The organism is Pseudomonas sp. BSw22131, assembly GCF_026810445.1.
Classification (GTDB): domain Bacteria; phylum Pseudomonadota; class Gammaproteobacteria; order Pseudomonadales; family Pseudomonadaceae; genus Aquipseudomonas; species Aquipseudomonas huanghezhanensis.
Genome location: NZ_CP113949.1, coordinates 5,044,954 through 5,101,665, shown reverse-complemented (window position 1 = coordinate 5,101,665; position 56,712 = coordinate 5,044,954). Strand labels below are relative to the sequence as shown.

The window sequence follows — 56,712 nt, the reverse complement described above, 5'->3', positions numbered from 1 at the left end:
GACACACGCTCGATGGGCTTTTGCGTCGCCGACAACCCGATGCGCAACAGCGATGCGCTGCAAAGCGCCTGCAAACGCTCAAGGCTCAAGGCCAGGTGACTGCCGCGCTTGCTGGCGGCGATGGCATGGATTTCGTCGACGATCACGGTGCTGGTAGTCGACAACATGCGTCGGCCCGAGTCGGAGCCGAGCAACACATACAGAGACTCGGGGGTTGTCACCAGAATGTGCGGCGCAGTTTTACGCATCGCCGTGCGGTCTTTCTGAATCGTGTCGCCGGTGCGCACGGCGGTGCTGATGCGCAGTTCCGGCAGGCCCATTGATTTCAGTTGTCGGGTGATTCCGGCAAGCGGATTTTGCAGGTTGATCTGGATGTCATTGGACAGTGCCTTGAGCGGCGAGACGTACACCACGAACGTCTGGTCAGGCAACGCGCCACCTTGTTCAAGGCCTTGATGAACGAGGTCGTCGATCACCGCCAGAAACGCCGTCAAGGTTTTCCCCGAGCCGGTCGGCGCTGCAATCAGCGTGGACATGCGCTGTTTGATCAGCGGCCAGGCTTGCGCTTGCGCGGGTGTGACGGCGGGGAAGGATTCCCGAAACCAGGCGCTGACAGCAGGGTGAAAATCACTGAGCGCCGGGTCCGGCTGGTGGGGTAGGTTCATGTCCGGATTTATGAGGGCGTCAGGTTGCAGATGCAAGCGCCGGTGATCGGCGAGCCCTCACCAATAGACATCTCCCACCCTGTTGGGGCGAGGCTTGCCCGCCAAGCTATTAATGCCATGTGTCAGGCGAATCGAGGTGGCGACTTCGCGGCCAAGCCTCGCTCCAATAAGTGCTCAGCCCCTTGTTGGGGGAAAACACGCGACGTGTTATGTTTGCGAGCGTTTTTGATCTATTTTTTCAACCGAATTCTGAGACTGAGCCAACTGACTTTATGCGAATGCGCCTTATGCTGTTGGGCGGCGGGAATGCCCTTGGGCAGGCGTTGATTCGTCTGGGTGCCGAGGAGGGCATTGGCTTCCTTGCACCGCGTCCACCGCAAGACGGTTGGGATGCGGCAAGCCTGACGCAACTGCTCGATGACACCCGTCCGGACGCCCTGATAAACCTTGCCTACTACTTCGACTGGTTCCAGGCGCAGAGCGTGAGCGCGGATCGGCTGGACAGTCAGGAGCGCTCGGTCGAGCGCCTGTCCGAACTCTGCCAGCATCACAATATTGTCCTCGTGCAACCTTCCAGCTATCGCGTCTTCGATGGTTCGCGAGCGACTGCCTACAGCGAAAAAGACGAGCCCGTGCCGCTGGGTTCCAGAGGCCAGGCGTTGTGGCGAATGGAGCAAAGCGTGCGCGCGACCTGTCCGCAACATGTGCTTTTGCGTTTCGGCTGGTTGCTAGACGACAGTGTCGATGGCGTGCTGGGTCGTTTCCTGACCCTTGCGCGATCACCCGAGCCTTTGCTGATGGCCGATGATCGTCGCGGCAATCCGACTCCCGTAGACGACGCGGCCCGGGTCATCATTTCGGTGCTCAAGCAACTCGATTGCGCGGCTCCGCTGTGGGGCACTTATCACTACGCCGGGCATGAGGCGACAACGCCACTGGCGCTGGGGCAAGCGGTCCTCACCGAAGCCCGCCTGATGCACCCACTGGCCATCGAAGCGCCGACAGCTCAAGCGCATGCGGCTCAGGCCGACGCCGCCCAAGAGCCACAAAACGCCGTACTGGCCTGCAAGAAAATCCTTCATACCTTTGGCATCAAGCCGCGCGCCTGGCGTGCCGGTCTGCCGAACTTATTGGACCGCTATTACCGCCATGTCTGATGCACCTGTCTTAATCACCGGCGGCGCCGGTTTCATTGGTTCTCATCTGGTCGATGCGTTGCTCGCCAAGGGCTATGCGGTCAGGATTCTGGACGACCTGTCTTCCGGCAAGCGCAGCAACCTGCCGCTGGATAATCCGCGCGTTGAACTGATTGAAGGCGATGTGGCTGATGCGGCTCTTGTCGCGCGCGCCGCCATGGGGTGTCAGGCGGTGACGCACCTGGCTGCCGTGGCCTCGGTGCAGGCTTCTGTCGACGATCCGGTCAAAACCCACCAAAGCAACTTCATCGGCACGTTGAACGTCTGTGAAGCCATGCGCCAGGCTGGCATCAAGCGGGTTGTTTTCGCGTCGAGCGCAGCCGTGTACGGCAATAACGGCGAAGGTGAGTCGATCACCGAAGACACCCCGAAAGCGCCGCTCACGCCTTATGCGTCGGACAAACTGGCCAGCGAGTACTACCTGGACTTTTACCGCCGTCAGCACGGACTGGAGCCGGTGTCGTTTCGATTCTTCAATATTTTCGGTCCCCGCCAGGATCCTTCGTCACCCTATTCAGGTGTGATCAGCATTTTCGCCGAGCGCGCTGAACGTGGACTGCCGATCAATATTTTCGGGGACGGCGAGCAAACGCGGGACTTCTTTTATGTCGGCGATCTGGCCGGGCTGCTGGTGCAAGCGCTCGAGCGGCCGGTGGTAGAAGAGGGCGCGATCAATGTCGGGCTGAACGCGACGACTTCGCTCAATCAGTTGCTGGCAGCGCTTTCTGAGGTGGTAGGTGATTTGCCAGCAGTGACGTATCTGCCTGCACGCTCGGGTGATATTCGCCACTCCCGTGCCGACAATCAGCGCTTGGTCGAGCGCTTCGAGATGCCAGTCCCGACCCCGTTGAATGTCGGGCTGGCAAAGTTGTTGGGGCGCTAACACGGTAATTACAGGAGCGCGCTTGCCCGCGATTGCGGTATGTCAGGTATTCATGAGTTAACTGACACGCCGTATCCCGGGCAAGCGCCCTTCTAAAGAATTCATCGCCTTCAGAACTTGTAACCGATCCCCACCATGTACACCCATGGGTCGACCTCAACGTTCACTTTTGTGCGCCCTACGCTCAGCGCCGACGGGCCGTCCATGGTCGCTTCAGTGTTGATGTCCACGTACCAGACCGAGGCGTTGACCATCATGCGGTCGGTCAGCATGTAGTCCATGCCTGCCTGCCCGGCCCATCCCCACGAGTTTTTCAGATCGAGATTGCTGAAGCCTTCGTTCTTGCGGGTGCTGCTCAAGTCTTCGTCGTAGAACCAGGTGTAGTTCACGCCGACGCCGACATAGGGCTGAAACTTCGATGCGGTGTCCATCGGGTAGTACTGCAGCGACAGGGTTGGCGGCAGTTGCTTGATGTCCGCCAATTTGCCGTCCAGCCCCGCACCTAGCCCTTTGACTGCAACGGTGTGCTGAAACGGCGTCGCAGCCAGCAATTCAAGACCGATGTGATCGGTGAGCATGTAAGCAAACGCCAGACCCAACTGCGTATCGCTGTCCAGTGTTGCCTTGGTGCCTGGGACTTTCGCGCCATCGAGCTTCACGTTTCCGCTTTCTTCGTTTGGTGCCGTGGTGGCCGCGCCGGCGCGCACGATGATGTCTCCGGCCTGATGGGCGTTTGCAACGAGTGGGCTAAGCGCTATTGCGAGTAAAGAGGCGCCAAGCAGTGGCTTGATCATGGGGGCTCCGTAAAGGCATCGAAAATGGGGAATGCCTGATGGTACGGAGCGTTGAGAGCACGGGTTTTGACCTGGGACAATAAAAGCGGATCTCGGGCTGTTATTGATCCTGCAGCTCGTAGATCAGAATCTTGTCCGCTTCCATCTGGTACCCCGCGTCCGCCAGATCGGTGGTGGAGGATTTGACCTGCATCGGGCCCTCGATCCAGTACGGCTGGTACAGCTCGTCGACTTTCACGCCAAGCTCGCTGGTGACGTGAACGATCTGATTCGGTGGCGGCGGCGGAACGTGAATGCAGGCGCCGAAATAAGGCACCAGCAGGAAATCCGTCACACGGCCTTCCTCGCTGACCTCAAGCGGCACGATATAGCCCGGCAGGCGCACGGTCTGACCGTTGAGGGATTTGACCACCGGCGCATGCGGGGCGAGCTGATGCGCAGCCGGTGCGGACTCCATCGACAGCGTGTCCGCCATCTTCGACAGGTCGTGCATCGGCGCTGTGATCAGCTTTACCGGCGGCGCGTCGGCGGGGATCATTTCCTGCCAGGTCAGCACCCGGATCGGCTCAGCCCAAGCAGGCGCGACGACCAGTAACGACACCATCAACCACAGCCAGCGCATCATCCACGTCCTCACAAACGAATCGATAAACCATCGGCCAGTGACTGCCGATAGGCGCGCCAGGCGGGCACGATGCCCATCACCAGGGCTGCGCCGAGAATACCGCCGAGCAGCGTCCATTCATACTCGCTGGGCAGCGACAGCGGCAGGAACAGACCGTAATTGGCTTGCACATACCCTTGCGCGGCGGCGATACATATATAGAGCAAAGCGGTCCCGGCAATGACGCCCGCCAGCGCCAGGGCGAACGCTTCCAGGATCAACAGGCTTGCGATATGCCAGGGCCGCGCCCCCACCGAACGCAAAATCGCCATCTCCCGACGGCGCTCGTTGAGGCTGGTGAGAATCGCCGTGAGCATGCCGATCAAGCCGGTCAGCACCACGAACAGCGAGATCACGAACAGGGCTTTTTCTGCTGTGCCCATCATGCTCCACAGCTCTTGCAGCGCCACGCCCGGCAAAATCGCCAGCATCGGCTCGCCCCGGTACTCATTGATTTCGCGTTGCACCGCAAAGGTCGCGATCTTGCTGTTCAGCCCCAGCATAAACGCGGTGATAGCCGTCGGTGTAAGGTCCATATTGCGTGCCTGATCGGCACTGATCCGGCCTGCGCCCTGAGCCGGTACACCGTTGTGCCAGTCGATATGAATTGCCTCCATGCCGCCGAGGCTGATGTGCAATGTGCGGTCCACAGGCGTGCCGGTGCGCTTGAGAATGCCCACCACGGTGAACGGCTTATCGTCGTGCTTGACCAGGCTGATGGCCGCGACGCCGTGGGCCAGCACCAGTTTGTCACCGAGTTTGTAATTGAGCGCGTCCGCGACTTCTGCGCCGAGCACCACTTCAAACGGATCGGTGGCGAACGGGCGCCCCTGGGCCAATTCCAAGTGTTGCTGACGCCCGAACTGGTAATGCTCGAAATACGATTCGTTGGTCCCCATCACGCGATAGCCGCGATGAGAGTCGCCCAGTGAAATGGGGATCGCCCACTTCACCTGCTTGCTCTGCGCGAAGTGCTCGAAGCTGTCCCAGCGGATGTTGTTGGTGGCATTGCCGATTCGAAACACCGAGTACAGCAGCAGATTCACCGAACCGGAACGCGCACCCACGATCAGGTCCGTGCCGCTGATGGTGCTGGCGAAACTGGCACGCGCTTCGGTGCGAACCCTTTCTACGGCCAGCAGCAGGCAGACCGACAGGGCAATGGCGAACGCAGTGAGGAATGCCGTAAAGCGGCGGTTGGCGAGACTGGCCATGGCCAAACGGAAAAGATACATCTCAAACCTCGGGGGCGACGGCGGCGCGGTTGAGTTCGGACAGCGACAAATTGCGGTCGAACAACGGCGCCAGGCTTTGATCGTGGCTGACGAACAACAGGCTGGCACCCGCTTCGCGGCATTCATTGAACAGCAGACGGATGAACGCCTCGCGCGCATCGGCGTCGAGCGCGGAGGTGGGTTCGTCGGCGATTACAAGCTCTGGCTGACCGATCAACGCACGTGCTGCGGCGACACGCTGCTGCTGGCCGATGGACAGCGCGTCTGCACGCCGGGTTAGCAGCTGCGGGTCGTTGAGCCCCAAGTGCGCGAGCAACGCGGCAGCGGCTTTGTCCACGCTGCCGTGGCGCTGAGTCGCCCGCTGCGCACGCAGTCTGGAAAAGTGGCAGGGCAGCTCAACGTTTTCGCGCACTGACAGAAACGGCAGCAAATTGAATTGCTGGAAAATGTAGCCGGTGTGGTCAACGCGGAAACGGTCGCGCGCCCCGGCAGACAACTGGGTGAGCTCTTGGCCCAACAAGCGAATGCTGCCGCGATTGGGCATCTGTACGCCGCCCAGCAGCCCAAGCAGTGTGGTTTTGCCACTGCCGCTCGGGCCTTTGAGGAAGAGGGTTTCGCCGGGCTCCAGACGGAACGCCGGAATATCCAGCAACTGTGCATGCCCTGGCCAGGTAAAACCCAGGTCGGACAGTTCAATGAGTGCTTGAGTCATGGCCTGCGTCATGTCGAGAAATGAAACGACCGGGATGTCCCGGTCGAGGGTCAGCCCGCGTGCTTAGAACTTCAGCACCGGGTTGCCGGGTCGCACTTCTGCACCCAGTTGACGCTTGGAGGTGATCAATTGCACCTGAATTTTTTGCGTCGCGGGGAAGGTTGTGAACAGTTGCGACAGGTCCAGTTTGGTCAGTACTGCCGGCACGTTGCAGGTGAACTGGTAGTGGGCGTGGATTTCGCTGTGCTCGTGCTCATCTGCGTCGCCGTCGTCATCTTCGTCTTTGTCACCGAACAATGGGCTGGTCAGCTTTTGCGATGTCACCGAACACTGCGCCGCCTCCGGCACGTTGAACAGGCCGTGAGGTTTGAGGAGCGCTTCGCGGGCGGCTGCAAGTTTGGCTTTGTCGGCCTCGGTGGTGGCGGCGTGCTCGAAGCCCACGATGTTCATGGCGGGCGTATTGAGGTCCAGTTCCAGCGTCGTGCCTTCTTGCGCTACGTCCAGGCGTGCTACGCCGTGTTCATGAGCGCCAAGGCTGCCATGCTCGTGATCGTGATCGTGGTCATGTTCATCGGCGGCGTGAGCGATGGCGAGGGGAAGAAAGGCGAAGGGCAGGGCGAGTAGCAGGCGACGCATGGGCAGGGCTCCGGACTGAGGCTATAAGCTGTTATGTGATCCTATAACAATACGTTGCGGCGGTTCTTAACTTTTTTGCGCAGATTCTTTAGGCGCCGACGTGTTGGCTAAGCGATCTGACTGTGTGAAACCGTTCGGACGTCTCGCGAATGAATTCGCTTCTCTAGAGGGCTCGCGTGCAGCCTGGCAATAGCTGTGGGACCATCCACTCAAGCGAATCAGAGGAATCGGACCATGCTACGTATACGTGGAACCATCGGCGAGCTGCCGGTGGACTTGACCCTTGAACTGGATGAGGTGGACTGGGCGCAACTGGGTGCGCAGCTTCAGGCGGGAAAACCTGTAGCTGACGAACCAAAAGCAGCCCCCATGCGTCAGGACGATAAAATCTGGGAGATTGCCCAAGAGCTGTTGCAAAAGGCAGGTCAGATCAACGGCCCGGATTTGCTGGAGCAACTCGAAGGCCTTACCGGCAGTTCAGCCGCGGGCAAGCGGCTGCTGGTGCGGCTACGACATAACCCGAAGGTCAAGGTTGAAAGCGGCGCGGACACACCGGTCTATTGCTGGGTGGATTGAGCGCAGCAGCGCGATGCTTCCCTGTAGGACCGCGCTTGCCCGCGATAGCGGTGTGTCAGCCAATGACTCGTTGACCGGCATACCGTATTCGCGGGCAAGCGCGCTCCTACAGGGCGTGGCGATCAGTACAACGCAGCAAACAGCTTGCGACGATAGGTGGTGACCAGCGGGTGATCATTGCCCAGCAAGTCGAACACCTGCAGAAGGGTCTTGTGCGGCAAGCCTTCGTTGTAGCTGCGGTTGCGGATGAACAGCTTGAGTAGCCCATCCAGCGCCGCCTCGTACTGCTGACGTGACAACTGGTGCAACGCCAGTTGATGCGCCGCCTCGTCGTCCTGCGGGTTCTGCGCCAGTCGGGTTTTCAGATCGGCAGCGTCGGGGAGGGCGGCAGCCTCTGCCAGAAAGGTCAGTTGCGCCTTCGCTCCGGCCAACGCCGCTTTGTGGTCATCGCCCTTGACCGCATCAAGCACTGCCCGCGCTTCGGTCAGTTCGCCACGCTCCGCCAGGCAGCGCGCGTACAGGATCAACGCTGCAGCATTGGTGTTGTCTTCCGCCAACGAGGCTTTCAAAACGGCTTCGGCATCGGCAAAACGGCGTTCGGCAAACAACGATTGAGCGGTTTCCAGCGGATCGGCTTCGGTATCGATGGGCTCGGGCATCTGTACGTGCGGCTCAAGCATGGCGAGAATCTGCGGTTCCGACTGGGCACCGGCAAAACCGTCCACCGGTTGACCGTCCTTGAACAGCACCACCGTCGGCAGGCTGCGGATACCGAAGCGCGCAACGACATCCTGCTGCGCATCGCAATCGACTTTGGCCAGCAGCAGTTCGCCTTGATAGTCCTCGGCAACCTTCTGCAGCAACGGCATCAGCACCTTGCAGGGCGCGCACCACTCGGCCCAGAAGTCCACGAGTACCGGCTTGTGAAACGAATTCTCGATGACCAATTGATCGAAATCAGCAGTGGTCGCATCGAAGATGTACGGGGTGTCCTGGCTCATCGCTAGTCTCGGGAAATCGTGAATGGGGCAACTATAAAGCGCTGGGGGGATTGTCGGAAGCCGTATAAGTCAGCAAGGCGTCGCGTTGCTCGTACCCCGTTTCTATAGCCAACTTGTTGGCGAGGCGGCCTGGCAGGTTGAATCAATTTGCGCGCTTGGCGAATTGATTCGCGCCTAAAGGGTTTTGCGATTCTCCCCGGAGCGCGCCGCGTGATACAGACTCACCTTGCGAAACTCCCAGGGTTCGGCCAGATCCGGCAGCGTCATCGCGTCTAGAATTCCAAGCCTTTGATACGCCGGGTGCTTGAAATCCTTCACGCGGGAATCGGCGACCAGCGCTTCGCGGCCCCGGCTCAGGAACGCGTCCAGCAGCGGCAGGTTGGCGCGGTCGTACAGCACATCAGCCACCAGGATGAGGTCAAAGCGGTCAGCCTGCGAAAAGAAATCCGTCGAATAACCGAGCGACACGCCATTGAGTTCAGCGTTTGCGCGGCAGGCCTCGATTGCCAACGGATCCAGATCGCATGCCACCACCTCCAGGGCGCCGGCTTTCATCGCCGCAATCCCCGCCACCCCGGAGCCGGCACCGAAATCCAGCACGCGCTTGCCTTCGACCCAATGCGGTTGCCCGGCCAGAAACCGCGCCAAGGCAAGGCCGCTGGCCCAGCAGAATGCCCAATAGGGCGGGTCTTCGAGAATGCAGCGGGTTTCGTCAGGGCTGAACGCGCGGTTCATGTTCTGTGCATCGATCAGCCATAATTTCAGGTCGGTATCCGGCAAAGAAGCAGGGACCAACCGGGCATCGCCGAGCAGCTTGCTCAGCGGAGCCTGTAGTTGATGCGGTGCAATCACGGTGCCGTAACGAACTGCAATTGACCGAGCGATTGCGTCTCCGGCGACGCAATGAGGACCGATGGCAGGTGCAGGATCAACTGCCCGGACTGGCTGGCGCGACCGCGCAACTCGACACGGGCACCCACCGGGAAGGCCTCAGGATTGAAGCGCAACTGGAAGGGCAGCGATTTGTTGTTGCCGACCAGCTTGGTACTCGACAACAGCTTTTGCGGGCGGTTGCGATCGTCGATCACCAACAGCGCCATTTCGACCTCGGCGCCAGCCGGTACGCCCAGCAATTGACCGCTCAGCTCGCGCTGGTAAGGCTGCAGCGGGCCGGGCCCTTCCGGCAATTTGATCGGCGCGGTTTTGGTCGCGGTGGCAGCCGGTGCAGGAGTCGGGGGTTCAGTGCTGCTGCATGCGGCCAGCAGGCCGGCAAAGCTGAGTACAGCAAGCAATCGTAGCGTCATGAACAACTCCAGCAGAAACCGAGACAAAAGGGGGGATGGGCGTAATGCCCGACAGTATCGTCGATGACGCCCTCTTTCGCAGCGCCTGATGCGCGTCTGTATACCGCAAACCCCGAGACTTGTCTTGCCGCCGAGATGCGCTACCATGGCCCTCCCTTTTATTGTTGCCTGCCACCATGCACTGTCCCTTTTGCGGTGCCAACGACACCAAAGTCATTGACTCGCGTCTGGTCGCCGAGGGCGATCAAGTCCGCCGCCGTCGCGAATGCGTGGCCTGCGGCGAACGCTTCACCACGTTCGAGACGGCCGAGCTCGTTCTCCCGAGGCTGATCAAGCAAGACGGCAGCCGCCAACCGTTTGATGAAGACAAACTGCGTGCCGGCATGCAACGAGCGCTGGAAAAGCGCCCGGTCAGTGTCGAACGGCTCGAAGCCGCCATCGCCCACATCAAGAGCAAGCTGCGCGCCACTGGCGAACGCGAGGTCAAGTCATTGATCGTCGGCGAACTGGTGATGGGCGAGCTGCAAAAACTCGACGAGGTCGCCTACATCCGCTTTGCTTCTGTTTACAGGCGGTTTCAGGACCTCAACGAATTCCGCGAAGAAATCGACCGACTGGCACGCGAGCCGGTTAAAGAGTGAGCATGTCTTCGACCGAGCAGGCAGCGCTGGACGCTTTCTACATGGCCCGTGCGCTGGAACTGGCGCGTAAGGGCGTTTATTCGACGCACCCCAATCCAAGGGTGGGTTGCGTGATAGTGCGCGACGGCGCCATCGTTGGCGAAGGCTGGCACGTTCGTGCTGGCGAGCCTCACGCTGAAGTCCATGCGTTGCGTCATGCCGGCGACAAGGCCCGTGGCGCAACTGCCTACGTCACCCTCGAACCCTGCAGTCACCATGGCCGGACACCGCCTTGCGCCGATGCGTTGCTTGAAGCCGGCATCGCCCGCGTGGTTGCCGCCATGCAAGACCCCAACCCCGACGTCGGCGGGCGTGGCCTGTTGCGCCTTATGAATTCAGGTATCAGCGTCCAAAGTGGTGTGCTGCAAGCCGAAGCGCGCGCGATCAATAAAGGCTTTCTCAAGCGCATGGAACACGGCTTGCCGTACGTGCGGGTAAAAATGGCAATGAGCCTCGATGGCCGAACTGCAATGGCCAGCGGCGAAAGCAAATGGATTACGGGCCCTGAAGCTCGCTCTGCGGTGCAGCGCCTGCGCGCGCAATCAAGCGCGGTGTTGACCGGTGCCGACACGGTACTCGCCGACGATGCCCGTTTGACCGTTCGCCCCGATGAGCTTGGCCTCAATGCCGAGCTGACCGCGCTGGCGCTGAGCCGTCCGCCGCTGCGGGTGCTGATCGACGGCCGCTTGCGTGTGCCGCTCGATGCTCCGTTTTTTCAGGCGGGGAGTGCGCTGGTGGTGACGTGCGCTGCCGCTTCTGCCCGCGAGCGCTATCACGCCCAAGGCCACGATATGCTGGCGCTGCCCAGCAGTGGCGGGCATGTTGATCTGCGCAAACTGCTGGTTGAACTGGCGGCACGCGGTATCAACGACGTGCTGGTCGAAGCCGGCCCGAAACTGGCCGGTGCGTTCACCCGTCTGGGACTGGTGGATGAGTTTCAGATTTTTGTCGCCGGCAAGTTCATGGGGTCAAGCGCACGTCCGCTGCTTGATCTTCCGCTGGCGCAGATGAGTGAAGCACTGGAACTGAACATCGTCGAAATGCGCGCTGTCGGAAATGATTGGCGCGTCATCGCAATACCCACGCCGACGCCCGGCGTATAATTCCGGCTTTCGCTCTCCGCGCTGGCCCTGTTCTCCTGGAGGACCCATGTTTACCGGCATTATCGAATCCATCGGCAGCATCCGCGCCCTGACCCCCAAAGGCGGCGATGTCCGCGTTTATGTGGAAACCGGCAAACTTGATCTCAGTGACGTAAAACTGGGCGATAGCATCGCAGTCAATGGCGTTTGCCTGACTGCCGTCGAGTTGCCAGGTGATGGTTTCTGGGCTGACGTCAGCCGCGAAACACTTCACGTCACCGCGTTCGTCGATTTAAAGGCTGGCAGCCGTGTTAACCTGGAAAAAGCCCTGACGCCCACTACCCGCTTGGGCGGCCACTTGGTCAGCGGCCATGTGGACGGCGTCGGCGAAGTCATCTCGCGTGAAGAGAACGCCCGGGCGATCCAGTTCCGCATGCGCGCACCCCGCGAGCTCGCCAAGTACATTTCCCATAAAGGCTCGATCACCGTCGACGGCACCAGTCTGACGGTCAATGCCGTCAATGGCGCCGAGTTCGAGCTGACCATCGTCCCGCACACGCTGGCCGAAACCATCATGGGCGACTACCGTGCGGGCCATAAGATCAATCTGGAAGTCGACCTGCTGGCGCGTTATCTCGAGCGTCTGCTGCTGGGCGACAAAGCCGCAGACCCGACACCTGCTCAGGGCGGCAGCATTACTGAAGGCTTTCTCGCCGACAACGGCTACCTCAAATCCTGATTAAGGGGGTGCCGCGTGGCGCTCAATAGCATCGAAGAACTGGTTGAAGATATCCGCCAAGGCAAGATGGTCATCCTCATGGATGACGAAGACCGCGAGAACGAAGGCGATCTGATCATCGCCTCCGAGTGTGTCAGGCCTGAGGACATCAACTTCATGGCGCGCTATGCCCGTGGCCTGATTTGCATGCCCATGACCCGCGAGCGCTGCGAAACCCTAAAGTTGCCGCTTATGGCGCCGCGCAACGGTTCCGGTTTCGGTACCAAGTTCACCGTCTCCATCGAAGCCGCCGAAGGCGTGAGCACTGGCATATCTGCCGCTGACCGCGCACGCACAGTGCAGGCAGCCGCCGCCAAAAATGCCCGCGCAGAAGACATCGTCAGCCCTGGTCACATCTTCCCGCTGATGGCGCAGGCGGGTGGCACGCTGTCTCGCGCCGGCCATACCGAAGCTGCCTGTGACCTGGCGCGCATGGCCGGTTTCGAGCCGACAGGTGTGATCTGCGAAGTCATGAACGACGACGGCACCATGTCCCGTCGTACAGAACTTGAAGCATTCGCCGCCGAACACAACATCAAGATCGGCACCATTGCGGATCTGATTCACTACCGGATGATCCACGAACGTACCGTTCAGCGGATTGCCGAGCAGCCAATGGACAGCGAGCTGGGCCATTTCAACCTGGTGACCTACCGCGATTCGGTGGAAGGCGATGTGCATCTGGCATTGACCCTCGGCAAGATCTGCGCAGAAGAGCCAACCCTTGTTCGCGTCCATAACATGGACCCGCTGCGTGATCTGCTGATGGTCAGGCAGCCGGGCCGCTGGAGCCTGCGTGCCGCGATGAAAGCGGTTTCGGACGCAGGAAGCGGCGTCGTTTTGCTGCTCGGTCATCCACTCGATGGCGACGTGCTGCTGGCGCAAATCCGCGATACCGCCGAGAAAAACATCATCAAGTCGCCCACCACCTACAGCACCGTGGGCGCGGGTTCGCAGATCCTTCGCGACCTGGGCGTGCGCAAAATGCGCCTGATGAGTTCGCCAATGAAGTTCAATGCGATATCCGGTTTCGATCTGGAAGTTGTAGAATACGTGCCCTCCGAATAAAGACCGGTGGACGACTGCGCATGAAACCCCTCGGGATTTCACACCTGTCGCCCGCGCCGATCCTGTTTCGTGACCTAAAATCCCTGGAAGCGCGTGCGTGATGCGCGCTTGCTTGCTCTTTAATACGAGAATACGAGACTCAGCCGAATGCCCCTGAAGACCATCGAAGGTACCTTCATCGCCCCACAAGGCCGCTACGCCCTCGTGGTTGGCCGCTTCAACAGCTTCGTCGTGGAAAGCCTGGTGAGCGGTGCCGTTGATGCCCTGGTTCGCCATGGCGTGAGCGAAAACGACATCACCATCATCCGCGCGCCGGGTGCTTTCGAAATCCCGCTGGTCGTGCAGAAGGTCGCTCAACGTAGCGAATTCGCAGCCATCATCGCCCTTGGCGCTGTGATTCGTGGCGGCACCCCGCATTTTGAATACGTTGCGGGCGAATGCACCAAGGGCTTGTCCCAAGTGTCCATGGAGTTCGGCGTACCGGTCGCCTTTGGCGTGCTGACAGTTGATTCCATCGAACAAGCCATCGAACGTTCCGGCACCAAGGCTGGTAACAAGGGCGCTGAAGCTGCGCTTTCTGCCATTGAAATGGTCAGCCTGCTGGCACAGTTGGAGGCCAAGTGATTAACGACGAAAGCGACCAGTTCAATCCGCGCGATGCCAAGTCGCCTGAAGCTGCGAAAAACCGCAGTGCCAAGCGCCGCGAAGCGCGTCAGCTTGCGATGCAGGCGTTGTATCAGTGGCACATGGCAGGTCATTCGCTGAATGAAATCGAAGCGCAGTTCCGCGTTGATAACGATTTCAAAGACGTCGACGGTGTGTACTTCCACGAGCTGTTGCATGGCGTGGCGACCAACAAGACCGAGATCGATACTGCGCTCGCGCCTTGCCTGGATATCACCATCGAAGAACTCGATCCGGTGGAACTGGCTGTTTTGCGTCTCTCTACTTACGAGCTGCTCAAACGCATTGACGTACCGTACCGCGTGGTCATCAACGAAGGCATTGAGCTGGCGAAAGTCTACGGTTCGACCGACGGCCACAAGTTCGTCAACGGCGTGCTCGACAAGCTGGCTCCGCGTCTGCGCGAAGTCGAAGTGAAGGCCCACAAGCGCTAAGGGCCTCCGGGCCTGCGCCCGGGACCTGAGTGTTTGACGCCATGGGCGAATTCGAGCTGATCCGCAACTTCTTTGCTGATGCGCCCTGTGCGCAGCCGGGTGAAGGTGTCGTGTTGGGGATCGGCGATGATTGCGCCCTGTTGTCGGTGCCGTCGGGCGAACAGCTGGCGATCTCCACTGACACGCTGGTTGCCGGGGTGCATTTTCCCGACGCCTGCGACCCTTTCCTGCTGGGCCAGCGTGCCCTCGGTGTGTCCGCCAGCGATCTCGCTGCCATGGGCGCCACCCCTCTTGCTTTTACCCTCGCTCTGACCTTGCCGGACGTTTCTGCTGACTGGCTGCAAGCGTTCGCCCAAGGTTTGAACCTCATGGCGCAAGGCTGTGCGATGCGCCTGATTGGTGGCGACACTACACGTGGGCCTTTGAGTTTGACGGTTACGGTGTTCGGCCGGGTGCCCGTAGGTCAGGCCTTGACCCGCAGTGGTGCCCAACCCGGCGACTTGCTCTGCGTGGGCGGGCCGCTTGGCGATGGCGCAGGCGCTTTGCCGTTGGTGTTGAACCAGCGCAGTACCGAGACGTCTACCTCAAAGGCCTTGCTGGCGCGTTACTGGTCGCCGCAGCCGCAGCTGGCGTTGGGGCAGGCACTGCGCGGTCGGGCGACATCCGCTCTGGATATCTCGGACGGACTGCTCGCTGATTGCGGACACATCGCATTGGCGTCAGGCGTTCGATTGCTAATCGAGCGTGACAAGGTGCCAATGTCTGCCCCGCTGCTGTCTTTTTTTGGACAGGAGGCGGCGTTGCATGCAGCACTTAGCGGCGGCGACGACTACATACTCGCCTTCACCCTGGCGCCATCTTCGCTGGCTGATCTGGTTGACGAGGGTTGGCCTGTAGCAGTTATCGGCCAAGTGGTCGAAGGGCAGGGCGTAATGCTCGTCGATGGCCAAGGCCAGGACGTCACTCCGATCACTCGGGGCTATCAACATTTTCGGGAGACACGGTGACAGATCATCCTAATCAGGTCCCGGCGGAAAACGTTCCGCCCTCGGTGTGGACCAATCCGTGGCATTTTCTGGCGTTCGGTTTCGGCTCCGGCACTTTGCCCAAAGCGCCGGGTACCTGGGGCTCGATGGTCGCGGTACCCTTCATTCCGCTTTGGCAGATGCTGCCGGACTGGGGCTACTGGCTGATGCTGGGGATCACTATGCTGTTCGGCTTCTGGCTGTGCGGCAAGGTTGCGGATGATCTGCGGGTCCACGATCACGAAGGCATCGTCTGGGATGAGATGGTCGGAATGTGGATCACCCTGTGGCTGGTGCCCGAAGGTTGGCAGTGGTTGCTGGTGGGTTTTCTGGTGTTCCGCTTTTTCGACATCCTCAAACCCTGGCCCATCCACTGGATCGACAAGCACGTCCACGGCGGCGTGGGCATCATGCTCGACGATGTGCTGGCTGGCGTGTTTGCCTGGCTGGCGATGCAAGGGCTGGTATGGGGCTGGGCGAAGATGTGGGCTTTGGGCTTCTTCTGAGGCGCACAGCCCTTCGGTAGGAGCGAATTCATTCGCGATGCGACAGGGCGACCGATGAAATCTCATCTCCTGATCCGACCCTTCGCGAATGAATTCGCTCCTACAGGCACTGCGTCATCGGGAGTTTTCATCAAACTTCCCGATCTGTTTACTCCACAATTCAGCCTAAGCTTCTGCTGAAAGCTGCTGTTACAATGCGCGCTTGCGAATTTCCAGCCCCCATACTGATCAGGAGCACACGGTGCCCGTCGTATTTGTCGCCGCTTCCAAGCTGCCCACTCCCTTTGCCCAATTCACCATGAACGGTTTCCTTGAAGAGGAGAACGGTCGTGAGCATGTGGTCCTTACGCTGGGCGATGTATCCGACGGCGCCCCCGTACTGGGGCGTGTGCACTCGGAGTGCCTGACAGGCGACGCCCTGTTCAGTCAGCGTTGCGATTGTGGTTCACAGCTTGACGCCGCCATGCGCGCCATCGCCGCAGAGGGCCGTGGCGTGCTCTTGTATCTGCGTCAGGAAGGCCGAGGTATCGGCTTGATGAACAAGATCCGTGCGTATGAATTGCAGGATGGTGGGGCGGACACCGTTGAGGCCAACGAGCGTCTGGGCTTTGCGGCCGATCAGCGTGATTACGGAATCTGCCTGCCAATGCTTGAGTACTTGGGCATTAAGTCGCTGCGTTTGATGACCAACAATCCGCGTAAGGTCAAAGCGCTGACGGAGATGGGCATCACGGTTGCCGAGCGCGTGCCGCTGCACACCGGTCATAACCCGCATAACAAGCTTTATCTGGCGACGAAGGCCGGGAAATTGGGCCACATGATGGGCAACGAGCATCAGAGTGAGGTCGACCCCGCGTGACACAGGGCGACCGGGGACAGATTTATTGACGGTGAAGCGTTGTACATAAATCAGTCCCCTAGCATCCGCCCGCGCGTCCGTCCCTGTTGGAGGCTCGCCCGCGAAGCTTTGGATCCTGGCTGGAGGGCGTGACGTCAAGCGGACTGCATCTTCAGCAGTCGCTGAGTGATCGACGTTTCAATCCCTGCCGCATCCAGACCGCACTCTGCGAGCATCTGCACAGGCTTGGCATGCTCGACATAGACATCTGGCAAGCCAAGATGCAGCACTGATTTAAGAATGTCCTCGCGCGCCAGGAACTCACTGACTGCCGCACCAGCGCCGCCCATGATGGCGTTTTCTTCGAGGGTCACCAGCAGGTCGTGGCTGGCGGCCATTTCCCTGACCAGTCCCTCATCCAGCGGTTTGACGAAGCGCATGTCCACAACCGTGGCGTCCAGCTTTTCGGCCACGCTCAACGCTTCGGTCAACTGCACGCCAAACACCAGCATGGCCACCTTGCTACCTGTGCGGCGCACGATACCCTTACCTATTTCCAGCGGCTCCAGGTTGTTTTCAATCACAGCATTCGGACCGGTGCCACGCGGATAGCGCACCGCAGCCGGGCCGTTGAACAGGTGGCCGGTGCTGAGCATCTTGCGCAGCTCGTTCTCGTCGCTTGGCGTCATCACCAGCATGCCGGGTATACAGCGCAGGAAGGACAGGTCGTAGCTGCCAGCGTGCGTCGGGCCGTCTTCCCCAACCAGACCTGCCCGGTCGATGGCAAACAGTACGTCGAGATTCTGGACGGCGACGTCATGAATCAACTGGTCATAGCCGCGCTGCAAAAAGGTCGAGTAAATAGCTACAACCGGCTTGGATCCTTCACAGGCCATGCCTGCGGCCAGCGTCACTGCGTGCTGCTCGGCAATTGCCACGTCGAAGTAGCGGTCCGGGAAGCGCTCACTGAACGCCACCAGATCCGAGCCTTCCTTCATGGCTGGCGTAATGCCGACCAGACGCGAGTCTGCGTCGGCCATGTCGCACAACCATTGGCCGAAAACGCCGGAATATTTAGGCCCGCCCGGCTGTTTAGGCGCGGCAGCAGGGGCATCGATCGGGTCGAGTTTGGTGATCGCGTGGTAACCAATCGGGTCGACTTCAGCGGGGCCGAATCCTTTACCTTTTTTAGTCACTACGTGCAGAAACTGCGGTCCCTTGAGATCACGCATGTTACGCAGGGTCGCAATCAGCGTTGGGAGGTCGTGGCCGTCGATGGGGCCGATGTAGTTCCAGCCCAGCTCTTCGAAGAGCGTGCCGGGGACCAGCATGCCCTTGGCGTATTCCTCGGTGCGGCGGGCAATTTCCCACGCGCCGGGCAAGCGTGACAGCACTTTTTTGCTGCCTTCGCGCATGCTCGTGTAAGTGCGGCTCGAGAGGATTTTGGCCAGATAATTTGACAGCCCGCCCACGTTTCGCGAGATCGACATGTCGTTGTCGTTGAGGATCACCAACATGTCGGCGGCGACTTCAGGCGCGTGGTTCAGCGCCTCGAAAGCCATACCGGCGGTCAGCGCACCATCGCCAATCACCGCGATGGCTTTGCGGTCGCTGCCTTGCAGACGCGAGGCGATTGCCATGCCCAGGGCGGCGCTGATGGAGGTGCTCGAGTGACCGACGCCAAAAGTGTCGTACTCGCTTTCGCTGCGGCGCGGGAAGGCAGCAACGCCGCCTTTCTGGCGCAGCGTGGACATCTGCTGGCGACGCCCGGTTAGGATTTTATGCGGATACGCTTGATGACCGACGTCCCAGACCAGCCGGTCGTCGGGGGTATCGAAAACGTAGTGCAAGGCGATGGTGAGTTCGATGACGCCAAGACCGGCGCCAAAGTGGCCGCCCGTCTGGCCAACGGTGTAAAGCAGCTCCAGGCGCAGTTCGTCAGCCAGTGCTTCCAGCTCTGCTTCACCTAGTCGGCGCAGGCCATCCGGCGTCGCTGCACTGTCGAGCAGAGGCGTGGACGGGCGCTCGCGGGGGATCTCTTTGAACGTCGTGGGCATCAGGCGAATCGTTATAGGTAAAAGAGGCAGCAGTTTACCTGATGCATCGCTAGCTGCACATGAAGTGCGGCAGATGGATGCTCAGAGTGGAACAGCAGGCGCTGAATTTCGATCTGGTCGGTACAGCAGGATTCACTGATATTGAGCGATGCCGTCACCGGCGCTCCGTCGGGATCAATTACGGCGCTCGACAATGTAGCGCGCCAGCGACCGCAACGGTTCCGCCGCTGCGTTGAAGGGTTGCAAGGCCTCAAGCGCCTGATCACGTAGTTCAAGCGCGTAATGTTTTGCCTCTTCCAGCCCCAGCAGCGCAGGGTAGGTCGGCTTGTCGCGCGCGATGTCGGCGCCCTGGCGTTTGCCCAGGGTTGCGGTATCGCTTTCTACGTCGAGGATGTCGTCCTGCACTTGAAACGCCAGGCCGATGGCGCGTGCGTAGGTCTGCAGTGCATCGAGTTGCGCTTGGCTGGCACTGCCACTGGCGAGTGCGCCGAGTTTGACGCTGGCCTCGATCAAGGCACCGGTTTTATGTCGATGCATGAAGGCCAGCGCAGTCTGATCGAGCTTGAGCCCGACCGAACCCAGGTCGATGGCCTGGCCGCCGACCATGCCGGCCGGGCCTGCCGCGACGGCCAGCGTGCTGACCATCTTCAGGCGCGTATCACTGGTCTGCGGCGTCAGCTGCGCGTCGCTCAACACAGTGAAGGCCAGAGTTTGCAGGCCATCGCCGGCCAGAATCGCGCAGGCCTCGTCAAACGCTTTGTGAGTAGTGGGCTGGCCACGACGCAAGTCATCGTCATCCATGGCTGGCAGATCGTCATGCACCAGAGAGTAGGCGTGGATCAATTCGACGGCGCAGGCTACGCCGTTGGCTTGTTCGGCAGCACCGCCCAAGGCTTCGCACGCTGCGTAAACCAATAGCGGGCGAACGCGCTTGCCGCCATTCATCACGCTGTAGCGCATGGCGTCATACAGACGGGTCAGTTCTGGAGCGGGGGGGACAAACAGACGCTCCAGTGCCGCGTTGACGCGTCGCTGACTGAGGGCCTGATAATCGGAAATCATTCTGGCTGTTCCGCGTCGAAGGGTTCCTCGGCCAGTTCGCCATCGCGCTCCAGCAACACCTGAACCTTCTGTTCAGCCTGCGCCAATGCGCTTTGGCAATCGCGTGTCAGGCGGATGCCTTGTTCGAATGCGGTGAGTGAGTCTTCCAGCGACAGCTCGCCGTTCTCCAGGCGCTCAACCAGCGTCTGCAAATCGGTGAGTGACTGTTCGAAATCCAGTGCAGCTTTCTTGCGGGCCATGGCGGCTATCCCGGTAGACGTTAAACGGGCGCGACACTAGCAGAGCGGCGGCCACGGGGCAAATGAGAGGTGCTGGCCGGGGCACAGCGTACCCCGGACTGTAGCTCCCCGACATTAACTGCCGCAGGCGACAGTGTGGTTCGCCTGCGCAGAATCAGAAGCCTTCGAGAACAATCTTGCCTTTGGCTTTGCCGCTTTCAATCACTGCGTGTGCGCGGCGCAGATTGGCTGCGTTGATCGTGCCGAAATGCTCGCCCACCGTAGTCTTGAGCACGCCTTCGTCGATCAGATCGGCGACGCGGTTCAGCAGTTCGTGCTGTTTGATCATGTCCGGCGTTTCGAACAACGAGCGGGTGAACATCAATTCCCAATGCAGCGACAGTGCCTTGCGTTTCATCGGCATGACGTCGAGCGTCTTTGGGTCATCGATCAGCGCCAGCTTGCCTTGGGGGCGAAGGGCTTCGATCAATTGCGCGAAGTGAGCATCGGTGTGGGTGAGGCTGGCGACGTGACTCACCTGGCCAACGCCGATCTGTTCCAGCTGTTCGGCCAGGGGTTTGCTGTGATCGATCACATGATGGGCGCCGAGCTGTTTGATCCACTCGCGGGTTTCAGGGCGAGACGCTGTGCCGATGACGGTCATTTTGGTCAGCTGACGCGCCAGTTGAACCAGGATCGAACCGACACCACCGGCCGCGCCGACGATCAGCAGGCTGTCGCCTTCACCGCCGCCTTCGGGAACGCCGAGGCGGTCGAACAGTAATTCCCAGGCGGTGATCGACGTCAGCGGTAAAGCAGCGGCGTGTCCGGCATCGAGGGATTTCGGCTTATGGCCGACGATGCGCTCGTCCACCAGATGAAACTCGCTGTAGCTGCCAGGGCGAGCGATCGATCCTGCGTAAAACACTTCATCACCCGGCTGAAACAGAGTGACCTCGCTGCCCACTTCACGCACCGTGCCGACGGCGTCCCAACCCACCACTTTCGGCTCGGTGGCGGCAGAGCCTGCACGAATCTTGGTATCGACCGGATTCACTGACACAGCGCGCACTTCCACGAGCAAGTCACGCGGGCCTGGAGCCGGCTTGGGCAAGTCCATGTCGATCAGCGCATTAGGGTCTTCGATGGGCAGACCGTGTTGGGTGAAGGCAATGGCTTTCATGGGTGCTTCCTCTTCAAGGCGTAGATGGGTTCGAGCGTTCGATGCGAACATTCATTCCGTCAAAATCGTGCGGGCATCTTCACCTTCGCCGCTGCAAAGAAAAACCGGCAGAATGCGTCAACACTTTCACAGCTGGAGTGAAAATGATCCGCATTGATGACCTCAATTTGTTCGTCCGCACGGCGGCACTGGGCAGCTTCTCGAACGCTGCGCGCGAGGCTGACTTATTGCCGGGACAAGTGGCTGCGGCCATCAAGCGCCTTGAGCGTGAGCTGGATATTCGATTGTTCGCCCGCTCCACACGCAGCTTGAGGCTGACGATTGAGGGTGAGCAGTATTTGCCCACTGCGCGAACCGTGCTCGATGCGCTGAAGGACGGCCGTGAAAAACTGCGGCGTGAGAACGAGCAGTTGCAAGGCGTGCTGCAAGTGGCAGCCCCGTCAGATCTGGGTCGCAATATGCTGCTGCCATGGCTGTCTGGATTTCGCCGACAGCACCCGGCGTTGACCTTGCGTCTGTTTTTGTCTGATCAGGTGACGGATTTGTTTCGCGATCCGGTCGATGTGGCGATTCGGTACGGGGTGATCGAAGACGCCAGCTACATCGCGTTGCCACTGGCTCCGTGGAATCGACGGGTGCTGGTGGCGTCGCCCGATTATCTGGCGCGTCGCGGAAACCCGCTGACCCCCGACGATCTGCTGCGTCACGACTGCGTGCTGTACACGCTCAGTGGGAGAATCTACGACAAATGGCGGATTGGTTCTCGCGTGCTGACAGTGACGGGGCCGCTGTTTAGCGACGACGCAGATGTCGCCCGGCGCTGGGCGATTGCCGGGGAGGGCATCACCTACAAGTCATGGCTGGATGTCAGTGAAGACGTGAAGGCTGGACGGCTGAGGCTGTTGATGCAGGATTACCCCGGCGAACCGACACCGCTGAACCTGGTCTGTCCGCACCGCAAACAGTTCTCCCCGGCGATTCAGCAACTGCATTCCCTGCTGCGTGGCCGCTTCGCGGAACTCGAAAGCGGCCTGCCGAAGCTGATTTGAGTCATGGCGGCTCTGGAGCGTGCCGAATCTTTCAGAGGTTCTTCTGCCATCGCCTTACGCGATGGCAACCTCGCCAATGCCTGATATACGCCTCGATTCCTCACTTCTAGTATCGGTATCAGACCATTCGCCCGCCGAGCTTTGTTCTTTGTCGGATGAGTTTCCAAAAATAATAAGTTACGTCCCACGAGGTTTCCTTTATGAAAACTCTTGCCGCAGGACCTGTTGCAGGTGCCGCCTCAGCAATAGACGGCAGCGCTCAATTGACCGCGAGCCAGCGTTACATGACGTTAGGCGGTTCCTGGGCCGCCTGGTTGTTCGATGCCCTGGACGCCACAGTATTCGGATTTGTTCTGCTGGCTATCGCCAAAACTTTCTCGGTGGGTTTGGGCGATGTCGTTTCTACGGTGGCCTGGTTTCTGCTGGCAACCGGCATCGGAGGGTTCTTCCTCGGTAACCTGTCCGACAAGATTGGCCGCAAGAAAACCATGATGATTTCGGTGTTCGTCTATGGCACCGGCACATTGCTCTGTGGTTTTGCAGACAGCCTGTGGCAGCTCAATCTGTTGCGCTTCTGCGTGGGTCTCGCCGTTGGTGGCTTATGGTCGGCCGCTGCCGCGCTGGTCTCGGAGATCTGGCCACCGGCAGGCCGTGCCAAAGCCTTCGCCGTCATGCAGACCGGCTGGTCGGGCGGTGGTCTGCTGGCGGCGATCTTCGCCTGGACATTGCTCGATAGCAGCAACCCCGAATCCTGGCGCCACTTGTTCATCTATGCCTCGATCCCTGCGTACTTCACGCTCGTGTTTATCTGGCTGTTCGTCAAGGAGTCGCCGGTCTGGCTGGCCAACCGCGAATACATGAGCCAAAACGCCGATAAAGGGCGGCTGATGGAAATCTTCAGCCCGCAATACCTGAAAATGACCCTGCTCGGCCTGAGTATTTCGGTGCTGGGTATGTATGGCTACTGGATCATCACCACCTTCATGCCGGCGTACCTGCAGAACATTCTGAACGTGCGTATCGACCAGGCGCCGGTTTTTGTCATCTGGATCGGCATCGGCGCCACCATCGGTTATCTGGCTTACGGCTATCTGGCTGAAGCGGTGGGCCGTCGTTTGTCTTTCGCGATTTTCTTTGGCGGCATGGCGATCATGGTGCCGGTATTTGCCTACTCGGCGACGCTCATGCCACTGACAGACGGCAAACTGCTGTTCAACACCCAGAACATCGTGATCCTGGGTTCGCTGGCTGCCCTGTTGGGTTTCTTCACGGGATATTTCAGTGGATTCGGCGCGTGGTACTCGGAACTGTTTCCTACCAGCATCCGCTCCACAGCGTCAGGTTTTTGCTTCAACTTCGGGCGGGTCGGCGCCATCGCCGGCATCAAACTGGTGCCCATCCTGATTCCTTTGATCGGCTTTACAGCCACGATCTCGCTCGCGTCTGTCTCCTACGCAATTGCCGCCGTCATGGTGTTCACGCTGCAGGAAACCAAAGGCGTTCAACTCACCAGCGGCAACTGATCTTTAACCCCTTTTTGAGGACTGACTCATGAAAAACTTTCGAATCGGCCAAATCGTTCCCAGCTCCAACACCACCATGGAAACCGAAATCCCGGCGATGCTGACCTCGCGTTACTCGCTGTTCCCGGAAGAACACTTCACCTTCCACTCTTCGCGCATGCGCATGATGAAAGTCAGCCCCGAAGAGCTTAAGAAAATGGACATCGACAGTGACCGTTGCGCGCTGGAGTTGAGCGATGCGCGGGTGGATGTCATGGCCTACGCCTGTCTGGTGGCGATCATGTGCCAGGGCGCGGGTTACCACAAAGTTTCCCAGGACCGCTTGAGCAAAACCGTGCACGACAACCAGGCGCCGACACCGGTGCTGAGCTCGGCAGGCGCGCTGATCGACAGCCTGAACCTGATGAATTACAAAAAAGTTTCGATCATCACCCCGTACATGAAGCCGCTGACGCAACAGGTTATCGACTACATCGAAGCGGCAGGGATCGAGGTGGTCGATTCGATCAGCCTGGAAGTGTCTGACAACCTTGCGGTCGGTCGTCTGGACCCGATGGACCTGGTGGCCCACGCCGATCGGTTGAACATCGGACAGGCCGACGGCGTTGTGTTGTCGTGCTGTGTGCAAATGCCGTCTTTGCCTGCGATTCAGGTCGTACAGGATCGTCTCGACAAGCCGGTGTTGTCGGCGTCGGTCGCGACCGTTTACCAAATCCTCAAAACCTTGGGCCTTGAAGCCAGAGTACCGAATGCCGGGCATCTGCTTTCGGGGCAGTACTGAGCTGAAGTGCTCCCCTGCAGGCGCTGACGAGCAACGCCAGGCTGCGATGCGGTGTGTCAGACATACCGAAATCGCAGCCTTCGGCAGCTCCTGCAGGATGGTGTGTCCGAATACGGATTCAAGTCATGGCGAGAATCCATTGCAGGAGCGCGCTTGCCCGCGATAGCGGTGTATCAGACAACACATTCATCGCAGACCTCTCGCAGTCGCGGGCAAGCGCGCTCTTACATAAGCCGAGGTAAGATGGCAGCCATTCAGGCCAGCACGCCCGGTAGGTCATATGAAGCTCGATCCCGTCTCACTGCGCTTGTTCGTCAGCGTCATCGAAGAGGGCACCATCGCGGCTGCCGCCAAGCGCGAGCACATTGCGGCAGCGGCGGTCAGCAAGCGGCTCAGTGAACTCGAAGACCTGCTCGACGCCCCACTGCTGAACCGAACCAACAAAGGCATCACCGCCACCGACGCCGGCCTTTCGTTGCTGTTCATGGCCCGCAGCGCGCTGAACAACCTCAATGAAATCGTTGTGCAGATGCGCGATTACTCCCATGGCCGTCGCGGCTCGGTGCAGGTGCTGGCGAACATTTCCGCCGTCACGCAATTCATGCCCGCGCTGATCAAGTCGTTCATGGACCAATACCCGCTGATCAACATCGTGCTCCAAGAGCAGAAAAGCCTGGGCATCACCAAAGCCGTCGCTGAAAACCGTGCGGACGTCGGTATCTTTACCCGGTTGCCTCACGGCGCTGACATTGAAGTGTTCCCGTTTCGCACTGACCGTCTGGTATTGCTCGTACCCAATGAACATCTGTTGGCTGACCGGCAGGGCGTCAGATTCGCTGACACTCTGGACCATGACTTCGTCGCGCTCCGAAGCGGCACGCACCTGAATTTCCAACTGATCAAAGCCGCCAACGATCTGGGTCGCTCGCTGAAAATCCGCATGGAAGTTTCAAGCTACGACGCACTGTGTCTGATGGTCCAGGCGGGGGTGGGCATCGGCATCATGCCCCAGGGCAGCGCCGACATATACAAGATGCACGGCGCGCGGGTTGTTGCGCTGGAAGAGGATTGGGCGAACCGCGAGTTGACGCTGTGCGTGCGCTCGCGTGAAGGTCTATCGACAGCAGCGCGCCTGTTCGTCGACCACCTGTTGGCCACCCCCACGCTGTGTCAGGATTGACGCCACGCGAATGAATTCGCAGCTACAGGGCCGCTGCTTTGCGCATCCGGCCTGCATTGCGCGCTATAAAAAATCCCCGCGTAGCGCCTGCATCAAACTCTCGGCGGTCGAAAATTCTCGATCCACGACCGGCAATTCAGGTCGCTTCAGCACCAGCACGGGCACCCCGCGTTCGCGTGCGACTTCAAGTTTGGGGTCGGTTGCGCCGCTGCCGCTGTTCTTGCTGATCAGCACGTCGATGTTTCGTTGCGAGAACAACTCACGCTCGTCTTCCAGCAGGAAAGGTCCACGCGCGCCGATCACCTCGCAGCGTTCATTGCCGGGGTAGTTGTCCAGCGCGCGCAGGGTCCAGAACTGGTGGCCGGGAATCTCATTCAGGTGCTGCAACGGCTCGCGACCCAGCGTAAACAGCGGTCGTTTGAACGGGGCAAGCGCGACGATCAATTCATCCCAGTCGGCCACCTCACGCCAGTCATCCAGAGAACTTGCCTGCCAGGCGGCGCGGCGCAAGGCCCAACACGGTATTGCGGCCTGCTGCGCGGCAGTCGCTGCGTTCTGGCTCATTTGCGCGGCATAAGGGTGCGTTGCGTCCACCAGCAAATCGATCCCGTGATCGCCAATGAACTGCGCCAGTCCATCAGCACCGCCGTAGCCGCCCACGCGTACCTGACAAACCAGATCAGTGGGCACCCGACCCACACCGGCCAGGCTGTAAATATGGTTCGGCCCCAATTGCCGGGCCATCGCAAGCGCCTCGGTCACGCCACCCAATAGCAACAAACGTTTCATTCGCAAACCCCCGCACGGCCGACAATGCCACCCTGTCTATCAATGGCGAAAACCTCCACCTGCACCTGTATAGGCACAATGCTTCGGGCAAAATTCAGCGCGTGCTGGCAAACGGCGTCGCCCAATCCAATCCCTTGCGCAGCGGCCATTGCCAGTGCCTGCTGGCTGGTGTTGGCCTCGCAGATGGCCTGTTGCAGGGCGGCATCGGCCCCAGCATCAGCAGCCCATTTCGCCAATTGCGGCAGATCGATGCTGGAGTGACGGCTGTGCAAATCCATGTGCCCGGCGGCCAGCTTGCTGATCTTGCCGAAACCACCGCACAGGCTGAGTTTATCGACCGGTACTTTGCGCAAATGCTTGAGCACGGCGCCGACAAAGTCGCCCATTTCGATCAGGGCAATGTCCGGTATGCCGTATAAATTGCGCATGGTGTCTTCGCTGGCGTTGCCGGTGCAGGCGGCGATGTGCACATAACCGTTGGTTCTGGCGACGTCGATGCCTTGGTGAATCGAGGCGATATATGCTGCGCAAGAGAAGGGCCGGACAATGCCGCTGGTGCCGAGGATCGACAGCCCGCCGAGGATGCCCAGTCGCGGGTTCATGGTCTTGAGCGCAAGTTCGCCGCCGTTTTCAACGCAAGCGGTCACTTCAAAGCCGCCTTGATAGTTGAACTCCTCCGCCAGACGACTCAGGTGTTCGATGATCATTTTTCGCGGTACAGGGTTTATGGCTGGCTCCCCAACGGCCAATACCAAGCCCGGTCGGGTAACGGTTCCTACACCGGGGCCCGCGAAAAACTTCACCCCTGTTTCCGCCATCAGCCTGACTTGACTGAACACCAGCGCGCCATGGGTGACATCCGGGTCATCGCCCGCATCCTTGATCGTACCGGCCTCTGCACCCTCGGCCAGCAAGCGGCAAAACTCCAGCCGCATTGGCACCTGCTTGCCCTTGGGCAGCACGATCTGCACAGCATCGCTGGCCTCGCCACCGAGCAACAGACGTGCGGCCGCAAGGCTGGTTGCCGTGACGCAACTGCCTGTCGTCAATCCGCTGCGCAGTGGCGCAGGTTGTTCGGCGGTTTCTTCGCGCATCAGGGTTTGATCGCCTCCAGCAACGTGATTGGCAATGCCTGCCGCCAGGTATCGAAGTCACCCAGCGGTTTGGCGTGGGCGAGGTGGATACGTGTCAGTTCGCCGCCGTGTTGTTCGCGCCAATTGACCAGTGTCGCCTCGCTTTGCAGCGTCACGGCATTGGCAATCAGGCGGCCGCCCGGGCGCAGGTGCTGCCAGCAGGTTTCCAGCACGCCGGGTCGGGTAACGCCGCCTCCGATGAAAATCGCGTCCGGTTGCTCAAGACCCGTCAATGCCTGCGGCGCGCTCCCACGCACAAGTTGCAGGCCCGGCACGCCCAACGCATCACGATTGACTTCGATCAATTGCTGGCGCCCTGCATCAGCTTCTACCGCCAACGCGCGGCAGGTGGGATGGGCGCGCATCCATTCAATGCCGATCGAGCCGCAGCCGGCGCCGACATCCCACAGCAATTCGCCGGGCCTGGGTGCCAGACGCGCGAGGGTGATGGCGCGCACATCGCGTTTGGTCAGTTGCCCGTCATGCATGAAAGCTTCGTCCGGCAGACCGGCAAGGGTCGAAAGACGCAGCGCATCGGGGGCCGCACGGCAGTCAATCGCGACAAGGTTCAGCGCGGCAATGTCGGCGTCCGGCCACTCATTGGCGATGCCATCGACGCGCCGTTCGGCGTCTGCGCCCAGATGCTCCAGCACGGTCATGCGGCTCGGGCCAAAACCACGCTCACGCAGCAAACCGGCGATGGCAGCCGGGCTGCTGCCGTCATTGCTCAACACCAGCAGTCGCAGGCCATGATGGAACTGGGCATTCAGCGCAGCCAGCGGGCGGGCGACGACAGACAACGTGACCACGTCTTGCAACGCCCAGCCCATGCGCGCAGCCGCCAGCGAAAACGAAGAAGGCGCAGGATGCACGAGCATTTCTTCAAGCGGCACGTGCCGCGTCAGGCTGACGCCGACACCAAACAGCATCGGGTCGCCACTGGCCAGGACGCACGTCGGTAAGCCGCGCTGCTCAAGCACCGGGCTCAATGAAAACGGACTCGGCCACTGAAGACGCTGGGCCTGAATGCATGGGGGCAGCAAGGCCAACTGACGTGAACTGCCGAACACCTGCTGCGCCTTGAGCAGCGCGTGACGTGCGTTCTTACCCAGCCCCTTGTAGCCGTCTTCACCGATTCCCACGACTGTCAGCCACGGCGACATGCACTTTCCTCAAATCGAACTTCCGACAGACCGGCTTTCCCCCGTCTGCGAAAAATACGCATGATACCCCGTCGCCCGGCAGTAAGTGTCCGTTGGCGTTATTGCCGGCAAGCCCGGTCGCCGTAAGGAAATTTGACGTTTTCCATTACCAAGAGCCGTAGGGAATGCCGAACTTGTCGATGTAGGCTTTGGACTCCGGTTCCAGCGGCAATGCGTAGCGGCCGTTATTTTTCCCGAGTGATGGCCCTTCTTTCACCACCTTTCCCTGGACCCGGCTGACCTCAATGGCGTGCAGGCAACTTCCCTTTATCCAGGTTTTGACGACGCCGCCCGGAGCGAGACCCATTGCGAGGTTATCCCGGTAGTCGGTTATCCATTTGCCAGTGCCCCGGCAATAGGTCTTTTCGCCCTTGATCATCGCTGCCCGGGTCGCCTCGGGGATTTCGACATAAGCGAAATAGGTTTGAGGTTCGGCCAGTGATTGCCAGCGCACATAGACAAAGCGCGGCAGGTCTGCGCCTGTCACCTGTTTGCCTGCTCCTGCACCTGGCTTTTTGGGCCAGCCTCGTGGGTTACCTTTGAGGTTTGGCGGGGTCTGGAGTGATACGACCCCACTTCCGGCCCTCTTGAACCAGCGGTCATTGATGTCCACCACGTCCGCTGTTTCAATCCACACTTCCATGTAGTTGGGAGCGAAGAAACCCAGTCGCCATGAATCGTAAGGCAGCTCGGATCCGTATCCGCTACCGACACCACCAAGCAGCAGTATCAGGGCAGCCTTGAATAGCCTTGGAAATTTACTCATTGGGGTGCATCACTCGCTGGTAGTTGTCAGCAGGTCGATTGATGAACATGATGCCCAAATCGCTGTTCTTCCAGGTTTTTACGGCGTTCCAGCTGGCGGACAGATGGATATAGCGCTGGAACAGAAGGGCTCCTTCCGACTTGGTCAGGTTTAGCGTGCTGGATTCACCCAAGGCATATGCCTGGATTTTTTCTGCGATCGGCTCCAGATCTTTCGGTAAAGCAAGTGTGGGCACGTCAGCAATTTTTTTGAATGGCACTTGATTTCGAAGTCCTAACTCTCGCATAACCCTGAGATAGACTTTGGACAGGTCCCCGTCTACTTGTCGATCCACGCTTGCGGCCACATACACGCGCTTTTCCTTCTGCAAGTCAGAGCGAAGGTGAGGCTGATCAACCGACCAGACTTCCAGTGTCGTCTCGACTCCATGCGCTGTTAGCAACCGAAGGTATGCCTCAGGGTTTCGCCGCATCTGAATGACGGAGTTCGCACGCTCATTGGCAAGATCAATTCGCTCAAGACTGTTCAACGGTTTGCTGAGCAGCAATCGCTCGCGAGACCGAGGCAGGTAGCCACCTCCGATATCAGAATGCGCCCCCGGCAGCACGATGTCGTTTCCAGTGCGGGTCAGTGAGTAATTCAAGCGATGTTCATCTCGAGCCACCAGTTGCACGATTTTACGTGCAGCGCTGGCGGGCAATGGCAGGTCAATTCCAGAAGTGCGGGCGTCACCCGCGCTGAAGTCACCTACCAATGGCGACACAATTCCCGCCACCGTATCGAACAAACCAATGAAGTTGATGATTACGTCGCGCTGAACCTGCCAGTTGAATCCGTCATGCATCATTGGCGAGTTAGCAGGCAATGCTTTCGCCAACAGGCTGTTTGCGCCTTTGCGTAGGTCATTCGCAAAGTGCCGGGCAGCCGCTGCACCCCGACTGAATCCGAAAACGTCGACTTCGATGTTTTTGATTTTCACTCCGGCGTTATTGTCGATGAACGAATTCAGCCGGTTCACGATCAACCCCGGGCTTTGTTCAACCCGCGCTAGTACTCCGGTGGCCCAGCGCCCTGTGGCTTGTCCATACAACACATCCTTGCCACCACTTACAGTGCCAACGCCCTCCAGATAAACCTTCATCGATGCTTTACCAGCGTCAGCCGATAGAATGTCTTCCGCCTGATCTATGTACAGGTCATACAGCCGAGCGATATTGCTGGCGTCATTGCCATAACTGTCGTCCGGTGTACTGCCTTCACTGTCGTAGCCATGGGCCTCACAGTATTTGCGAACTTCCTCGGCCACATCCTGCAAATTCACGTCGCGAGCCATACAGCCAGCGACGCTCTCGCTGTTCGCCTGGTTATTGCCTGTGCCATCAAAGAACACCCCGATCCGCAGGGTAATCAACTGCTCCTGTTCGACCTCTTCCTCCTCCTCTTCTACCTCGGTGTCTGCAAACATGTTCTTGGCGACGCGTGTCTGGTCGGTCGCTGGCTGAGGTGTCGGGACCAGGCTTGGTGCCATCGCCAAGATGATCTGCCTGCTTTCCACTCTATGTTCATAGGTAGCGGTTTTGATGGAAGGTGTGAATTCGGCTCGGCAAGAGCAGGCGCTTGTACTATCGAGCGTTCCAGCAACCCGCTTCCCAAAGCTTTTGATGTAGAAAATGCCGCCCTGAATCCAGTAGGTTTTGCCATCTACGCCGCAGGTCACCGGATCACCTTCGCAGGCACGGGCGTTACCCATCAGCGTGTTGCGTTTATCCGCGTGCAAGACGACCCCGCCACACGTGGTCCGGTCGCCTATGCGAATGAAATATCCTTTGGCCATTGAGCTCAATCCTTGTTTACCGTTTACGTCCGTGTCGTTGCCGAATGTTGAGCAAGTGTGAGCGGCACCGTCCTATTAACGGTGCGCCAGTGAGGCCGTTGCTCAAGCTTCTGCGCAAAGCAGAAAGTCAGCGGCCGTATGGACGCCTTGTGATTTCCATAACAGTGGCTACTTGAGCGGAGCGACGCTAAAACACGGGTGTGCAGCGAGCAGAGAAGTCGCTGCGGGTAGGGTGCATGAATGCAAGACACATCAATGACGCAGAGGGCATCCGAGGTTGTAGGAGAAGTCCGGAAAGCGCCGTCTCCGGTTCCTACCTTTGGCAGGTGGCGCGCTCGGTCCAACAGGATGCCCACGGAAAACGATGGGCCCTGTTCTTAAGCCCGCAGCGTTGCTTTCCGGGATCGGTGGTTTTCATGCCCGCTCACAAAGCAGGCATAATACCCGCCCCGCAAGGCGCAAAGGCCTTGCCCTTTACCCGACCCCCTCTAATCAGGTGATCCATTGTCCGAGCCGCTTTCCGCTCGCCCGCGTTCAACGCCTTTACGCCCCTCGGCCTGTCCGGGGTTGTTGCGTATCGTCCCGGCGATGGATGGCGGGATCTGCCGGATCAAACTGCCGGGCGGGGTGATCACGGCTGCCCAGGCACATGCGGTGGCCGATGCGGCCGCGCTTTACGCAGGCGGAGTGATCGAGGCGACCAATCGCTGCAATCTGCAGATTCGCGGGATCGGGGCTGATCACCAGGGTTTGATTGCGATGCTGCTCGACGCAGGCCTCGGGCCGAGCAATCCGGCCAGCGATGACGTGCGCAATCTGATGCTCAGCCCGACCGCTGGCGTTGACCCGCAGCAGTTATGCGACACACGACCGCTGGCGCGAAGCATTCTGGACTCTCTGGAGAATCACCCCGGCTTTCATGAGCTGTCGCCCAAATTTGCGCTATCGCTGGACGGTGGCGAAGGGCTGGCGATGCTCGAACATCCCCATGATTTGTGGCTATCGGCAATGCGCTGTGAAGGCGAAACGCTGATGGCGTTTGGACTGGCCGGCTGTCCGGCGGATGACTCGCCAATTGCGGCGGTGCCAATGGATCAGGCGCACGCACTGGTGATTTCAGTGCTTGAGGTTTTCCTGGTATCAGCGCCGCCTGAACAGACCCGTATGCGCCATCTGCTGGCTGAAATGTCGATACAGACATTTCTTCAAAAGCTGCCAGCCAAATTGAAAGCCACGCTTCGAGCCGATTCAGCCATTACCACGCGTCGTCGTCGATCAAACCCGTCCAACCGGCACGTCGGCATTTATCAACAGGCCGAACCGGGGCGTGTGGCAGTCGGCGCGGCAGTGCCTTTGGGCCGTCTCGATCCGTCCATGTTGGCGAAGGCGGCAAATCTCGCCGTGCAGTTTGGCGACGGCACGTTGTCGATGACGCCATGGCAAAGCCTGATGCTGCGCAACGTTGCTCTCGATCACGCCACGCACGTGCTTGATGGCTTGCGGGACGCGGGCTTGATCACGACGGTTGAGCAACCGTTGTCGCAATTGATTGCCTGCACGGGTTCTGCCGCGTGTGTAAAAGGCCTGGCCGACACCAAGGCCGATGCACGAAAGCTGGCCGACCTGCTGACGCAAAGCCGCCCGGTTCACTTATCGGGCTGCATCCGCTCGTGTGCTGCTGCGCATACCGCGCCGGTGACGTTGCTGGCCGTTGGAAGCGGCTGTTACAACCTCTATTTTCGCGACGCAGACCAGCCGGGTTTCGGCGAGCTGCGTGGGCGTGACCTCACTATTGAAGCAGTCGGCGCGCAGTTGAACGCCGACTCACGGAGCAACACCGATGATTGATTACATTCGCGATGGGCAGGAGATTTATCGCAACTCCTTCGCGATCATTCGTGCTGAAGCCAGACTCGACACGATCCCGGCGGACCTGGAAAAACTCGCGGTCCGGGTGATTCATGCCTGCGGCATGGTCGACGCTATTGAGGGCCTGCGTTTCTCGCCCGGCGCCGGAAAAGCCGGACGCGATGCGCTGGCGGCCGGTGCGCCAATCCTGTGTGACGCGCGCATGGTCTCCGAGGGCGTGACCCGCACGCGTCTGCTGGCCAACAATCAAGTGATCTGCACGTTAAGAGACAGCAGCGTTCCGGACCTGGCCCGCGAGCTGGGCAATACGCGTTCCGCGGCCGCGCTGGAGTTGTGGCGCCCGCACCTGGAAGGCAGCGTGGTGGTGATCGGTAATGCGCCGACGGCCCTGTTCTATCTGTTGGAGATGCTCGACGCAGGCGCGCCAAAACCCGCGTTGATTCTCGGGTTCCCGGTGGGCTTCGTCGGTGCTGCAGAGTCCAAGGACATGCTCGCCGCCGACAGCCGTGGCGTGCCGTACGTGATCATGCAGGGTCGTCTGGGCGGCAGCGCCATGGCAGCGGCCGCCGTCAATGCACTGGCAACGGAGGTCGAATGATGCAGGCTCGCGGTCGCTTGATCGGCCTGGGCGTCGGCCCCGGCGATCCGGAACTGATCACCGTCAAGGCGCTGCGCTTGCTGCGTGAGTCGCCCGTGGTGGCGTACTTCGTCGCCAAGGGCAAGAAGGGCAATGCCTTCGGCATCATCGAGGGGCACTTGCAGACTGCGCAGACGCTGTTGCCAATGGTGTATCCGGTGACCACTGAGGCGCTGCCGGCACCAATGTCCTATGAGCAGGTGATCAGCGAGTTCTACGACAGGTGCAGCGCCGATGTCGCCGCGCATCTGGATGCCGGGCGTGATGTGGCGGTGATCTGCGAAGGCGATCCGATGTTCTACGGCTCTTATATGTACCTGCACGACCGGCTCGCCGAGCAGTACGAAGCGCAAGTGATACCCGGCGTGTGCTCCATGCTGGGTGGCGCGTCGGTATTGGGTGCGCCGCTGGTGTACCGCAATCAGAGCCTGTCAGTGCTGTCTGGCGTGCTGTCAGCCGAAGAGCTCAAGCGCAAGCTGGTGGATGCGGATGCTGCCGTCATCATGAAACTGGGCCGTAATTTGCCGAAGGTGCGTCAGGTGCTTGTCGAAACCGGGCTTGCCGAGCGCGCGCTGTACGTCGAGCGCGCGACTATGTCCAACCAGAAGATCGTGCCGTTGGCTGAGGTCGACCCGATGTCGTCACCTTATTTCTCGCTGATCATCGTACCCGGCGAACGGTGGCAGGGCTGATGAGCGTGTCTCCCGACAAAGCGCCTGCCATCGTCATTCTGGGCAATGGGGCGCTGGCCACGGCGCAGCGAATTCAAGTGCTGTACCCCGACGCATCGATCCATGGACTCGCCGGACGTGTCGAAGGCGCAGACCACAGCTATGACGAATTTGGCGCGACGATGCGCCAGCTGTATCAACAGGACACTCCGATCATTGCGCTGTGCGCGGCCGGTATTGTGATTCGTACCCTGGCCCCGCTGTTGCTCGAAAAGGGTGCCGACCCCCCCGTGCTCGCCGTTGCTGAAGACGGCAGCGCGGTGGTTCCGTTGCTCGGTGGTCTGGGTGGTGTCAACGTCATGGCCCGCGACATTGCCGCGTGCCTTGAGGTCTCAGCCGCCATCACCACCAGCGGCGAGCTGCGTTTCGGCACCTGCCTGCTTAATCCACCGGCAGGTTATGCATTGGGCGACCTGGCGCTGGGCAAACGCTTTGTGTCGGATTTACTGTCCGGCCAAAGCGTTCGTATCGAAGGAGAGGCGCCTTGGCTTGATCAGGCACAACTGCCTGAGGACGAGCATGCGCACCTGGCGATTCATGTCGGTAGCGCTTCGCGCGAGCCTTCGCCGCATGAACTGCTGATCTACCCGCGCAATGTGCTGGTGGCCGTGAACCCGGCAGTGCCCGAGCTGGCGAGCGCAGTGCGTTCGGCCTTGCACGATGCGCGAATTGCCGTGCAGTCGCTGGCGTGCCTGATCGCGGTCGACAGCGAAATGGCCAATCCGGCGTTGCAGGCGGCCGCCGCCCAACTGGGCGTGCCGTTACGGTTTGTCGACGGGGCGTCTGATGTGAGCGAAATGGCTCAGCGAGTTCTGCCCCAACTGCTGCCGCCAATCTGTATCGCTGAAGGCATTGCGATTGCCGTGGCGTCTGCACCGCTCGATGTCCAGCAGATGGGACGTGGGCGAGGGCGGCTTGCGGTTGTGGGCATGGGGCCGGGAGCTACAGACTTCATGATCCCAGCGGTCAAGGCCGAATTGGCTCGGGCCAACGATGTACTCGGATACGAAACCTACGTGCGGATGGCCGGGCCGTTTCGCGGCGATCAGGTGCTGCATTGCACGGATAACCGTGAAGAGATGCTGCGCGCCCGCCATGCCTTTGAGTTGGCGGCGCAAGGGCGCTCGGTGGTGGTGGTGTCATCCGGCGACCCCGGCGTATTTGCCATGGCAGCTGCGGTGCTGGAAGCGCTGCATGATTCGGACAATCCCGACTGGCATCAGGTGGAACTGGAAATCCTGCCCGGGGTTTCCGCCTCGCTGGCCACTGCGGCTCAGGCCGGTGCGCCCTTGGGGCACGATTTCTGCGTGATGTCGCTGTCAGACAACCTCAAACCGTGGGATATCATCGAAAAGCGTCTGGACCTTGCGTGTCAGGCAGACCTGGCGCTGGCGTTCTACAACCCGATTTCCCGTTCACGCCCTTGGCAACTGGGGCGGGCGCTGGAGATTGTGCGTCAGCATCGCCGTCCTGAAACCGTTGTGACGCTTGGGCGCGACATCGGGCGGCCAGGCCAGACGCTTCGGGTTATTACACTGGGCGACTTGGCCCCGGAGCAAGTGGACATGCGCACCATGGTCCTGATTGGTTCGTCCTTGACTGCCGCTTTTGATCGCGCAGATGGCAGTCAGTGGGTGTACACGCCCAGGTGGTATGGCGTGAAACCTACAGGCTGAGCCTTAAGGCATGTCGGATATATCTGCGGGCTAACCGAGAAACACCTGAAAGCGCAACGCTTTCAGGTCTCGGTGATGCGGGAATAACTTCCCGGCTCTGGATGAAGCCTGGTCTTTGCATCCACGGACTTTGTAGTACGTATTCAGTCACCCGAACCGAATATTCCCAAGCGCTTACTTTTACGGGATGCGCAGCGAACTTCGAGCTTCCTGGATTTTTACTCAATCAAATATCGCCGGCTGCTTTTGCGTGAGTAGCTTGATATCCCGCTTATGAGTGCGCTCGGCAGCAGTCCGCAGGGTTCGTTAGTCTCTGGATTGTCCAAGACGGACATCTAATTAAGGGATTAAAAAATGAATCACGCAGTAGATATGAATCACGAAGAACGCCTGCGCTTCATTGAGTCACATGAACTGGCCGACGAGCAGTTTGACGATGTTGATGCTCCATCGGTGCGTGTAAGACGCTCGACGCTTGCACGGGCGGCGCTCGATCCATCCGAAGATGAACTCCGGGCGGCAGGGGCGGTGGTCGAGGGCAACATCGTTGCCTTCACTGAAGGCATGGCTCGCGAGAGCAAAGAAGACATCATGGACAGTTTGCTGTTCGCATCGCTGGTGGCGAACAAAGCATTCAATCAAAAAAACCACAGGGTGCAGTGGTACGCCAAGTACATCGAAGTGCTGACGGTGCTCGGCTGGATTTCTACCAACTGGAACTATGAACAAGTTGTCTCCAGCAGTACCCGCTTCACCATGGAGCAGGCCGGTCTGGACATCATCAGCTCGGTGCTCTCTGCCGCCACACTGCCGTTAACAACTGCCGGTGCCATGATCAAAGTGGCTACGGATACTGTCAGCGCGCTCAAAACCAGTGAAAAACCGCTGCGCCTGTTTGAGCGTCACGCCAGGCAGAATCGCGGTGGCAGCGTGCGCATCGTGACCTGCAACGAAAGTCAGGACGGTACCGTCACAGTGGTAGTAGGTGCTGTCAGCTTCGAGACGCGTTCCGATGTGACCAATGTTTTGTTTTGGGAGTGGAACAAGTCTGACGTCGAAACCTATAAGGAGGGCAATGGAGTTGTCCTCAATTCGCGTCAATACGGGACGCTCAGGGATGCCGTTCAAAAGAAACTGAGTGATCGCGGTATAGAGGCTATTGAAGAATTCGAGATTTAAAAGTGGTCGGGGGCCTCGCGCCCCCGCCACTTCATGCATCCCAAGGAAGAATTTTATGCATCAAGGAAAAGATGAAGCGCTGGTATGCGCAGGTTGTCTGTTATTCGTCCCCGCCGTCTGTACGCTGCTCCATAAAGACGACGTCGTAAATTCCATGTTGTACATGCAACTTGCCGCCTCGAAAAAACACTCACGGTTCACTGAGTTTGATGGTTGGGACGACACGTTCGTAAGAGCGATCGTGGCGTTCGGCTGGAAGCTGAATAGCGATACGAGCACGCTGCAGACACCTGCCAGCCCTGAAGCCGTTACTTTGTGGGACTGGATCCTGGCAGACCTGCCGGCGTTCATGCCTGCCGGTGCAATCACTTGCGCGCAAGCCTTGTCGGCAGCTTGTTACATGAGCGCGCCCGATCAGCCAGCGGTCCGGCTTTACGCCGATCAGGTGCTGCAATCTGTACCTGCTTTGACCAAGGCGTGCTCACTACCGAACCCAGACGATGGATGCGATGCACCTAGCAGTACTCACGTTTCCATGCAGTTGGGTTTTGTCGGCCCTGATTCGTCGCTGTTTCTCGCGGGTGTCAACTTCACCAGTCAGTTGCCGCTGCCCCCGGACTTCCTGTTCCAGCCGGCTGCGTCGCTTCAGGTTTCAGGGAGCGTCCAGCTGACATTTTATGCGCTGCAGTTGCAGGAGAAACCGTTCAGCCGTAACCGTGCCCAGGTTACCAGGGCGCTGGCGGGCCGGCGTCAGGCTTTGACCCGTGCCTTGTGGGAGGCTGCCTATGGCCAGTAACGACACATTTTTGATCGGCGACGGTGTGCTGTCATTCAGTGACGACGTTCCACGGGCACTGCGCGATGACATCCTGGATTGCCTGATGTATGCACAGCTTTCAGCCGACAAGAAGCACGAAAAACGCGCCCAATGGCGGCTGTGGATCGAGCAGTATCAGCGAATAATCCTTCAGAAAGGCGGCGTGCTGACCGGCGCTATCGATCCCATCCGGCTTGTGATCAAGCGCCTGCGTGATTTGCAGAGCGTTCCCCAACAGATCTCGGGACGCGCTACATCGCCTGAGCTTCGGGCGTTGATGCGCACTTCGCTGGACATACTGCTGGCAAGTGACCATGCAAAAATATTTTTTGATTCATGGTTCAGCGCAGGGCGGTCCGAGAGTTTTCAGGTCGTACCGTGTCAGATGGACGACCGGGGTGGGGTCACGATAATGGTGTGCGGGCTGCACATGACCACCACTGCCGTCAGCGATGCGTTTTTCTTTTGGCATGCCCTCACCGGAGAGATGACGATACGGCCGAACGGCGCGTCCTTCAGGTTTACGGCGCAGGGATATGCGCCTTACCGGGACAAAATCCGCAGTTACCTCTCCGAAAATTCCTTGAAAACCATCGAGATCATTCAGTTGTGAAGCGTCTTGGCCGCTCACGGCACCAGATAGCCCTTGATCCCGGTGAAAATTATCTGCGCAGCAAGCGCACATACGAATAATCCCATCAGGCGGCTGACGATCTGCAGTCCCTGGTCGCCCAGAATGCGCTCGATGCTGTTGGACAGGTAGAGCACCACGCCGACAGTCAGGCTGGCGAGCGCAATGCTCACTATCGCGGTGAGCTTGTCGTCCCAATGGGGTTGGCTGACGCCCATCACCAATAGCGCACCGATGGTTCCGGGGCCGACGGTCAGCGGGATGGTCAGCGGCACGATGGTCACGTCCTGCTGGACGTTATCGGTTTGTATGCCGGACTTGCCTTGGGCCATTCCCAACGCAGAGATGAACAGCACGCTGCCGGCGCCGATTCGAAAGGCGTCGGCAGTAATGCCGAACACACTGAAAATCACCCGGCCGAACAGATACAGCAAAACACTGGAGATCAGTGTGGCGAGCGCCACCTTCCAGGCCAGGTGACGGCGTTCTTTGCGTGAGTAACCACGCGTCAGGCTGATGAAGCACGACAGCACGAAAAACGGGCTATACAGCACCAGCATCTTCAAATAAACGCTGAACAACACGTGGAGCATGGTTTGAGCCTGCGCGGCAATTAAGGACGTCGCGGAGTCTATCAGGCGATGCCAGCCGTTGACCTGTCAGTTTTGCTGGTAACGATCCCGATCAGCCGCTTCGGCGTTGGCCTGACTGATCGCTCGCTGCTCAACCCAGTGTTCGACCAGCTCACGCAGCTGAGAAAGTTCGACAGGTTTGGCCATGTGACCGTCCATGCCCGATTGACGGGCGCGGTCCTTGTGCTCGGTCAGAATGTGCGCGGTCAATGCCACCACCGGCGTTCGCACCCGCTGGTTACCAACCTCCCATGCGCGCAGTTGCTGGGTAGCCGAGAACCCGTCGAGAATCGGCATTTCGCAATCCATCAGCACCAGATCGTAACGTTGCGCTTTCATGGCCCGCAGCGCTTCCTCGCCGTTGCTGGCGGTGTCTGGCTGAAGATTGAGTTTGCCCAGCATCCCGCGAATCACCTTGGTGGAGATGCTGTTGTCTTCTGCTACCAGAATGCGGAAATCGCTGGGTACATCGATTTCCGAATTAATGAGCGGCATAGGCAGGTAGGGCGCCTGCCCCTTGTTGCGCTGATTCAGTTCGTCTGCGAGCGTTGTCTTGAGTGTGTAGCCGGCCACTGGCTTGGCGAGGATGCGCTTGATGCCGGCGTTGCGTGCAATGACTTTGCTCGGCGCATTGCTGATCCCGGTCAGCATGATCAGGAGGATGTCGTGATTGAGGCTCGGGTCTTCCTTGATCTTCGCTGCGAGCTGCATGCCGGTCATGCCGGGCATGTTCTGGTCGAGCAGGACGATGTCGAAATAATCGCGCAGATGCGCTTTGGTCCGCAGCAATGCCAGCGCTTCTTTGCCGGACGGCACGGCACTGACATTTAAACCCCAGGCGCTGCATTGCTGCACCAGCACTTTGCGGCATGTGTCGTTGTCATCGACCACCAGCACCCGTGCGCCCTGGAGCGGCCCGTCAAGGTCTGCGGTTGGTTGCTCAAGGCGGTCCGGGTCCAGCGGCAGGCTCAGCCACAACGTGCTGCCCTGATTACTGCCGTTCTGAATACCGAATTCCCCGTTCATCAACAGGATCAGTTGCCGCGCGATCACCAGCCCAAGGTGGCCGCCGACTTTACTCGCTGCCAGGAAGTTCTTGCTGTGCAGTTCAGCGTGCAGTAAGGCATCACGTTCTTTGCCGGTCAGGGGCGTGCCGCTGTCTTGCACGGCGATGCGCAGGCGCGGTTTGCCGCCGCGGGAGTCCAGCGCAACCACTAGCAGGATCTCGCCTTCGTCGGTCTTCCTGAGAGCGTTTTCCAACAGGCTCAGCAGCGTCTGGCGCAAGCGAGTGGGGTCACCGCTGATGACTCGCGGCACCTGCGGCTGGATGAAGCTGATCAGTTCCACGCTCTGCTGTTCGGCCTTGGCGCGGAAAATACTGAGGCAGTCTTCGATCATTGCGTTCAAGTCGAACTGCACATCGTCGAGTTCGATCTGCCCGGACTCCAGCTTGGAGATGTCGAGAATTTCGTTGATCAGCGTCAGTAGCTCATTGCCGGCGCTGTGGATGGTCTGCACGTAGTCGCGCTGTTTGACCGACAGGGGCGTTCCCAGCAGCAACTCGGTCATGCCCAGTACGCCGTTCATGGGGGTACGGATTTCATGACTGATTTTTGCCAGGAACTCGGCCTTCGCGTTGATCTCGGCAGTGCTCGCTGCAAGTTCACGACTGATGCTGAAATTGTCTTCGGTGATGCTGCGATGACGTTCGCTCAGGGCGACGCTCATCAGCAGCCCGCACATACAGAAGATCCCCAGCAGACCGATAATCAGCGGTTGCGCGGGGATGCTCGTCAGCCAAAGCAGCGCAGGGAGGACCACCAGACAACCGAGGTTGAAAACGATCATCGAGATCACGAACGGGCGTGCCGGCGCGTAGCCTTTTTGCAGGTGGTAGATGGACACCAGCGTGATGGTCAGCACGGTGCTGGCGACCAGCAAAAAGGTCAGGACGTTGAGCGGCAGCGTGTCGACGAACAACACCAGCAATCCGCCGAACCCTACGATCAGTAGCACGGCCATGAGCAAGCGGTTCAGCGTTTCGACGCCGCGCTGCACGAAGAAGCAATGAGCGAACAGCAGCCCTGTTGCCGCCGCTATCAACAGTGCGATGTGCGCGCTCGGTGTTTGTGCCAGGTGCCAGCGGATAAGCCAGGGTGCCTGGAGGTTGAGCAACAGCATCGCGCTCAAGCCCAGAAACGCCTCACAGGCGGCGAGCCACAGGCTGCTGATCGAACGAACTTGTGCAAAACGGATGAGGTTTTGCAGGATCAACATCGCCAGCGCACCGAAGAACAGGCCGAGCACCAGCGGCTGACGTTCGTCGGCTGCGGCTGAAATGGCGGATTGCAGCGTGATGTTGGGGCGCAGTTCCTGCTCGGATTTGAGCCTTAGAAAAATATCGAGCGGGCGTTCGCTTTGCGGTATCGGCAGCAGGAAATCAACCGAGGGCAAGGGTTGATCAGTGCGAGGGATATCGTTGCCGGTGCGCGAGTGATCGATGAGGTTTTGGCCGTCGAGCACATACATGTCAACGGTGGCCAGGTCCGGCGCAAAGATACGCAACAGCTGTTCGTGGCCGGCAGGCTGTAGCTGATAGTGCAGCCACAGCGCCGCATCGCGGCCAGCCGCTCGCACCTTATCGAGTTCGACGGGGCTGAACTGGGTTTCATAATGGGATGAGCGAACGTCACTGAGCTGAAGGTTTGCCTGATCGTCGACGAGCGTCGACCATCCTGCACTGACTTCGGCGCTCGCCATGGGCGTGCAGAGCAAAGTCAGCAGTGTGACGATCAATCCTGTGGCAATCCTGAGCCAGCGCACGGCGAAATCCCTTCATGAATGAGGCTATTTAACTCTGGGCGGCACTGGATGTTCAGGCTGGTCTGGACCGCAAAAACCAGCCTGACTCAGGTTTACCCCAGGTTTTCGCCGGTTTCACGGGCAATGGCGCGATAGCCAATGTCGGTGCGGTAGAAACAACCTTCCCATTCAATCTTCGAAGCCAGTGCATACGCCTGTTTTTGCGCATCGCTGACGCTGTCGCCCAATGCGGTGGCGCACAACACGCGACCACCCGAGGTCACGACCTGACCGTCCTTGAGAGAGGTGCCTGCGTGGAACACTTTACCGGGCAAGGCGGCCGCTGCATCCAGCCCGCCAATCACCGCGCCCTTGGCGTAATCCCCAGGGTAGCCGCCCGCTGCAAGCACGATGCCCAGGCTCGGACGCGGGTCCCATTGTGCCTCCACTTTGTCCAGCGCCTGCGCGAGCGCAGCTTCGATCAACAAAACCAGGCTCGACTGCAGACGCAGCATGACTGGCTGGGTTTCAGGATCGCCAAAGCGGCAGTTGAATTCAATAACCTTCGGGTTCCCGGCCTTGTCGATCATGAGACCAGCATAGAGGAAGCCGGTATAAATGTTGCCTTCCTCAGCCATACCCCGGACGGTCGGCCATATCACCAGATCCATGACCCGCTGATGGACTTCGGCAGTCACCACCGGAGCCGGGGAGTAAGCCCCCATGCCGCCAGTATTCGGGCCGCTGTCGCCGTCGCCAACGCGCTTGTGGTCCTGGCTGGTCGCCATTGGCAGCACATTCTTGCCGTCGACCATGACGATGAAACTGGCTTCTTCGCCGTCGAGAAATTCCTCGATCACTACGCGAGAACCGGCATCACCGAATGCATTGCCCGCGAGCATGTCGCGGACCGCGTCTTCGGCCTCAGACAATGTCATGGCGACGATCACGCCTTTGCCCGCTGCCAGACCGTCAGCCTTGATCACGATCGGTGCGCCTTTGTCGCGCAGGTAAGCCAGTGCAGGCTCGATCTCGGTGAAGTTCTGGTAATCGGCAGTCGGAATCTTGTGCCGGGCGAGGAAATCCTTGGTGAAGGCTTTGGAACCTTCGAGCTGCGCGGCGGCGGCGGTTGGACCGAAGCAGTCCAGGCCACGAGCGCGGAACAGATCAACCACGCCAGCCACCAACGGCACTTCCGGGCCAACGATAGTGAGGGAAACGTTCTTTTCGGCGAAGTCAGCCAGTTGCTCCAGTGCCAGCACGTCGATATCAACGTTTTCACACTTCGCTTCCGTGGCCGAGCCAGCGTTGCCGGGCGCAACAAACACCTTCTGTACGCGTGGGTCCTGTGCAACCTTCCACGCCAGAGCGTGTTCACGGCCGCCGCTGCCAATGATCAATACGTTCAAATCAGACTCCTTCGGAGAAGCTGTAAGCTACAAGCAGCAAGTAAAAGCGGATCGTGCGGCTTTCAACTGCGGCTCACGGCTTTGAATTTTTAAAGCTGCAGTGGCAAGAAAGTGCGACACCCGTCTGCTTTTTCTTGCCGCTTACAGCTTGAGACTTATAGCTGCATTCAGTGCCGGAAATGGCGCATACCTGTGAACACCATCGCGATGCCGGCTTCATCTGCCGCTGCAATCACTTCGCTGTCACGCATCGAGCCGCCTGGCTGGATGACTGCGGTAATCCCTACCTTGGCAGCGTTGTCGATGCCGTCACGGAACGGGAAGAAAGCGTCTGACGCCATAACCGCGCCCTGCACCTGCAAACCTGCGTGCTCTGCCTTGATTGCTGCTATGCGCGCCGAGTTGACCCGGCTCATCTGGCCTGCGCCGACACCGATGGTCTGACGATTCCTGGCGTAGACGATGGCGTTGGATTTGACGTATTTGGCGACTTTCCAGGCGAAGATCAGGTCGTGAATTTCCTGCTCGCTGGGTGCGCGCTGAGTCACGACTTTCAAGTCATCGGCGGTGATCATGCCGATATCGCGGCTCTGTACCAACAGTCCGCCGTTGACGCGTTTGTAGTCCCACGCCGCACCACGTTCTGCAGCCCATTGGCCGGTAATCAACAGGCGCACGTTTGCTTTGCTGGCGATGACAGCCTGAGCGTCGGCGCTCACGCTCGGCGCAATGATGACTTCAACGAACTGACGCTCGACGATGGCTTTGGCCGTCTCAACGTCCAGTTCACGGTTGAAGGCAATGATCCCGCCAAAGGCCGACTCACTGTCGGTGGCGTAAGCCAGTTCGTAAGCCTGACGAATGCCGCCTTCGGCATCCAGGGCAACGGCCACGCCGCAAGGGTTGGCGTGCTTGACAATGACGCAGGCTGGCTTGACGAAGCTTTTTACGCATTCAAGGGCGGCGTCGGTATCGGCCACGTTGTTGAATGACAGCTCTTTGCCCTGCAACTGAGTGGCGGTGGCGATACCGATTTCCGCTGGCTTGGCTTCAACGTAGAACGCCGCGCTCTGGTGCGGGTTCTCGCCGTAGCGCATTTCCTGCGTCTTGATGAACTGGCTGTTGAAGGTGCGCGGAAACTCGCTGCGGCCTTCGGTGCTCAGGGTGTCGACGGTTTGGTCAACGCTGCCCAGATAGTTGGCGATCATGCCGTCGTAGGCTGCGGTGTGCTCGAACGCCTTGAGCATCAGGTCGAAACGCTGAGCGTAGGTCAGGCCGCCTGCCTTTAGGCTTTCCAACACTTTGGTGTAGTCGCCAGCGTTGACCACGATGGCCACATCTTTGTGGTTTTTCGCGGCGGAGCGGACCATGGTCGGCCCGCCAATGTCGATGTTTTCAATGGCGGTCGGCAGGTCGCAACCGGGCTTGGAAACGGTGGCTTCGAAAGGGTAGAGATTGACCGCAACCAGATCAATCGGCTTGATGCCGTGCTCGCTCATGATGGCGTCGTCGATGCCACGACGGCCAAGGATTCCGCCGTGGATCTTGGGGTGCAGGGTCTTGACCCGGCCGTCCATCATTTCCGCAAAACCGGTGTAATCCGCCACTTCTACCGCAGCAACGCCGTTGTCCTTGAGCAGTTTGAACGTGCCACCCGTAGAGAGGATTTCGACGCCCATGGCTTCGAGTTCGCGTGCAAATTCAAGGATCCCGGTCTTGTCGGAAACGCTGATCAACGCGCGGCGGATCGGCAGGCGGGTAGTCTGGTCGGTCATCTCAACTTCCATCAAAAGCAAAAGGGTCAGCAAAAAAAACGACCGCAATGAAGTGAGGTCGCTTTTCTGTTTTAAATGCTTACAGCAGGTCGTACTGCTTGAGTTTCTTGCGCAGGGTGCCGCGGTTCAGCCCGAGCAGCTCGGAGGCCTTGGTCTGGTTGCCCTTGACGTAGTTCATCACGCACTCGAGCAGCGGGGCTTCGACTTCCGACAGCACCAGGTTGTAGACGTCAGTGACGGCGGCACCTTCAAGGTGAGCGAAATAATTATGCAGCGCCTTCTCAACGCTGCCGCGCAAGGTTTGACCCTCTTCGCTCGGCGTATTGAGGTGCTGTTTCAAATTGACGTTGTCGCTCACAGGTGTCGTTCCACTCACTAAAGTCTCTGTCATCATCGTCATGCGGCCACCTCTTGTTCGTGCCCTGCATCAGGGCTTTTTTCTCGTTCAAGAAAGAATTCCCGAACGTTGGCGCACTGTGCTTCCGTCTCTTCCAAACGATTGAACTGGGCACGAAACTCCTTGGCGCCCGGCAAGGTTGCGAGATACCAGCCGACATGCTTGCGCGCAATGCGCACGCCCAGCACGTCACCATAGAAAGTATGAAGCGCGGCCAGATGCTCTAGCAGAATGCGTTCCACTTCACTGAGCTGCGGCGCAGGGAGTTTTTCCCCGGTGCGCAGGTAGTGTTCTATCTCACGAAAAATCCACGGTCGCCCTTGGGCGGCCCGACCAATCAACAGTCCATCGGCACCGGTTGCCTGCAGCACGTACCGCGCCTTTTCGGGTGAATCGATATCGCCATTGGCAAATACAGGAATCGACACTGCCTGTTTGATGGCAGCAATCGTGTCGTACTCCGCTTCACCGGTGTAGAGATCTGCACGTGTCCGGCCATGGACCGCCAGCGCCGTGATTCCGGCTTGCTCGGCGATTTTCGCGACCGTGAGACCGTTTTTGTTCGCCCTGTCCCAGCCGGTGCGAATCTTCAGCGTGACCGGCACATCGACTGCGCCAACGACGGCCTGCAGGATTTCGGTCACTAACTGTTCATCCTTCAACAACGCAGAGCCCGCGGCCTTGTTGCAGACCTTCTTTGCCGGGCAGCCCATGTTGATGTCGATAATCTGTGCGCCAAACTCAACGTTTGCGCGTGCCGCGTCTGCGAGCATTTGCGGATCCCCACCGGCGATCTGCACCGAGCGCGGCTCGGGATCACCTTCGTGGATCATGCGCAGCCGCGACTTGCGGCTGTTCCACAGGCTCATGTCACTGGTGACCATTTCCGAAACCACCAGGCCTGCGCCGAGTCGGCGGCAAAGCTGGCGGAATGGCTGGTCTGTGACTCCTGCCATCGGGGCGAGGATCAAGCCGTTTTGCAATGTATATGGGCCGATGCGTACCGCCGACATAGGGTGTGCCTGTTGTGGGGCCGAATCACGGGGCCTGGTCCAAAATATGCTTCAACAGCAATTCAGACGGGACCCAGAGTATGAAAAAGGGTGGGCATGATACCCGCTCTCGATGACTGGATAAAGGCTGAATTGGATAAAATCTGAACAGTTGACGGCTTATCACAAACAGTTTGGTTGTGCCGCGCATTGTCATGAACCTGCCGCCGCGTTTTCGTCAATGGCGTGCTGCATTGCAGTGCGCGCCACTGTGCCTTTTCAGGTTTTACCGTCACTCTGGCGAGCGAAAACTCAAGCTGTAATTCACCGCTTTCGTACCTGGATCGAGGATGTCGAGCGCGATATGAATAGGCGTTTGCGGCGGCATTTCTTCCTTGCCGGCCAGTTCACCGCTCAGGTACTCGGCCGGTTTGAAGCTACGGCTGGCGATGAGCTGACCGCCCGTGTCAGCGAAACGCAATTCCAGCAACGGGAACGGTTGAGAAAACGAGGCGCGGTTGTAAATAATCGCATCCACCACCAGCGCGCCCTGAAACTCAGGATGACTGCGCACCACCAGATTGCTGCTTTTGAGCAGCTTGATGTCGACCTTGGACGGCACCTTGCAACCCAGTTGAGGGCAGAGTTCCTGGAGGATAGGGCGGTACTGATCCTGGCGGGCAAGTTCCTCGAAGTGATACCAGACGTACTGGCCGGCGAGGGCGCCCAAGGCAACCAGCACCAACAGTAACCACAGCATTCGACGGCCCCAGCGCGGCTTGGGCTTTTGCCAGTCCAGTTGCAGGGGATCGTCCATCAGGTCGAGCAGGGCCTCGTCACGCAGGCCGGGCTCATTGCGGTTGCGACTGCGACTGCGCTTGGTCCGCCGGGCGAGATCATCATCGTCCTGATGCTCACGATGCGCATCGTCACCTTCCAGCGCGGAGAAGCGTTCGCGGCGTTCCCCCTTGCGCTCGAATGCCTCGTCGGTGTCGCGGGCGTGACCAAAACTGTGGCCGGGGTTGATGTTGTGTTCATCGTCCAGCTCTCGGTCCAAGAACGGACGCGGGTTCGCGGGCTCGTCGTCCAGGTCGTCTAGCCTGGAGGAGAAGGAAGGTTCAGTGCGGTGATCATCACGCGTATGCAGGTCAGCGTCGTCGGATTCGAACGGTGTGTCGAGTCGTGCATCGTCTTCGCGCGGGTCGATAACTTTGGCATGCAACTGCGGGAGATGATCGACGTCATCGTTGGCCAGGTCTTCGTTCCAGTCCTCGTGCGCGGGATCGCCGCGATGTGCACTCATGGACTCGACGTGATCGACGTCGCGCCGGTTGCCCGCCCGCCCAAACGATTCAGGCAACTGGATCTCTCGCTGCTCCAGTCGCGCCAGCTCGACATCCAGATCATCCAGGTCAAGGCTATCGACGTCCAGTTGCCGTGGCGCGGGTTGAGTAACCAGCGCGGTGGGCGGCACGATGACGTCTGGAAGTGCGGGTGCCTGGGTCGGGTGCGCGGGCTGTGCTTCTGCCAGCACTGGAAGTGTTGCGGGCAGTGCGGCAGGCGGTGCGGTTTCAACAGTGGGTGTCGAAGGTGCAGGTGTTTGAGTATCGGATGCCCGTTGTTCCAATAGTTGTTTCGCCGCGTTGAACACCTGGAGGCATGAGCCGCAACGCACCACGCCGCGAGCCACGCTCAATTGGGCGTGGCTGACACGAAAACTGGTCTGGCAGTGCGGACACTGGGTAACGAAACTGTCGGTCATGCGGGTATCCGGGGGTTCACGCTAGCGCCTTATGGTTATTGACTACGCTGTGGGCCATTAACGGCGACGCCCTGTAATGCGGACCCAGCCGTCGCGATTGGCGATCGGATCGAGCACGAAGGTCTCGGCATAGGCGGCGGCTACCTCATCACCCTGTTCTGAGAGAATGCCTGACAGCGCCAGACGACCGCCCTGTTTCACCAGGCTTGCAAGTTGCGGTGCAAGCGACACCAGAGGGCCGGCCAAAATGTTCGCCACCAGCACATCGGCTGGCTGGTTCGGCAAGTCTTGAGGAAGGTACAGCGGAAAACTCTCGGCCGCGATGTTGTTGCGACCGGCGTTATCGCGCGAAGCTTCCAGGGCCTGGACATCGATGTCGGTACCGACGGCCTCTTTGGCGCCGAGCAACAGGGCGGCAATCGCCAGAATCCCTGAGCCGCAACCGAAATCCAGCACGTTGCAGTCCTTGAGATCCTGTCCGTCCAGCCACTCCAGGCACAGCGCTGTAGTCGGGTGCGTGCCAGTGCCAAATGCCAGGCCCGGATCAAGCAGCAGGTTGACCGCGTCCGGCTCCGGCGCTGCGTGCCAGCTCGGCACAATCCACAGGCGCTGACCGAAGCGCATCGGCTGGAAGCCATCCATCCAGCTGCGCTCCCAGTCCTGATCTTCGATCACTTCATGCATGTGTTCAGGCAGCTCTGCGCCGGTCAGCAGCTTCAGGTGAGCGAGCACCTGGTCGGCGTCGGCGTCCGCTTCGAACAGGGCGAGCAAGTGTGTGTGCGACCACAGCGGCGTGGTGTTGAGTTCGGGTTCGAAGATGGGTTGATCTTCAGCGTCCATGAAGGTCACGGACACGGCGCCAACTTCAAGAAATGCGTCTTCGTAGGTTTCGGCTTGTTCTGGGCTGATGGCGAGACGGACTTGCAGCCAAGGCATGGCGGATTACCTTCGAATTGAAAATGGATTGGCGGCGCAAGGCCGCGAAAGACCGGCAAGTTTACGGGTTTCGTGAAGAACAACAAAGCGCCCGCTTGACCTGTAGGTGCGCGCTTGCCCGCGATCCAGTGCGCAGCGCTGGCAAAAATGGGGAGTCCGATATTTCTACGACTGCTTTGCAGCCGATCGCGGCCTCGCGTTGCTCGTACGCTCCTACAGTTCGACGGGGGAGGCCCACAAACGACAAAGCCGCTCGAAAGCGGCTTTGTCGTTCTGCAACATCAACGGCTGAATCAGTGTTTCTCGTCAGCCAGTTTATGTTCCAGGTAGTGGATGTTGACGCCGCCTTTGCAGAATTCTGCATCGCGAGTCAGATCACGGTGCAGCGGGATATTGGTCTTGATCCCGTCTACCACGATTTCATCCAGTGCATTGCGCATACGGGCCATGGCTTCGTCGCGATCCTTGCCCCAGGTGATCAGTTTGCCGATCAACGAATCGTAGTTCGGCGGAACTGAATAACCGCTGTACAGGTGCGAATCGACGCGAACGCCGTTGCCGCCTGGTGCGTGGAAATGCTTGACCTTGCCCGGGCTCGGCATGAAGGTTTTCGGGTCTTCAGCGTTGATCCGACATTCCAGCGAGTGACCGTGAATGACCACGTCATCCTGAGTGAACGACAGCTTGTTGCCAGCGGCGATGCTCAGCATCTCCTTGACGATGTCGATGCCGGTGACCATTTCCGAAACCGGATGCTCAACCTGAACGCGGGTGTTCATCTCAATGAAGTAGAAGCGGCCATTCTCGTACAGGAACTCGAAAGTGCCAGCACCGCGATAGCCGATATCCACGCATGCTTTGACGCACGCTGCGAACACATCCTTGCGGGCTTGTTCGTCGATGAACGGTGCCGGTGCTTCTTCCAGAACCTTCTGATGACGACGTTGCAGCGAGCAATCGCGGTCGCCCAGATGAATCGCCTGACCCTGGCCATCAGAAATAACCTGAACTTCCACGTGACGCGGGTCGGTCAGGTATTTTTCCAGATAGACCATCGGGTTGCTGAACCAGGCAGCCGCTTCAGCGCGGGTCTGCTTGGCCGCTTCGATCAGGTCTTCTTCCTTGTGCACGACGCGCATGCCGCGACCACCACCGCCACCAGCGGCCTTGATGATCACCGGATAGCCGACTTCACGGCCGATGCGCAACGCGGTTTCTTCGTCTTCCGGCAGTGGGCCGTCAGAACCCGGAACGGTCGGCACGTTGGCGCGTTTCATCGCGTCCTTGGCAGACACCTTGTCGCCCATGAGGCGGATGGTGTCAGCTTTCGGGCCGATGAAAGCAAAACCGGATTTCTCGACCTGCTCGGCGAAGTCGGCGTTTTCAGCCAGGAAACCATAGCCTGGGTGAATAGCCGTGGCACCGGTCAACTCGGCAGCCGAGATGATCGCCGGAATGTTCAGGTAGGACAGATTGGCAGGTGCCGGGCCGATACAGACGGTTTCATCTGCCAGACCCAGGTGCATCAACTCGCGGTCAGCCGTGGAATGGACCGCGACGGTCTTGATGCCCAGTTCTTTACAGGCACGCAGGATGCGCAACGCAATCTCGCCGCGGTTGGCGATCAGGACTTTTTCCAACATCGCAGGCTCTCCCCGGTTCAAACGATGGTGAACAGCGGCTGGTCATACTCAACCGGCTGACCGTTTTCTACCAGGATGGATTCGATCACGCCGCTGACCTCCGCTTCGATGTGGTTCATCATTTTCATCGCTTCAACGATGCAAATGGTGTCGCCTTTCTTGACGGTCTGGCCAACTTCAACGAATGCAGGCGAAGTCGGAGCCGGGGTGCGGTAGAACGTACCGACCATCGGCGACTTGACGACAGTGCCGTTGAGTTTCGGAGCGGACGGTGCTTCAGCGGCGGCAGCAACCGGTGCAGGGGCGGCAACCGGAGCGGCCATCGGGGCAGGTGCGTAATACTGTTGTGCGGGGGTTTTGCTGTGACGGCTGATCCGAACGGACTCTTCGCCTTCACGGATTTCCAGTTCATCGATGCCGGACTCTTCCAGCAGTTCGATCAGTTTTTTGACTTTACGGATATCCATCAATCATCAACTCCCAGGGGTCGGTCAGGGGTATTTGGCAGCCGGTTCGGGCTGTGCGGTTCAGCGTCGGGCTTTACCGGTCATGCCTTCGAACTTATGGCCAATTGTTCCAGGGCGGCCTCCAGGGCCAGTCGGTATCCGCTGGCGCCAAGGCCGCAGATCACGCCTACAGCAACATCTGAAAAGTAGGAGTGATGGCGGAAAGGTTCGCGTTTGTGCACGTTGGACAGGTGCACTTCGATGAATGGGATGCTCACTCCCAGCAGCGCGTCACGTATTGCAACGCTGGTGTGCGTAAAAGCCGCCGGATTGATCAGAATGAAATCCACGCCTTCATCGCGTGCTGCGTGGATACGGTCGATCAACTCGTACTCGGCGTTGCTTTGCAGGTACATCAGATGGTGGCCCGCATCCCGCGCGCGCTGCTCCAGGTCCTGATTGATCTGGGCCAACGTGATCGCGCCGTAGATCCCGGGTTCCCGGGTGCCCAGCAGGTTCAGGTTAGGTCCATGAAGAACCAGAAAAGTCGCCATCGTTTGTTCCTTGTTTTGAGCCTATCGCGTGCCCGGATGTCAGCCTCTGGCATTCAGTGCGCTGCGACTATGCCGGAAACTGCAATCGGCTGTCCAGTTGCACGCAATAGCCAGCACGATGACCGATGTTCGCGAAAAATTTGTGACTAGGGTGCTAAATTTGGTCATTAGCTCTATTTAGCCGCTCTGCGAACCCTTCCACGTCGATTTCGCCGACGACACGCACATTTGTCAGCTCGTTCCCGTCTTTTCCGAAGAACAGCAGTGCAGGAGGGCCAAACAGCTTGTAGTGATCAAGCTTTGCCCGTTGTTCGTCGTTGCTGTCGGTCATATCGAAGCGAATGAGCCGGTAGCCCTTAAGCTGAGCGACGATCTGCGGATCGGGCAGCACTTCATGCTCGATGACTTTGCAGCTGATGCACCAGTCCGCGTAAAAGTCGAGCAACAGGGGCTGGCCCGCGTTCTTTGCATCGTTGAGTGCGTTATCGAGTTGCGCCGCCGTGCTGACGGTTTGCCACTGCGAAGGTGTGGCAACGGCGGAGGTGTTTGCAGTCAACGTTGCTTGAGCGCGACCTAGCGGTTGCAACGGGTCGCCTTGTCCGCTGAGCGCGCCGTACCAGCAGGCCAGCGCGTAAACCATTAAAAACAGGCCGGACAGTTGCGCCAGGCGCTGGCGTGGGGTTTTTGCCGTGAACTCCAGCGAGCCGAGGAAAATCGCCACGCCAGCCGACAGTAGCCCGATCAATAGCAGCGTGACAGGGCCTGGAATCACCCGGCTGAGCAGGCCGATCGCCAACCCCAGCAGCAACACGCCGATGGCGTTTTTGACGGTTACCAGCCAAGGGCCGCTTTTCGGAAGCCAGGCCGCGCCGCCGGTTGCAACCAGAACCAGCGGGGCGCCCATACCCAATCCGAGTGCGAACAGTTTGAGTGAGCCACCGATGGCGTCGCCGCTTGCGCTGATGTACAGCAAAGCCCCCGCCAGCGGTGCCGACACGCAAGGCGAAACCAGCAGGCTGGAGACTACGCCCAATACCGCCGCACCCCATAACGATCCGCCTTGGGCGTTGCCGGCGATGCGGTCCAGACGATTGCTGATTGCTTGTGGCAGGCGCAGCTCGAACAACCCGAACATGGCGACTGCGAACACCACAAAGAACAGCGCAAACGGCACCAATACCCAGGCTGATTGCAGGCGCGCCTGCAAATTGAGGCTAGCGCCGAACATACCCATCAAAGCGCCGAGCACCGCGAAACAGACTGCCATCGGCAGCACATAGGCGAGTGACAAGGAGAAGCCGCGAAGGCCGCCAACCTGACCACGCAGCACCACGCCGGAGAGGATTGGCAGCATGGGCAACACACAAGGGGTGAATGTCAGGCCGATGCCCGCGAGAAAAAACAACGCCAGCTCTTTCCAGGTGAAAGACGCAGGCGCCGGGGCTGGCGAGGTTGTGGGTGTAACGGAAGATGCAGCGCCTTCTATATTCAGGCGCTCGGTTTCGGGCGGGTAGCACAAACCTTTGTCGGCGCAGCCCTGATACGTCACGACCAGCGTGAATGCGCGGTTGTCGCCCGGTTTGCGCGGCAGATCAATATCGAGAATGCCGTGGTAGACCTCGACGTCCCCGAAATACTCGTCGTGCTTCTTCTCACCCTCAGGTAACTGCGCAGCTCCCAGGCCGATGTCCGCTGGCTCGGTACGAAATTGAAAGCGGTGGCGATAGAGGTAATAGCCTTCGGTGGCAACGAATCGCAGCTTGATCGACTCAGGCGTGGTGTCGATCAGGTTCAACTGAAAGGCCTGACGGACCGGCAAGAACTCCTTGCTGTTGTCGACCGTCGATCCGCCCAGCGTTGCGTTGGGGCGACTGTCCAGCAGGCTGGCCCCCGTCGCGGGCAAGGCAAGGATCAACAACAGCAAACAAAGCAGGCGGCGCATGGCGGTCTCGCATCTCGAAAGTTCGCGCATGATAGCGGAGTGTTTCCGAGCATGCAGGAGGCACGGTTGTCAGCGGTTGTTTCGGATCGGGGCCCATTTCGACACTTCGCCTGAAAACCGGCGTTACAACACCGTATGAGCCCTGAGTGATTTCGCCGGGGCGCACGCTTCATCGCGTTGCGCATGCACCTGATTGCGGCCGGCATGCTTGGCGCGGTACAGCGCATTATCGGCGTGAGAGGCGAGCATCAAGGCATCGTCGTTCGGGCCAAGCTCAACCACGCCCGCACTAAACGTACAGAACAGATCTACAGGTTGCGCCGGGTAATGAATCTCGGCAAAGCGGCGACGGATTTCGTCCAGCACAGTAAAGGCCGCCTCGATATCTGTGTCCGGCATGACTACTGCAAACTCCTCGCCACCGTAACGCCCTATGTAGTCGCTTTTTCGCAGGCGTTGCTTGAGAAACAACGACAGGCTTTTGATCACCCGGTCGCCCATGGGATGGCCGTGGCTATCGTTGACCCTTTTGAAGTGATCGATGTCCAGCATGGCAAAGCTGACTGGCTTGTTTTCGCGGCGTGCTCGAAAGCTGCAATCTTCGAGCAGTTGAAGAATGTGCGTGTGGTTGTAAAGCCCCGTCAGGCTGTCGCGAACCATCCGCGCCTTGAGATTACGTGCCCTGGCGGCTCGATTGCGCACGGTAGTGATCAAGTGACGAGGCTTTATCGGCTTGGTCAGAAAATCATCGCCACCTTCGCTCATCGCATCCAGTTGCTTGTCCAGATCGTCCTCTGCCGACAGATAAATGATCGGCACACTGACGTAGCGATCGTTGTGGCGGATCACTTTTGCAAGCTCGGTGCCCGTGCAACCCGGCATATACATGTCGAGGATGATCAGATCCGGCTGAAAATCCGCCAGCTCCGCCATGGTTTGAATCGGGTCGAACAAGGTACGCGTGACGATGCCTGCGCTGTTTAGCAAACGCTCGGTGTGCGTGGCTTGCGCGCGCGAGTCGTCGATGATCAGCACTTTATAGGGCTCGTATTGCGCGACACGTGTCAGGACTTCGATTTTCTCCAGCAGGCTGGACGCTTCCAGCGTACCGGTCAAAAACTCCTCGCCCCCCGCACGCACGGCAGCGAGGCGAGTGGGCGTGTCAGTTTCCTGATGGCTGAAAAAAAGCAGCGGCAGTTTTTGCTCAAGGCCTTCCTGCATTTGCATGGCCAGCTTGAGGCCATGCCCCGGGCCTTCGAAATCCACATCCATGACAACGGCGGCAGGAAGGCGCTGGGCAAGTTGCGAATGAAACGCCTGGGTGTTGCCGAGCGATTGTGCCCCCAGACCGAAAAACTCCAGTTGCTTGGCCAGGCGCTCGCTACGCTCGTTATCCTGAAGCATCACGTAGATGGGCTTTCTCAGCGGCGGCAGGGCAATCTGTTCAAGACGATCACCATGACGCAGGCCTGTGCGTGACAGCCGTTGCATCAACCGATTGAGGTCAGTGATAAGTGCGCTGCTCAGACGGCCGCGATTGGCCTCAACCTCTTCAAGCGAGTGCTGAATGCTGCGCGCCAGTTGTGCATGCTCGGCCTGTTCGAACCGCTCGGCAAAACGCAAAAGACGCGTATTGGCCTCAGTGAGCTCGACCATGTCCGCCGCTGACCACTCGCTTTGCTGCAAGCGCTGCCATACCTCAAGTATCTGGCGGGCTTGATGAATGACACGCTGCGCGAAGTGGTGCTTCAGGCGGTCGCGGCTCGGATCTTCTTGCTCGGTCATGTCCTGGCTACTTATAGGGGAAACCCCGATATAAATGATGGCGCTATGCTAGCACTACTTCCCATGCACTTGTGCACCGCAGGGGACTTATTCATCATTTTTTAGCGGTTTTTCGCTTCCAGTTTCCAACAAGTCCAGCAAGGCGCGCGCCATGTTTGCCAAAAAATTGATGTCGATGATGCGAAGGTGCATCGGGGCCAGCCCTAAGCCCGGTTATCGGCACGGATACCGCTTCGGCGTCATGGCGTCGGTTGAATTGCCGGTTACGTAAATGGACCCGTTGTCGCGTTCCTGCGAAACGCACCTTGCTGTAAGGTTGCGGTCAGAAGCACTGAATTCTGCGATTGAAAGGACAAGGCCATGCTGGATTGGAAGAAACGCGCGGGCAGCGCGGATGCACGTGTTGACACCTCGTCGACATCGACGGCGAGGAGCCGCGGTTACCTGGGTGGCCTGCTGTTCAGCAAGGCGCTTGGGGTTCTGGTCGGTATTTATCTGATCGTGACCATTGTCCTCGGTTGGTGGTGGAGCAGCGAGCCGCCATTGTTCCCGGTTCAGC

54 protein-coding genes and 1 pseudogene (2 of these 55 cut by a window edge) are annotated in these 56,712 nt (G+C 59.4%); 24 read left to right on the top strand and 31 right to left on the bottom strand.

The window, feature by feature from the left end; genetic code table 11:
* Positions 1–665: the beginning of a DEAD/DEAH box helicase gene (locus tag OYW20_RS23040; protein WP_268798197.1), read on the bottom strand. It extends 3,658 nt beyond the left edge of the window; the window shows 665 of its 4,323 coding nt (coding positions 1–665); its start codon is at positions 663–665; its stop codon lies beyond the left edge, outside the window.
* 272 nt (positions 666–937) lie between these two features.
* Between OYW20_RS23040 and OYW20_RS23035 the strand changes: the two genes are divergently transcribed.
* Positions 938–1,822 carry a sugar nucleotide-binding protein gene (locus OYW20_RS23035; RefSeq protein ID WP_268798196.1) on the top strand — a complete coding sequence of 295 codons (885 nt, stop codon included), beginning with the start codon at positions 938–940 and terminating at the stop codon, positions 1,820–1,822.
* On the top strand, positions 1,815–2,744 hold the full coding sequence (locus OYW20_RS23030; RefSeq protein WP_268798195.1) for an NAD-dependent epimerase/dehydratase family protein: 930 nt from the start codon (positions 1,815–1,817) through the stop codon (positions 2,742–2,744). The genes OYW20_RS23035 and OYW20_RS23030 overlap by 8 nt, the downstream gene beginning before the upstream one ends.
* 110 nt (positions 2,745–2,854) lie before the next feature.
* Here OYW20_RS23030 and OYW20_RS23025 read toward each other — a convergent pair whose 3' ends face one another.
* The 5 genes and pseudogenes from OYW20_RS23025 to OYW20_RS23005 all read right to left on the bottom strand — a co-directional run bounded on the left by OYW20_RS23025 (position 2,855) and on the right by OYW20_RS23005 (position 6,785).
* Positions 2,855–3,538 carry an OmpW/AlkL family protein gene (locus tag OYW20_RS23025; RefSeq protein ID WP_268798194.1) on the bottom strand — a complete coding sequence of 228 codons (684 nt, stop codon included), beginning with the start codon at positions 3,536–3,538 and terminating at the stop codon, positions 2,855–2,857.
* A 100-nt stretch (positions 3,539–3,638) separates the two neighbouring features.
* Entirely contained in the window at positions 3,639–4,163 is a 525-nt protein-coding gene (locus tag OYW20_RS23020) for a DUF3299 domain-containing protein (RefSeq protein WP_268798193.1), read from the bottom strand.
* 8 nt (positions 4,164–4,171) lie between these two features.
* On the bottom strand, positions 4,172–5,437 hold the full coding sequence (locus OYW20_RS23015; protein WP_268798192.1) for an ABC transporter permease: 1,266 nt from the start codon (positions 5,435–5,437) through the stop codon (positions 4,172–4,174).
* Positions 5,438–5,439: 2 nt separating this feature from the next.
* Positions 5,440–6,149: pseudogene (locus OYW20_RS23010) on the bottom strand (ABC transporter ATP-binding protein); the annotation flags it as partial.
* A 63-nt stretch (positions 6,150–6,212) separates the two neighbouring features.
* Entirely contained in the window at positions 6,213–6,785 is a 573-nt protein-coding gene (locus OYW20_RS23005; protein WP_268798190.1) for a DUF2796 domain-containing protein, read from the bottom strand.
* 234 nt (positions 6,786–7,019) lie between these two features.
* On the opposite strand from OYW20_RS23005, the gene OYW20_RS23000 reads away from it, so the two are divergent.
* A complete protein-coding gene (locus OYW20_RS23000) occupies positions 7,020–7,361 on the top strand; it encodes a hypothetical protein (protein WP_268798189.1) in 342 nt (113 codons plus the stop codon).
* Positions 7,362–7,483: 122 nt separating this feature from the next.
* Here OYW20_RS23000 and trxA read toward each other — a convergent pair whose 3' ends face one another.
* The 3 genes from trxA to OYW20_RS22985 form a co-directional block, all read right to left on the bottom strand.
* Positions 7,484–8,362 (bottom strand): thioredoxin, encoded by an 879-nt coding sequence (trxA, locus tag OYW20_RS22995; protein ID WP_268798188.1) that lies wholly within the window; start codon positions 8,360–8,362, stop codon positions 7,484–7,486.
* A gap of 174 nt (positions 8,363–8,536) precedes the next feature.
* Positions 8,537–9,214: a class I SAM-dependent methyltransferase gene (locus OYW20_RS22990; RefSeq protein ID WP_268798187.1), complete on the bottom strand. Its 678-nt coding sequence runs from the start codon at positions 9,212–9,214 to the stop codon at positions 8,537–8,539.
* On the bottom strand, positions 9,211–9,666 hold the full coding sequence (locus OYW20_RS22985) for a hypothetical protein (RefSeq protein ID WP_268798186.1): 456 nt from the start codon (positions 9,664–9,666) through the stop codon (positions 9,211–9,213). The genes OYW20_RS22990 and OYW20_RS22985 overlap by 4 nt, the downstream gene beginning before the upstream one ends.
* 176 nt (positions 9,667–9,842) lie before the next feature.
* On the opposite strand from OYW20_RS22985, the gene nrdR reads away from it, so the two are divergent.
* The 9 genes from nrdR to ribA all read left to right on the top strand — a co-directional run bounded on the left by nrdR (position 9,843) and on the right by ribA (position 16,782).
* Entirely contained in the window at positions 9,843–10,307 is a 465-nt protein-coding gene (gene nrdR, locus OYW20_RS22980; RefSeq protein WP_268798185.1) for a transcriptional regulator NrdR, read from the top strand.
* Positions 10,308–10,309: 2 nt separating this feature from the next.
* The gene (gene ribD, locus OYW20_RS22975; protein ID WP_268798184.1) at positions 10,310–11,449 is read left to right on the top strand and encodes a bifunctional diaminohydroxyphosphoribosylaminopyrimidine deaminase/5-amino-6-(5-phosphoribosylamino)uracil reductase RibD; all 1,140 of its coding nucleotides are present in this window, start codon (positions 10,310–10,312) and stop codon (positions 11,447–11,449) included.
* A gap of 46 nt (positions 11,450–11,495) precedes the next feature.
* On the top strand, positions 11,496–12,167 hold the full coding sequence (locus OYW20_RS22970; protein WP_268798183.1) for a riboflavin synthase: 672 nt from the start codon (positions 11,496–11,498) through the stop codon (positions 12,165–12,167).
* A 15-nt stretch (positions 12,168–12,182) separates the two neighbouring features.
* Positions 12,183–13,274 (top strand): bifunctional 3,4-dihydroxy-2-butanone-4-phosphate synthase/GTP cyclohydrolase II, encoded by a 1,092-nt coding sequence (ribBA, locus tag OYW20_RS22965; RefSeq protein WP_268798182.1) that lies wholly within the window; start codon positions 12,183–12,185, stop codon positions 13,272–13,274.
* Between the two features lie 147 nt (positions 13,275–13,421).
* Entirely contained in the window at positions 13,422–13,898 is a 477-nt protein-coding gene (ribH, locus tag OYW20_RS22960; RefSeq protein ID WP_268798181.1) for a 6,7-dimethyl-8-ribityllumazine synthase, read from the top strand.
* The gene (gene nusB / locus OYW20_RS22955) at positions 13,895–14,392 is read left to right on the top strand and encodes a transcription antitermination factor NusB (protein ID WP_268798180.1); all 498 of its coding nucleotides are present in this window, start codon (positions 13,895–13,897) and stop codon (positions 14,390–14,392) included. The genes ribH and nusB overlap by 4 nt, the downstream gene beginning before the upstream one ends.
* Positions 14,393–14,433: 41 nt before the next feature.
* A complete protein-coding gene (thiL, locus tag OYW20_RS22950; RefSeq protein ID WP_268798179.1) occupies positions 14,434–15,399 on the top strand; it encodes a thiamine-phosphate kinase in 966 nt (321 codons plus the stop codon).
* The gene (locus OYW20_RS22945) at positions 15,396–15,923 is read left to right on the top strand and encodes a phosphatidylglycerophosphatase A family protein (RefSeq protein ID WP_268798178.1); all 528 of its coding nucleotides are present in this window, start codon (positions 15,396–15,398) and stop codon (positions 15,921–15,923) included. The genes thiL and OYW20_RS22945 overlap by 4 nt, the downstream gene beginning before the upstream one ends.
* A gap of 241 nt (positions 15,924–16,164) precedes the next feature.
* Positions 16,165–16,782 (top strand): GTP cyclohydrolase II, encoded by a 618-nt coding sequence (ribA, locus tag OYW20_RS22940; RefSeq protein WP_268798177.1) that lies wholly within the window; start codon positions 16,165–16,167, stop codon positions 16,780–16,782.
* 134 nt (positions 16,783–16,916) lie between these two features.
* Here ribA and dxs read toward each other — a convergent pair whose 3' ends face one another.
* The 4 genes from dxs to OYW20_RS22920 all read right to left on the bottom strand — a co-directional run bounded on the left by dxs (position 16,917) and on the right by OYW20_RS22920 (position 21,281).
* The gene (gene dxs / locus OYW20_RS22935) at positions 16,917–18,818 is read right to left on the bottom strand and encodes a 1-deoxy-D-xylulose-5-phosphate synthase (protein ID WP_268798176.1); all 1,902 of its coding nucleotides are present in this window, start codon (positions 18,816–18,818) and stop codon (positions 16,917–16,919) included.
* A 174-nt stretch (positions 18,819–18,992) separates the two neighbouring features.
* Positions 18,993–19,880, bottom strand: a complete 888-nt coding sequence (gene ispA / locus OYW20_RS22930) for a (2E,6E)-farnesyl diphosphate synthase (protein ID WP_268798175.1) — start codon at positions 19,878–19,880, stop codon at positions 18,993–18,995.
* Positions 19,877–20,119: an exodeoxyribonuclease VII small subunit gene (locus OYW20_RS22925; protein ID WP_268798174.1), complete on the bottom strand. Its 243-nt coding sequence runs from the start codon at positions 20,117–20,119 to the stop codon at positions 19,877–19,879. Before OYW20_RS22925 ends, ispA begins: the two co-directional genes overlap by 4 nt.
* Positions 20,120–20,273: 154 nt before the next feature.
* A complete protein-coding gene (locus OYW20_RS22920; protein ID WP_268798173.1) occupies positions 20,274–21,281 on the bottom strand; it encodes a zinc-binding alcohol dehydrogenase family protein in 1,008 nt (335 codons plus the stop codon).
* Positions 21,282–21,424: 143 nt separating this feature from the next.
* Here OYW20_RS22920 and OYW20_RS22915 point away from each other — a divergent pair, with 143 nt between their 5' ends.
* From OYW20_RS22915 to OYW20_RS22900, 4 genes are all read left to right on the top strand, one after another.
* Positions 21,425–22,330, top strand: coding sequence for a LysR family transcriptional regulator (locus tag OYW20_RS22915; protein WP_268798172.1), 906 nt, complete (start codon positions 21,425–21,427; stop codon positions 22,328–22,330).
* A gap of 200 nt (positions 22,331–22,530) precedes the next feature.
* Entirely contained in the window at positions 22,531–23,853 is a 1,323-nt protein-coding gene (locus OYW20_RS22910; RefSeq protein ID WP_268798171.1) for an MFS transporter, read from the top strand.
* A 28-nt stretch (positions 23,854–23,881) separates the two neighbouring features.
* Positions 23,882–24,634: a maleate cis-trans isomerase family protein gene (locus OYW20_RS22905; protein ID WP_328284796.1), complete on the top strand. Its 753-nt coding sequence runs from the start codon at positions 23,882–23,884 to the stop codon at positions 24,632–24,634.
* 280 nt (positions 24,635–24,914) lie between these two features.
* Positions 24,915–25,814, top strand: a complete 900-nt coding sequence (locus tag OYW20_RS22900; RefSeq protein ID WP_268798170.1) for a LysR family transcriptional regulator — start codon at positions 24,915–24,917, stop codon at positions 25,812–25,814.
* A gap of 63 nt (positions 25,815–25,877) precedes the next feature.
* On the opposite strand, the gene OYW20_RS22895 is transcribed toward OYW20_RS22900, so the two are convergent.
* The 5 genes from OYW20_RS22895 to OYW20_RS22875 all read right to left on the bottom strand — a co-directional run bounded on the left by OYW20_RS22895 (position 25,878) and on the right by OYW20_RS22875 (position 31,454).
* Positions 25,878–26,603, bottom strand: coding sequence for a cobalt-precorrin-6A reductase (locus OYW20_RS22895; RefSeq protein ID WP_268798169.1), 726 nt, complete (start codon positions 26,601–26,603; stop codon positions 25,878–25,880).
* Positions 26,600–27,697 (bottom strand): cobalt-precorrin-5B (C(1))-methyltransferase, encoded by a 1,098-nt coding sequence (locus tag OYW20_RS22890; protein WP_268798168.1) that lies wholly within the window; start codon positions 27,695–27,697, stop codon positions 26,600–26,602. The genes OYW20_RS22895 and OYW20_RS22890 overlap by 4 nt, the downstream gene beginning before the upstream one ends.
* Complete coding sequence (cbiE, locus tag OYW20_RS22885; protein ID WP_268798167.1) at positions 27,697–28,899, bottom strand: precorrin-6y C5,15-methyltransferase (decarboxylating) subunit CbiE; 1,203 nt, start codon at positions 28,897–28,899, stop codon at positions 27,697–27,699. Before cbiE ends, OYW20_RS22890 begins: the two co-directional genes overlap by 1 nt.
* Before the next feature lie 145 nt (positions 28,900–29,044).
* Positions 29,045–29,704, bottom strand: a complete 660-nt coding sequence (locus OYW20_RS22880; RefSeq protein ID WP_268798166.1) for a DUF2931 family protein — start codon at positions 29,702–29,704, stop codon at positions 29,045–29,047.
* Positions 29,697–31,454 carry a phospholipase effector Tle1 domain-containing protein gene (locus tag OYW20_RS22875; protein ID WP_268798165.1) on the bottom strand — a complete coding sequence of 586 codons (1,758 nt, stop codon included), beginning with the start codon at positions 31,452–31,454 and terminating at the stop codon, positions 29,697–29,699. The genes OYW20_RS22880 and OYW20_RS22875 overlap by 8 nt, the downstream gene beginning before the upstream one ends.
* A 588-nt stretch (positions 31,455–32,042) precedes the next feature.
* Here OYW20_RS22875 and cobG point away from each other — a divergent pair.
* From cobG to OYW20_RS22840, 7 genes are all read left to right on the top strand, one after another.
* On the top strand, positions 32,043–33,386 hold the full coding sequence (gene cobG, locus OYW20_RS22870) for a precorrin-3B synthase (RefSeq protein ID WP_268798164.1): 1,344 nt from the start codon (positions 32,043–32,045) through the stop codon (positions 33,384–33,386).
* Positions 33,379–34,005 carry a precorrin-8X methylmutase gene (locus tag OYW20_RS22865; RefSeq protein WP_268798163.1) on the top strand — a complete coding sequence of 209 codons (627 nt, stop codon included), beginning with the start codon at positions 33,379–33,381 and terminating at the stop codon, positions 34,003–34,005. The genes cobG and OYW20_RS22865 overlap by 8 nt, the downstream gene beginning before the upstream one ends.
* Positions 34,002–34,736: a precorrin-2 C(20)-methyltransferase gene (locus OYW20_RS22860; protein WP_408005433.1), complete on the top strand. Its 735-nt coding sequence runs from the start codon at positions 34,002–34,004 to the stop codon at positions 34,734–34,736. The genes OYW20_RS22865 and OYW20_RS22860 overlap by 4 nt, the downstream gene beginning before the upstream one ends.
* Entirely contained in the window at positions 34,736–36,451 is a 1,716-nt protein-coding gene (cobJ, locus tag OYW20_RS22855) for a precorrin-3B C(17)-methyltransferase (protein WP_268798162.1), read from the top strand. The genes OYW20_RS22860 and cobJ overlap by 1 nt, the downstream gene beginning before the upstream one ends.
* Before the next feature lie 354 nt (positions 36,452–36,805).
* Entirely contained in the window at positions 36,806–37,630 is an 825-nt protein-coding gene (locus tag OYW20_RS22850; protein WP_268798161.1) for a hypothetical protein, read from the top strand.
* Between the two features lie 55 nt (positions 37,631–37,685).
* A complete protein-coding gene (locus OYW20_RS22845) occupies positions 37,686–38,426 on the top strand; it encodes a hypothetical protein (protein ID WP_268798160.1) in 741 nt (246 codons plus the stop codon).
* On the top strand, positions 38,416–39,060 hold the full coding sequence (locus OYW20_RS22840; RefSeq protein WP_268798159.1) for a hypothetical protein: 645 nt from the start codon (positions 38,416–38,418) through the stop codon (positions 39,058–39,060). The genes OYW20_RS22845 and OYW20_RS22840 overlap by 11 nt, the downstream gene beginning before the upstream one ends.
* Positions 39,061–39,074: 14 nt before the next feature.
* Here the strand turns inward: OYW20_RS22840 and OYW20_RS22835 are convergent, their stop codons facing one another.
* From OYW20_RS22835 to OYW20_RS22775, 13 genes are all read right to left on the bottom strand, one after another.
* Positions 39,075–39,671, bottom strand: coding sequence for a MarC family protein (locus tag OYW20_RS22835; RefSeq protein ID WP_268798158.1), 597 nt, complete (start codon positions 39,669–39,671; stop codon positions 39,075–39,077).
* Positions 39,672–39,737: 66 nt separating this feature from the next.
* On the bottom strand, positions 39,738–42,533 hold the full coding sequence (locus OYW20_RS22830) for a hybrid sensor histidine kinase/response regulator (protein ID WP_268798157.1): 2,796 nt from the start codon (positions 42,531–42,533) through the stop codon (positions 39,738–39,740).
* Positions 42,534–42,625: 92 nt separating this feature from the next.
* Positions 42,626–43,921 (bottom strand): phosphoribosylamine--glycine ligase, encoded by a 1,296-nt coding sequence (gene purD / locus OYW20_RS22825; RefSeq protein ID WP_268798156.1) that lies wholly within the window; start codon positions 43,919–43,921, stop codon positions 42,626–42,628.
* Positions 43,922–44,088: 167 nt separating this feature from the next.
* On the bottom strand, positions 44,089–45,696 hold the full coding sequence (purH, locus tag OYW20_RS22820; RefSeq protein ID WP_268798155.1) for a bifunctional phosphoribosylaminoimidazolecarboxamide formyltransferase/IMP cyclohydrolase: 1,608 nt from the start codon (positions 45,694–45,696) through the stop codon (positions 44,089–44,091).
* Between the two features lie 79 nt (positions 45,697–45,775).
* Positions 45,776–46,096, bottom strand: coding sequence for a DNA-binding transcriptional regulator Fis (gene fis / locus OYW20_RS22815; RefSeq protein ID WP_007907419.1), 321 nt, complete (start codon positions 46,094–46,096; stop codon positions 45,776–45,778).
* Positions 46,093–47,106 (bottom strand): tRNA dihydrouridine synthase DusB, encoded by a 1,014-nt coding sequence (gene dusB / locus OYW20_RS22810; RefSeq protein ID WP_268798154.1) that lies wholly within the window; start codon positions 47,104–47,106, stop codon positions 46,093–46,095. The genes fis and dusB overlap by 4 nt, the downstream gene beginning before the upstream one ends.
* A gap of 271 nt (positions 47,107–47,377) precedes the next feature.
* Positions 47,378–48,847 (bottom strand): DUF3426 domain-containing protein, encoded by a 1,470-nt coding sequence (locus OYW20_RS22805; RefSeq protein ID WP_268798153.1) that lies wholly within the window; start codon positions 48,845–48,847, stop codon positions 47,378–47,380.
* 57 nt (positions 48,848–48,904) lie between these two features.
* Complete coding sequence (prmA, locus tag OYW20_RS22800) at positions 48,905–49,783, bottom strand: 50S ribosomal protein L11 methyltransferase (protein WP_268798152.1); 879 nt, start codon at positions 49,781–49,783, stop codon at positions 48,905–48,907.
* Between the two features lie 293 nt (positions 49,784–50,076).
* Complete coding sequence (gene accC / locus OYW20_RS22795; protein WP_268798151.1) at positions 50,077–51,426, bottom strand: acetyl-CoA carboxylase biotin carboxylase subunit; 1,350 nt, start codon at positions 51,424–51,426, stop codon at positions 50,077–50,079.
* A gap of 17 nt (positions 51,427–51,443) precedes the next feature.
* Positions 51,444–51,893 (bottom strand): acetyl-CoA carboxylase biotin carboxyl carrier protein, encoded by a 450-nt coding sequence (gene accB / locus OYW20_RS22790; protein ID WP_268798150.1) that lies wholly within the window; start codon positions 51,891–51,893, stop codon positions 51,444–51,446.
* A gap of 80 nt (positions 51,894–51,973) precedes the next feature.
* Positions 51,974–52,426, bottom strand: coding sequence for a type II 3-dehydroquinate dehydratase (gene aroQ / locus OYW20_RS22785; RefSeq protein WP_268798149.1), 453 nt, complete (start codon positions 52,424–52,426; stop codon positions 51,974–51,976).
* 154 nt (positions 52,427–52,580) lie between these two features.
* Positions 52,581–54,368 (bottom strand): protein-disulfide reductase DsbD, encoded by a 1,788-nt coding sequence (locus OYW20_RS22780; protein WP_268798148.1) that lies wholly within the window; start codon positions 54,366–54,368, stop codon positions 52,581–52,583.
* A gap of 123 nt (positions 54,369–54,491) precedes the next feature.
* A complete protein-coding gene (locus OYW20_RS22775) occupies positions 54,492–56,153 on the bottom strand; it encodes a PleD family two-component system response regulator (RefSeq protein WP_268798147.1) in 1,662 nt (553 codons plus the stop codon).
* 360 nt (positions 56,154–56,513) lie between these two features.
* Here OYW20_RS22775 and OYW20_RS22770 point away from each other — a divergent pair, with 360 nt between their 5' ends.
* Positions 56,514–56,712 carry the beginning of a DUF2333 family protein gene (locus OYW20_RS22770; RefSeq protein WP_268798146.1) on the top strand. 893 nt of this gene lie beyond the right edge of the window, so only the first 199 of its 1,092 coding nucleotides appear in the window; its start codon is at positions 56,514–56,516; the stop codon falls past the right edge of the window.

What these genes read in the sequence shown, in the direction of transcription:
- OYW20_RS23035 (WP_268798196.1), top strand. Translation starts at nt 938, where the DNA reads ATGCGAATGCGCCTTATGCTGTTGGGCGGCGGGAATGCCCTTGGGCAG.
- OYW20_RS23030 (WP_268798195.1), top strand. Translation starts at nt 1,815, where the DNA reads ATGTCTGATGCACCTGTCTTAATCACCGGCGGCGCCGGTTTCATTGGT.
- OYW20_RS23025 (WP_268798194.1), bottom strand. Translation starts at nt 3,538, where the DNA reads ATGATCAAGCCACTGCTTGGCGCCTCTTTACTCGCAATAGCGCTTAGC.
- OYW20_RS23020 (WP_268798193.1), bottom strand. Translation starts at nt 4,163, where the DNA reads ATGATGCGCTGGCTGTGGTTGATGGTGTCGTTACTGGTCGTCGCGCCT.
- OYW20_RS23015 (WP_268798192.1), bottom strand. Translation starts at nt 5,437, where the DNA reads ATGTATCTTTTCCGTTTGGCCATGGCCAGTCTCGCCAACCGCCGCTTT.
- OYW20_RS23005 (WP_268798190.1), bottom strand. Translation starts at nt 6,785, where the DNA reads ATGCGTCGCCTGCTACTCGCCCTGCCCTTCGCCTTTCTTCCCCTCGCC.
- OYW20_RS23000 (WP_268798189.1), top strand. Translation starts at nt 7,020, where the DNA reads ATGCTACGTATACGTGGAACCATCGGCGAGCTGCCGGTGGACTTGACC.
- trxA (WP_268798188.1), bottom strand. Translation starts at nt 8,362, where the DNA reads ATGAGCCAGGACACCCCGTACATCTTCGATGCGACCACTGCTGATTTC.
- OYW20_RS22985 (WP_268798186.1), bottom strand. Translation starts at nt 9,666, where the DNA reads ATGACGCTACGATTGCTTGCTGTACTCAGCTTTGCCGGCCTGCTGGCC.
- nrdR (WP_268798185.1), top strand. Translation starts at nt 9,843, where the DNA reads ATGCACTGTCCCTTTTGCGGTGCCAACGACACCAAAGTCATTGACTCG.
- ribD (WP_268798184.1), top strand. Translation starts at nt 10,310, where the DNA reads ATGTCTTCGACCGAGCAGGCAGCGCTGGACGCTTTCTACATGGCCCGT.
- OYW20_RS22970 (WP_268798183.1), top strand. Translation starts at nt 11,496, where the DNA reads ATGTTTACCGGCATTATCGAATCCATCGGCAGCATCCGCGCCCTGACC.
- ribH (WP_268798181.1), top strand. Translation starts at nt 13,422, where the DNA reads ATGCCCCTGAAGACCATCGAAGGTACCTTCATCGCCCCACAAGGCCGC.
- thiL (WP_268798179.1), top strand. Translation starts at nt 14,434, where the DNA reads ATGGGCGAATTCGAGCTGATCCGCAACTTCTTTGCTGATGCGCCCTGT.
- dxs (WP_268798176.1), bottom strand. Translation starts at nt 18,818, where the DNA reads ATGCCCACGACGTTCAAAGAGATCCCCCGCGAGCGCCCGTCCACGCCT.
- ispA (WP_268798175.1), bottom strand. Translation starts at nt 19,880, where the DNA reads ATGATTTCCGATTATCAGGCCCTCAGTCAGCGACGCGTCAACGCGGCA.
- OYW20_RS22925 (WP_268798174.1), bottom strand. Translation starts at nt 20,119, where the DNA reads ATGGCCCGCAAGAAAGCTGCACTGGATTTCGAACAGTCACTCACCGAT.
- OYW20_RS22920 (WP_268798173.1), bottom strand. Translation starts at nt 21,281, where the DNA reads ATGAAAGCCATTGCCTTCACCCAACACGGTCTGCCCATCGAAGACCCT.
- OYW20_RS22915 (WP_268798172.1), top strand. Translation starts at nt 21,425, where the DNA reads ATGATCCGCATTGATGACCTCAATTTGTTCGTCCGCACGGCGGCACTG.
- OYW20_RS22910 (WP_268798171.1), top strand. Translation starts at nt 22,531, where the DNA reads ATGAAAACTCTTGCCGCAGGACCTGTTGCAGGTGCCGCCTCAGCAATA.
- OYW20_RS22905 (WP_328284796.1), top strand. Translation starts at nt 23,882, where the DNA reads ATGAAAAACTTTCGAATCGGCCAAATCGTTCCCAGCTCCAACACCACC.
- OYW20_RS22900 (WP_268798170.1), top strand. Translation starts at nt 24,915, where the DNA reads ATGAAGCTCGATCCCGTCTCACTGCGCTTGTTCGTCAGCGTCATCGAA.
- OYW20_RS22895 (WP_268798169.1), bottom strand. Translation starts at nt 26,603, where the DNA reads ATGAAACGTTTGTTGCTATTGGGTGGCGTGACCGAGGCGCTTGCGATG.
- OYW20_RS22890 (WP_268798168.1), bottom strand. Translation starts at nt 27,697, where the DNA reads ATGCGCGAAGAAACCGCCGAACAACCTGCGCCACTGCGCAGCGGATTG.
- cbiE (WP_268798167.1), bottom strand. Translation starts at nt 28,899, where the DNA reads ATGTCGCCGTGGCTGACAGTCGTGGGAATCGGTGAAGACGGCTACAAG.
- OYW20_RS22880 (WP_268798166.1), bottom strand. Translation starts at nt 29,704, where the DNA reads ATGAGTAAATTTCCAAGGCTATTCAAGGCTGCCCTGATACTGCTGCTT.
- OYW20_RS22875 (WP_268798165.1), bottom strand. Translation starts at nt 31,454, where the DNA reads ATGGGTAACGCCCGTGCCTGCGAAGGTGATCCGGTGACCTGCGGCGTA.
- OYW20_RS22865 (WP_268798163.1), top strand. Translation starts at nt 33,379, where the DNA reads ATGATTGATTACATTCGCGATGGGCAGGAGATTTATCGCAACTCCTTC.
- OYW20_RS22860 (WP_408005433.1), top strand. Translation starts at nt 34,002, where the DNA reads ATGATGCAGGCTCGCGGTCGCTTGATCGGCCTGGGCGTCGGCCCCGGC.
- cobJ (WP_268798162.1), top strand. Translation starts at nt 34,736, where the DNA reads ATGAGCGTGTCTCCCGACAAAGCGCCTGCCATCGTCATTCTGGGCAAT.
- OYW20_RS22850 (WP_268798161.1), top strand. Translation starts at nt 36,806, where the DNA reads ATGAATCACGCAGTAGATATGAATCACGAAGAACGCCTGCGCTTCATT.
- OYW20_RS22845 (WP_268798160.1), top strand. Translation starts at nt 37,686, where the DNA reads ATGCATCAAGGAAAAGATGAAGCGCTGGTATGCGCAGGTTGTCTGTTA.
- OYW20_RS22840 (WP_268798159.1), top strand. Translation starts at nt 38,416, where the DNA reads ATGGCCAGTAACGACACATTTTTGATCGGCGACGGTGTGCTGTCATTC.
- OYW20_RS22835 (WP_268798158.1), bottom strand. Translation starts at nt 39,671, where the DNA reads ATGCTCCACGTGTTGTTCAGCGTTTATTTGAAGATGCTGGTGCTGTAT.
- purH (WP_268798155.1), bottom strand. Translation starts at nt 45,696, where the DNA reads ATGACCGACCAGACTACCCGCCTGCCGATCCGCCGCGCGTTGATCAGC.
- fis (WP_007907419.1), bottom strand. Translation starts at nt 46,096, where the DNA reads ATGACGATGATGACAGAGACTTTAGTGAGTGGAACGACACCTGTGAGC.
- dusB (WP_268798154.1), bottom strand. Translation starts at nt 47,106, where the DNA reads ATGTCGGCGGTACGCATCGGCCCATATACATTGCAAAACGGCTTGATC.
- OYW20_RS22805 (WP_268798153.1), bottom strand. Translation starts at nt 48,847, where the DNA reads ATGACCGACAGTTTCGTTACCCAGTGTCCGCACTGCCAGACCAGTTTT.
- prmA (WP_268798152.1), bottom strand. Translation starts at nt 49,783, where the DNA reads ATGCCTTGGCTGCAAGTCCGTCTCGCCATCAGCCCAGAACAAGCCGAA.
- accC (WP_268798151.1), bottom strand. Translation starts at nt 51,426, where the DNA reads ATGTTGGAAAAAGTCCTGATCGCCAACCGCGGCGAGATTGCGTTGCGC.
- accB (WP_268798150.1), bottom strand. Translation starts at nt 51,893, where the DNA reads ATGGATATCCGTAAAGTCAAAAAACTGATCGAACTGCTGGAAGAGTCC.
- aroQ (WP_268798149.1), bottom strand. Translation starts at nt 52,426, where the DNA reads ATGGCGACTTTTCTGGTTCTTCATGGACCTAACCTGAACCTGCTGGGC.
- OYW20_RS22780 (WP_268798148.1), bottom strand. Translation starts at nt 54,368, where the DNA reads ATGCGCCGCCTGCTTTGTTTGCTGTTGTTGATCCTTGCCTTGCCCGCG.
- OYW20_RS22775 (WP_268798147.1), bottom strand. Translation starts at nt 56,153, where the DNA reads ATGACCGAGCAAGAAGATCCGAGCCGCGACCGCCTGAAGCACCACTTC.